Origin of the sequence: Cupriavidus pauculus (assembly GCF_003854935.1) — a bacterium.
GTDB lineage: Bacteria > Pseudomonadota > Gammaproteobacteria > Burkholderiales > Burkholderiaceae > Cupriavidus > Cupriavidus pauculus_C.
The window spans coordinates 1,189,840-1,246,366 of sequence record NZ_CP033969.1 but is presented as its reverse complement, the minus strand read 5'-3'; the positions used below and the strand labels follow the sequence as shown (position 1 = coordinate 1,246,366).

General features: G+C 69.4%; 48 protein-coding genes (2 of these 48 running past the window's edge). 23 read left to right on the top strand and 25 right to left on the bottom strand.

From position 1 onward, the window contains the following. The 5 genes in view from EHF44_RS07450 to EHF44_RS07430 are tightly spaced (at most 56 nt apart) and all read left to right on the top strand, a layout consistent with a single transcriptional unit that may run on beyond the window. On the top strand, positions 1–191 hold the final stretch of the coding sequence (locus EHF44_RS07450) for an aminodeoxychorismate/anthranilate synthase component II (protein ID WP_124683153.1). 379 nt of this gene lie to the left of the window's left edge; only the last 191 of its 570 coding nucleotides appear in the window; its start codon lies off the left edge, out of view; it ends in the stop codon at positions 189–191. A gap of 56 nt (positions 192–247) precedes the next feature. Continuing rightward, positions 248–1,276 carry an anthranilate phosphoribosyltransferase gene (gene trpD, locus EHF44_RS07445; RefSeq protein ID WP_124683152.1) on the top strand — a complete coding sequence of 343 codons (1,029 nt, stop codon included), beginning with the start codon at positions 248–250 and terminating at the stop codon, positions 1,274–1,276. Positions 1,277–1,282: 6 nt separating this feature from the next. Continuing rightward, positions 1,283–2,086 (top strand): indole-3-glycerol phosphate synthase TrpC, encoded by an 804-nt coding sequence (gene trpC, locus EHF44_RS07440; protein ID WP_124683151.1) that lies wholly within the window; start codon positions 1,283–1,285, stop codon positions 2,084–2,086. 15 nt (positions 2,087–2,101) lie between these two features. Next, positions 2,102–2,725 (top strand): CYTH domain-containing protein, encoded by a 624-nt coding sequence (locus EHF44_RS07435; protein ID WP_124683150.1) that lies wholly within the window; start codon positions 2,102–2,104, stop codon positions 2,723–2,725. Beyond that, on the top strand, positions 2,725–3,495 hold the full coding sequence (locus EHF44_RS07430; protein WP_124683149.1) for a uracil-DNA glycosylase: 771 nt from the start codon (positions 2,725–2,727) through the stop codon (positions 3,493–3,495). The genes EHF44_RS07435 and EHF44_RS07430 overlap by 1 nt, the downstream gene beginning before the upstream one ends. Here EHF44_RS07430 and EHF44_RS07425 read toward each other — a convergent pair. Then, positions 3,492–3,779 carry an acylphosphatase gene (locus tag EHF44_RS07425; protein WP_124683148.1) on the bottom strand — a complete coding sequence of 96 codons (288 nt, stop codon included), beginning with the start codon at positions 3,777–3,779 and terminating at the stop codon, positions 3,492–3,494. The two genes, EHF44_RS07430 and EHF44_RS07425, sit on opposite strands and share 4 nt — an antisense overlap. 80 nt (positions 3,780–3,859) lie before the next feature. On the opposite strand from EHF44_RS07425, the gene EHF44_RS07420 reads away from it, so the two are divergent. After that, positions 3,860–5,605 carry an ABC transporter permease gene (locus EHF44_RS07420; RefSeq protein ID WP_124683147.1) on the top strand — a complete coding sequence of 582 codons (1,746 nt, stop codon included), beginning with the start codon at positions 3,860–3,862 and terminating at the stop codon, positions 5,603–5,605. A 10-nt stretch (positions 5,606–5,615) separates the two neighbouring features. Beyond that, positions 5,616–6,947, top strand: a complete 1,332-nt coding sequence (locus EHF44_RS07415) for an ABC transporter ATP-binding protein (protein WP_253699994.1) — start codon at positions 5,616–5,618, stop codon at positions 6,945–6,947. A 646-nt stretch (positions 6,948–7,593) separates the two neighbouring features. Here EHF44_RS07415 and EHF44_RS07410 read toward each other — a convergent pair. From EHF44_RS07410 to EHF44_RS07390, 5 genes are all read right to left on the bottom strand, one after another. Then, on the bottom strand, positions 7,594–9,975 hold the full coding sequence (locus EHF44_RS07410; protein ID WP_124683146.1) for an FUSC family protein: 2,382 nt from the start codon (positions 9,973–9,975) through the stop codon (positions 7,594–7,596). Positions 9,976–10,045: 70 nt separating this feature from the next. Continuing rightward, the gene (locus EHF44_RS07405; RefSeq protein WP_124683145.1) at positions 10,046–11,860 is read right to left on the bottom strand and encodes a M61 family metallopeptidase; all 1,815 of its coding nucleotides are present in this window, start codon (positions 11,858–11,860) and stop codon (positions 10,046–10,048) included. Between the two features lie 64 nt (positions 11,861–11,924). Further along, positions 11,925–12,929: an acrylyl-CoA reductase (NADPH) gene (gene acuI / locus EHF44_RS07400; RefSeq protein WP_124683144.1), complete on the bottom strand. Its 1,005-nt coding sequence runs from the start codon at positions 12,927–12,929 to the stop codon at positions 11,925–11,927. Between the two features lie 98 nt (positions 12,930–13,027). Further along, positions 13,028–13,786 carry a DsbC family protein gene (locus EHF44_RS07395; protein WP_124683143.1) on the bottom strand — a complete coding sequence of 253 codons (759 nt, stop codon included), beginning with the start codon at positions 13,784–13,786 and terminating at the stop codon, positions 13,028–13,030. An 89-nt stretch (positions 13,787–13,875) separates the two neighbouring features. Further along, on the bottom strand, positions 13,876–15,138 hold the full coding sequence (locus tag EHF44_RS07390; RefSeq protein ID WP_124683142.1) for a UbiH/UbiF family hydroxylase: 1,263 nt from the start codon (positions 15,136–15,138) through the stop codon (positions 13,876–13,878). A gap of 196 nt (positions 15,139–15,334) precedes the next feature. Here EHF44_RS07390 and ychF point away from each other — a divergent pair, with 196 nt between their 5' ends. Next, positions 15,335–16,426, top strand: coding sequence for a redox-regulated ATPase YchF (gene ychF / locus EHF44_RS07385; RefSeq protein ID WP_124683141.1), 1,092 nt, complete (start codon positions 15,335–15,337; stop codon positions 16,424–16,426). Positions 16,427–16,507: 81 nt separating this feature from the next. On the opposite strand, the gene EHF44_RS07380 is transcribed toward ychF, so the two are convergent. The 4 genes from EHF44_RS07380 to EHF44_RS07365 form a co-directional block, all read right to left on the bottom strand. Further along, positions 16,508–17,008: a GDYXXLXY domain-containing protein gene (locus EHF44_RS07380; RefSeq protein WP_124683140.1), complete on the bottom strand. Its 501-nt coding sequence runs from the start codon at positions 17,006–17,008 to the stop codon at positions 16,508–16,510. Beyond that, a complete protein-coding gene (locus EHF44_RS07375) occupies positions 17,005–18,132 on the bottom strand; it encodes a DUF4401 domain-containing protein (protein ID WP_124683139.1) in 1,128 nt (375 codons plus the stop codon). Before EHF44_RS07375 ends, EHF44_RS07380 begins: the two co-directional genes overlap by 4 nt. Next, a complete protein-coding gene (locus EHF44_RS07370) occupies positions 18,129–19,142 on the bottom strand; it encodes a DUF2157 domain-containing protein (protein WP_124683138.1) in 1,014 nt (337 codons plus the stop codon). The genes EHF44_RS07375 and EHF44_RS07370 overlap by 4 nt, the downstream gene beginning before the upstream one ends. A 108-nt stretch (positions 19,143–19,250) precedes the next feature. Continuing rightward, entirely contained in the window at positions 19,251–21,425 is a 2,175-nt protein-coding gene (locus EHF44_RS07365) for a TonB-dependent siderophore receptor (protein WP_124683137.1), read from the bottom strand. 211 nt (positions 21,426–21,636) lie between these two features. On the opposite strand from EHF44_RS07365, the gene EHF44_RS07360 reads away from it, so the two are divergent. Beyond that, entirely contained in the window at positions 21,637–22,425 is a 789-nt protein-coding gene (locus EHF44_RS07360) for a 5'-methylthioadenosine/adenosylhomocysteine nucleosidase (protein ID WP_124683136.1), read from the top strand. 19 nt (positions 22,426–22,444) lie between these two features. Here EHF44_RS07360 and EHF44_RS07355 read toward each other — a convergent pair whose 3' ends face one another. After that, complete coding sequence (locus EHF44_RS07355) at positions 22,445–22,687, bottom strand: hypothetical protein (RefSeq protein WP_124683135.1); 243 nt, start codon at positions 22,685–22,687, stop codon at positions 22,445–22,447. Between the two features lie 156 nt (positions 22,688–22,843). Here EHF44_RS07355 and hemA point away from each other — a divergent pair, with 156 nt between their 5' ends. The 6 genes from hemA to EHF44_RS07325 all read left to right on the top strand — a co-directional run bounded on the left by hemA (position 22,844) and on the right by EHF44_RS07325 (position 27,881). Then, positions 22,844–24,148 (top strand): glutamyl-tRNA reductase, encoded by a 1,305-nt coding sequence (gene hemA / locus EHF44_RS07350; protein WP_124683134.1) that lies wholly within the window; start codon positions 22,844–22,846, stop codon positions 24,146–24,148. 114 nt (positions 24,149–24,262) lie between these two features. After that, a complete protein-coding gene (gene prfA / locus EHF44_RS07345) occupies positions 24,263–25,345 on the top strand; it encodes a peptide chain release factor 1 (protein WP_124683133.1) in 1,083 nt (360 codons plus the stop codon). 178 nt (positions 25,346–25,523) lie between these two features. Next, entirely contained in the window at positions 25,524–25,853 is a 330-nt protein-coding gene (locus EHF44_RS07340) for a hypothetical protein (protein WP_124683132.1), read from the top strand. Between the two features lie 143 nt (positions 25,854–25,996). After that, positions 25,997–26,869, top strand: coding sequence for a peptide chain release factor N(5)-glutamine methyltransferase (gene prmC / locus EHF44_RS07335; RefSeq protein ID WP_124683131.1), 873 nt, complete (start codon positions 25,997–25,999; stop codon positions 26,867–26,869). A gap of 71 nt (positions 26,870–26,940) precedes the next feature. Next, positions 26,941–27,252: a Grx4 family monothiol glutaredoxin gene (grxD, locus tag EHF44_RS07330; protein WP_124683130.1), complete on the top strand. Its 312-nt coding sequence runs from the start codon at positions 26,941–26,943 to the stop codon at positions 27,250–27,252. Positions 27,253–27,269: 17 nt separating this feature from the next. Further along, a complete protein-coding gene (locus EHF44_RS07325) occupies positions 27,270–27,881 on the top strand; it encodes a UbiX family flavin prenyltransferase (RefSeq protein WP_124683129.1) in 612 nt (203 codons plus the stop codon). 215 nt (positions 27,882–28,096) lie between these two features. Here the strand turns inward: EHF44_RS07325 and EHF44_RS07320 are convergent, their stop codons facing one another. The 3 genes from EHF44_RS07320 to EHF44_RS07310 form a co-directional block, all read right to left on the bottom strand. Beyond that, on the bottom strand, positions 28,097–28,315 hold the full coding sequence (locus EHF44_RS07320; protein ID WP_172966025.1) for a hypothetical protein: 219 nt from the start codon (positions 28,313–28,315) through the stop codon (positions 28,097–28,099). A 144-nt stretch (positions 28,316–28,459) separates the two neighbouring features. Beyond that, positions 28,460–29,998 (bottom strand): L-piperidine-6-carboxylate dehydrogenase, encoded by a 1,539-nt coding sequence (amaB, locus tag EHF44_RS07315; protein WP_124683128.1) that lies wholly within the window; start codon positions 29,996–29,998, stop codon positions 28,460–28,462. After that, positions 29,995–31,188, bottom strand: coding sequence for a saccharopine dehydrogenase family protein (locus EHF44_RS07310; protein ID WP_124683127.1), 1,194 nt, complete (start codon positions 31,186–31,188; stop codon positions 29,995–29,997). Before EHF44_RS07310 ends, amaB begins: the two co-directional genes overlap by 4 nt. Before the next feature lie 139 nt (positions 31,189–31,327). Between EHF44_RS07310 and EHF44_RS07305 the strand changes: the two genes are divergently transcribed. After that, positions 31,328–31,777 (top strand): Lrp/AsnC family transcriptional regulator, encoded by a 450-nt coding sequence (locus EHF44_RS07305; protein ID WP_124683126.1) that lies wholly within the window; start codon positions 31,328–31,330, stop codon positions 31,775–31,777. An 18-nt stretch (positions 31,778–31,795) separates the two neighbouring features. Here the strand turns inward: EHF44_RS07305 and EHF44_RS07300 are convergent, their stop codons facing one another. The 4 genes from EHF44_RS07300 to EHF44_RS07285 all read right to left on the bottom strand — a co-directional run bounded on the left by EHF44_RS07300 (position 31,796) and on the right by EHF44_RS07285 (position 36,314). Further along, positions 31,796–32,545, bottom strand: coding sequence for a hypothetical protein (locus EHF44_RS07300; RefSeq protein ID WP_124683125.1), 750 nt, complete (start codon positions 32,543–32,545; stop codon positions 31,796–31,798). 105 nt (positions 32,546–32,650) lie between these two features. Next, on the bottom strand, positions 32,651–32,956 hold the full coding sequence (locus EHF44_RS07295) for a hypothetical protein (RefSeq protein WP_124683124.1): 306 nt from the start codon (positions 32,954–32,956) through the stop codon (positions 32,651–32,653). Between the two features lie 219 nt (positions 32,957–33,175). Beyond that, positions 33,176–34,699, bottom strand: a complete 1,524-nt coding sequence (locus EHF44_RS07290; RefSeq protein ID WP_124683123.1) for a chloride channel protein — start codon at positions 34,697–34,699, stop codon at positions 33,176–33,178. 121 nt (positions 34,700–34,820) lie between these two features. Then, positions 34,821–36,314: an acyl-CoA synthetase gene (locus EHF44_RS07285; RefSeq protein WP_124683122.1), complete on the bottom strand. Its 1,494-nt coding sequence runs from the start codon at positions 36,312–36,314 to the stop codon at positions 34,821–34,823. A gap of 196 nt (positions 36,315–36,510) precedes the next feature. Between EHF44_RS07285 and EHF44_RS07280 the strand changes: the two genes are divergently transcribed. Then, positions 36,511–37,041, top strand: a complete 531-nt coding sequence (locus EHF44_RS07280; RefSeq protein ID WP_124683121.1) for a winged helix-turn-helix transcriptional regulator — start codon at positions 36,511–36,513, stop codon at positions 37,039–37,041. Beyond that, positions 37,028–38,392 (top strand): MATE family efflux transporter, encoded by a 1,365-nt coding sequence (locus tag EHF44_RS07275; protein ID WP_124683120.1) that lies wholly within the window; start codon positions 37,028–37,030, stop codon positions 38,390–38,392. The genes EHF44_RS07280 and EHF44_RS07275 overlap by 14 nt, the downstream gene beginning before the upstream one ends. Positions 38,393–39,428: 1,036 nt before the next feature. On the opposite strand, the gene EHF44_RS07270 is transcribed toward EHF44_RS07275, so the two are convergent. The 4 genes from EHF44_RS07270 to EHF44_RS07255 all read right to left on the bottom strand — a co-directional run bounded on the left by EHF44_RS07270 (position 39,429) and on the right by EHF44_RS07255 (position 47,966). After that, positions 39,429–40,922, bottom strand: a complete 1,494-nt coding sequence (locus EHF44_RS07270; protein ID WP_124683119.1) for an efflux transporter outer membrane subunit — start codon at positions 40,920–40,922, stop codon at positions 39,429–39,431. After that, positions 40,919–44,101: an efflux RND transporter permease subunit gene (locus EHF44_RS07265; RefSeq protein ID WP_124683118.1), complete on the bottom strand. Its 3,183-nt coding sequence runs from the start codon at positions 44,099–44,101 to the stop codon at positions 40,919–40,921. Before EHF44_RS07265 ends, EHF44_RS07270 begins: the two co-directional genes overlap by 4 nt. Positions 44,102–44,114: 13 nt before the next feature. After that, positions 44,115–45,380, bottom strand: coding sequence for an efflux RND transporter periplasmic adaptor subunit (locus tag EHF44_RS07260; RefSeq protein WP_124683117.1), 1,266 nt, complete (start codon positions 45,378–45,380; stop codon positions 44,115–44,117). Positions 45,381–45,560: 180 nt separating this feature from the next. Then, positions 45,561–47,966, bottom strand: a complete 2,406-nt coding sequence (locus EHF44_RS07255) for a carbohydrate-binding family V/XII (RefSeq protein WP_124683116.1) — start codon at positions 47,964–47,966, stop codon at positions 45,561–45,563. A 233-nt stretch (positions 47,967–48,199) separates the two neighbouring features. On the opposite strand from EHF44_RS07255, the gene EHF44_RS07250 reads away from it, so the two are divergent. Further along, positions 48,200–49,342, top strand: a complete 1,143-nt coding sequence (locus EHF44_RS07250; protein ID WP_124683115.1) for a metallophosphoesterase — start codon at positions 48,200–48,202, stop codon at positions 49,340–49,342. A gap of 66 nt (positions 49,343–49,408) precedes the next feature. On the opposite strand, the gene ettA is transcribed toward EHF44_RS07250, so the two are convergent. Continuing rightward, positions 49,409–51,076, bottom strand: coding sequence for an energy-dependent translational throttle protein EttA (gene ettA, locus EHF44_RS07245; protein WP_124683114.1), 1,668 nt, complete (start codon positions 51,074–51,076; stop codon positions 49,409–49,411). A 150-nt stretch (positions 51,077–51,226) separates the two neighbouring features. Here ettA and EHF44_RS07240 point away from each other — a divergent pair, with 150 nt between their 5' ends. Continuing rightward, positions 51,227–51,451, top strand: a complete 225-nt coding sequence (locus EHF44_RS07240) for a hypothetical protein (protein ID WP_124683113.1) — start codon at positions 51,227–51,229, stop codon at positions 51,449–51,451. 43 nt (positions 51,452–51,494) lie between these two features. Further along, positions 51,495–51,995 (top strand): M48 family metallopeptidase, encoded by a 501-nt coding sequence (locus EHF44_RS07235; RefSeq protein WP_124685024.1) that lies wholly within the window; start codon positions 51,495–51,497, stop codon positions 51,993–51,995. Between the two features lie 69 nt (positions 51,996–52,064). On the opposite strand, the gene EHF44_RS07230 is transcribed toward EHF44_RS07235, so the two are convergent. Continuing rightward, positions 52,065–52,958, bottom strand: a complete 894-nt coding sequence (locus EHF44_RS07230) for an endo alpha-1,4 polygalactosaminidase (RefSeq protein ID WP_124683112.1) — start codon at positions 52,956–52,958, stop codon at positions 52,065–52,067. A 349-nt stretch (positions 52,959–53,307) separates the two neighbouring features. On the opposite strand from EHF44_RS07230, the gene EHF44_RS07225 reads away from it, so the two are divergent. Both EHF44_RS07225 and EHF44_RS07220 read left to right on the top strand, forming a co-directional pair. Then, positions 53,308–55,209, top strand: a complete 1,902-nt coding sequence (locus EHF44_RS07225; protein ID WP_124683111.1) for a PhoX family protein — start codon at positions 53,308–53,310, stop codon at positions 55,207–55,209. Positions 55,210–55,384: 175 nt separating this feature from the next. Beyond that, positions 55,385–56,197: an HNH endonuclease gene (locus tag EHF44_RS07220; protein WP_124683110.1), complete on the top strand. Its 813-nt coding sequence runs from the start codon at positions 55,385–55,387 to the stop codon at positions 56,195–56,197. Between the two features lie 211 nt (positions 56,198–56,408). On the opposite strand, the gene EHF44_RS07215 is transcribed toward EHF44_RS07220, so the two are convergent. Next, positions 56,409–56,527 carry the 3' portion of a PD-(D/E)XK motif protein gene (locus tag EHF44_RS07215; protein ID WP_124683109.1) on the bottom strand. 973 nt of this gene lie beyond the right edge of the window, so the window shows 119 of its 1,092 coding nt (coding positions 974–1,092); the start codon falls outside the window, past its right edge; the stop codon is at positions 56,409–56,411.

The window sequence follows — 56,527 nt, the reverse complement described above, 5'->3', positions numbered from 1 at the left end:
ATCATTCGCTGGCCATCGAGCGCGAGACGCTGCCCGACTGCCTGGAAGTCACGGCCTGGACGCCGGACGGCGAGATCATGGGGGTGCGCCACAAGACGCTGAACGTCGAGGGCGTGCAGTTCCACCCGGAATCGATCCTGTCCGAGCACGGCCACGCGCTGCTGGCCAATTTCATCAAGGCGCCGCGATGAGGCGCGCCGACTTTACCGCCTACGCCGCCCCCGCCCCCGACACCAAAGAATCCGCCATGTCCATCACGCCCCAGGAAGCGCTGACCCGCTGCATCGAGCACCGCGAGATCTTTCACGACGAGATGCTGCACCTGATGCGGCAGATCATGCAGGCCCAGATCAGCCCCGTGATGGCCGCGGCCATCCTGACCGGGCTGCGCGTGAAGAAGGAGACAATTGGCGAGATCTCGGCGGCGGCCCAGGTCATGCGCGAGTTTGCCAACCACGTGACCGTGGCCGACCGCGAGCACTTTGTCGACATCGTCGGCACCGGCGGCGACGGCTCGCACACGTTCAATATCTCCACGGCGTCGATGTTCGTGGCGGCCGCGGCCGGCGCCAAGATCGCCAAGCACGGCAACCGTGGCGTTTCGTCCAAATCGGGCAGCGCCGACGTGCTGGAGGCGCTTGGCGTGAACATCATGCTGACGCCGGACCAGGTGGGCGAATGCATCGCGCAGACCGGCATCGGCTTCATGTTCGCGCCCACGCACCATCCGGCCATGAAGAACGTGGCGCCGATCCGCAAGGAAATGGGCGTGCGAACGATCTTCAACATCCTGGGCCCGCTGACCAACCCGGCCGACGCGCCCAACATCCTGATGGGCGTGTTCCACCCTGACCTCGTGGGCATCCAGGTGCGCGTGATGCAGCGGCTGGGCGCCCGGCACGCCATCGTGGTCTACGGCAAGGACGGCATGGACGAGGTGTCGCTGGGCGCCGCCACGCTGGTCGGTGAGCTCAAGGACGGCGAGGTGCGCGAGTACGAGATCCATCCCGAGGACTTTGGCCTGTCGATGATCTCGAACCGGGGCCTGAAGGTGGCCGATGCGGCCGAATCGAAGGAGATGCTGCTCGAAGCGCTGGACAACGTGCCGGGCACGCCGCGCGAGATCGTCTCCCTGAACGCCGGCACGGCGCTCTACGCGGCCAACGTCGCCAGCTCCATCGAGGACGGCATCGCCCGCGCCCGCGAGGCCATCGCCAGCGGCGCCGCCCGCCAGAAGCTGGACCAGTTCGTGCGCGCCACGCAGCAATTCAAGTAAATCGCCATGTCAGACATTCTTGAGAAGATTCTGGCCGTCAAGGCCGACGAAGTGAACGCGGCGCGCAAGCAGCGCGACCTGCCCAGCCTGCGTGCCGAGGCCGAAAGCCTGCGCACCGAGCCCGGCCTGGCCCCGCGCGGCTTTGCCCAGGCGCTGCGCGCCAAGATCGCCGCCGGCCACGCCGGGGTGATCGCCGAGGTGAAGAAGGCGTCGCCGTCCAAGGGCGTGCTGCGCGAGCACTTCGTGCCGGAGGCCATCGCCGAGAGCTACGCGTCGCACGGCGCGGCCTGCCTGTCGGTGCTGACCGACGTCCATTTCTTCCAGGGCCATGCCGACTACCTGAAGCGCGCCCGCGCCGCCTGCGACCTGCCGGCGCTGCGCAAGGACTTCATGATGGACCTGTACCAGGTCTACGAGGCCCGCACCTGGGGCGCCGACTGCATCCTGCTGATCGTGGCCGCGCTGGACCACGGTCTGATGGCCGAGCTGGAAGCCTGCGCGCTGGAACTTGGCATGGACGTGCTCGTGGAAGTGCATGGCGCCGACGAACTGGACGCCGCGCTCAAGCTCAAGACGCCGCTGGTGGGCGTGAACAACCGCAACCTGCGCACCTTCGAGGTGTCGCTGGACAACACGCTGGACCTGCTGCCGCGCATGCCGGCCGACCGCCTGGTGGTGACCGAATCGGGCATCCTGGGCCCGGCCGACGTGCAGCGCATGCGCGACGCCAACGTCCACGCCTTCCTGGTGGGCGAGGCGTTCATGCGCGCGCCCGAGCCCGGCGTGGAACTGGCGCGCCTGTTCGGCTGACTGAAAGGAGCCGCCATGGCCAAGGAAATCGAACTGAAGCTGGCCGTGCCGGACGCCGCGCTGGCGGCCGTGGCCGCCTGGCTCGACGCCCATGGCGCGCCGCGCGGCGAGACCACGCTGCTGAACATCTACCTGGACACCCCGGCGCGCGACCTGGCCGCGGCCCGCTCGGCGCTGCGGCTGCGCCAGCGCGGCAACCAGTGGCTGCAGACGCTGAAGACGGCCGGCCGCAGCGCCGGCGGGCTGGCGGCGCGCCACGAGTGGGAGGTGGAAGTGGCGGGCGAAGCCATCGAGCTTGACCGCTTCGACGCCGATGCCCGCGCGGTGCTGGCGCCGCTGGCCGACCGCCTTGCGCCAGTGTTCCGGACCGATTTCGTGCGCCGCACGTGGATCGTCGAGCAGGACGGCGAGCGCATCGAGGCCGCGCTCGACACCGGCACGATCCGCGCGCCGGGCACGGCCCGCACCGAGCGCATCCAGGAACTCGAACTCGAATGGCTGCCCGGCAGCCACGCCGACGAAGCAGTGGCCGAAGCGGCCCTGCGCGCGTTTGCGGCACGCATCGGCCATGTGGCGCCGCTGCAACCCTCCGACCTCAGCAAGGCCGCGCGCGGCTACCGACTGACCCGCTTCGACTGATGCAATCCGACCTGTTCGCCACCGACACCGCCGGCACCGCTGCCGCCGCGCCCGCCATCGACTGCCTGCAAACCCAGGTCGACGCCCTGCCCGCCGCCTGGCGCACCCTGCTCCAGCCGTGCCTGGGCAACGCCGACTGGGCGTCGCTGTGCGACTTTGTCGATGGCGAGCGCGCCGCCGGCAAGCCGGTGTTTCCGCACGCGGTGTTCCACGCGCTGCACCTGACGCCGCCCGACGCGGTGCAGGTTGTCATCCTGGGTCAGGACCCGTACCACGGCACGGGCGTGGTCGGCGGCGTGGAGGTGCCGCAGGCGCACGGACTGGCGTTCTCGGTGCCGGACGGCGTCAGGGTGCCGCCAAGCCTGCGCAACATCTTCAAGGAAATCGGCGCCGAATACGGCGTGGCGCCGGTGCGCGCGTCGGGCAACCTGGAAGGCTGGGCGCGCCAGGGCGTGCTGCTGCTGAACACGGTGCTGACCGTCGAACAGGGCAGCGCCGCCAGCCACGCCCGGCGCGGCTGGGAGGCCGTGACCGACTGTCTGATCCACGCGCTGGCCATGTCGCGCCCGAACCTCGTCTTCATGCTTTGGGGCAGCCACGCCCAGGCCAAGCGCGCGCTGCTGGAGGGCCAGACCCACTGTGTGCTCGAAGCGCCGCATCCGTCGCCGCTGTCGGCGCATCGCGGCTTTCTTGGCTGCGGGCACTTCCGGGCGGCCAACGACTGGCTGGAACGCCACGGCCGGCCCGGCATCGACTGGCAACGGACCTAGGCCGTCGGGCGCCAGGCGAAGCTGTCGAACGTCTCGGGCGGCGCCGGCGCCATGTCGACCCGCGCCACCTGCGCGGCCGGCGGCCCTTGCTCCATCCACTGCCGCAGCGTCTCAAGGTGCTCGCGCGAGCCGGTGGCGATGACCTCCACCGTGCCATCCATCCGGTTGCGGACCCACCCCGTCAGGCCCAGCGCCATGGCCTTGTCGGCACACGCGCCCCGGTAGCCCACGCCCTGCACGCGGCCATGGGCCACGAGGCGCCAGGTTTCGGTCGAAGCTGTCATGGTTTTCCTCTCACCTAGGTAAACTACCTAGCCCGGTCGGGCGTTAGCACGTCAGCATACGACGACCGGGAGCCCGTGCCATGCCACCAACGCCAGACACCCGGCAAGCACCGGGCTACGCCGCGCCGCTGCTGACCGCGCCGCCGAACCGGTTCGACCTGGCGCTGCTGCCGATCATCCTGGCCGTCATCGTCACCGTGGCCTACGCCGCGCGGCAGATGGACGTGCCGTACCAGCCCGGCCAGGCGCTGGCCATCCACCTGGACCCGGCCTGGCTGCCCTACTACCTGATGCGCACCAGCATCCGCATGCTGGCCGCGCTGGCCGCGTCACTGGTGTTCTCGTTCGCGTTCGCGGCGCTGGCGTCGCGCAGCCGCACGGCCGAGAAGGTCATGGTGCCGGCGCTGGACATCCTCCAGTCGATCCCCGTCCTGGGCTTCCTGTCGATCACGGTCACCGGCTTCATCGCGCTGTTCCCGGGCAACCTGGCCGGCGTGGAATGCGCGGCCATTTTCGCCATCTTCACGTCGCAGGCGTGGAACATGGCGTTTAGCCTCTACCAGTCGTTCCGCACCATCCCGGGCGACCTGCTGGAAGCGGCCGCCATGTTCCGGCTGTCGCCATGGCAGCGCTTCTGGCGGCTGGAAGTACCGTACGCCATGCCGGGGCTGCTCTGGAACATGATGATGTCGATGTCGGGCGGCTGGTTCTTCGTCGTGGCGTCCGAGGCCATCTCGGTCTCCGGGCAGGACATCCGGCTGCCCGGCATCGGCTCGTACATCGCGCTTGCCATCCAGCAGCAGGACCTGGCGGCCATCGGCTGGGCGATCCTGGCGATGCTGGCCGGCATCGTGCTCTACGACCAGTTGCTGTTCCGCCCGCTGGTGGCGTGGGCGGAACGCTTCCGCTTCGACACGCTCGCGCAGGACGCCGTGCCGCAGTCGTGGCTGCTGGCCCTGCTGCGCCGCTCGGCGTGGGTGCACGCGCTGCTGGGCCACGCCGCCGCGCTGGCCGGCCGCACGCTGGCCTGGAGCGCCCGCCATCGCGGCACCGTGGCGCTGCCGGCCGCGCCGGCGCGCTGGGCGCCGTGGCCAGACCGCCTGCGCGACGCGCTGATCGTGGCCGTGGCGCTGGCCGCCCTCTATCGCGTGTTCCACTTCGTGCATGGCGAGGTGGGCTGGGCCGAGGCGGCCCACGTGCTCTGGCTCGGCACGCTGACCATGGCGCGCGTGATGGTGCTGATCGCGCTGGCCGCGCTGGTCTGGGTGCCGATCGGCATCCGCATCGGCCTGAACCCGGCCGCCGCGCGCGTGGCGCAGCCCATCGCCCAGTTCCTGGCCGCGTTTCCGGCCAACCTGATGTTCCCGCTGGCCGTGATGGCGATTGCCCGGTTCGGGCTGAACTCGGAAATCTGGCTCAGCCCGCTGATGATCCTGGGCACGCAGTGGTACATCCTGTTCAACGTGGTGGCCGGCGCGTCGGGCATCCCCATGGAACTGCGGCTGGCGGCGCGCAACATGGGGCTGCGCGGCTGGCTGCTGTGGCGGCGCTTTCTGGTGCCGGCCGTGTTCCCGAGCCTGCTGACCGGGCTGGTCACGGCGGCGGGCGGGTCGTGGAATGCCAGCATCGTGTCCGAATACGTGACCTGGGGCGACCGCACGCTGGTGGCAACGGGCCTGGGCAGCTACATCGCCGAGATGACCGCGCGCGGCGACTTTCCGCGCATCGCGCTGGGCATCGCCGTGATGGCGCTGTTCGTGGTGGGCTGCAACCGGCTGCTCTGGAACCGGCTCTATGACCTGGCGCAGTCGCGCACGCGGCTTTGAGGAAATGACGATGACACCGCAAGACACCACCCCGGTGATCGACCTGCGCGGCGTGGGCAAGATGTTCCGCACCGCCGACCATACCGACCGCGCCGTGCTGGAGGGCGTGGACCTGACGCTGCGCGCGGGCGAGATCGTGGCGATGCTGGGCAAGTCCGGCTCGGGCAAGTCCACGCTGCTGCGGATCATGGCCGGCCTGGTCGGCGCCGACCGTGGCGAGGTGCGCTTCCGGGGCCGGCCGCTGACCGGCACCGCCGAGGGCATCGCGATGGTGTTCCAGTCGTTCGCGCTGTTTCCGTGGCTGACGGTGCAGCAGAACGTGGAGCTGGGGCTGGAAGCGCAGGGCGTGGGCCGCGCCGAGCGCGCGCGCCGGGCAGAGTCGGCCATCGACATGATCGGCCTGTCGGGCTTCAACAGCGCGCTGCCACGCGAGCTGTCGGGCGGCATGCGCCAGCGCGTGGGCATTGCGCGGGCGCTGGTGACCGAGCCGGACCTGCTGCTGATGGACGAGGCGTTCTCCGCGCTGGACGTGCTGACCGGCGAGACGCTGCGCGACGAGATGCTGGCCCTGTGGGAGTCGGGCCGCGCCAACATCCGCAGCATCCTGATCGTGTCGCACAACATCGAGGAAGCCGTGATGATGGCCGACCGGATCGTGATCCTGTCCAGCGACCCGGGCCGCGTGCGCGCCGAGGTGCCCGTGCCGTTCCCGCGCCCGCGCAACCGCGACGACCCGCAGGTGCGGGCGCTGGTGGACGAGGTCTACGCGCTGATGACATCGCCGGCCGCACTGGGCCCGCGCGTGCCCGCCATGGCCGCCGCGCAGCAGATTGGCTACCGGCTGCCCGACGCCGACATCGGCCAGATGGAAGCCGTGCTGGACCTGCTGCACGAATCCCCGTTCTTCGGCCGCGCCGACCTGCCCCACCTGGCCAGCGAGGCGGGCCTGACCGACGACGACCTGCTGCCCGCCTGCGAGGCCATGCAGCTGCTGGGCCTGGCCCAGATCGCCGGCGGCGACATCTCCGCCACGCCGCTGGGCCGCCGCTACTACGAGACCGCGCCGCCCGAACGCAAGGTCCTGTTCGGCCACCAGCTCCTGACCCACATCGCCCTGTCCGCCCAGATCCGCCGCGAACTGGAGCGCAGCCCCGACGGCGAAATCGGCGAGGAAGCGATCCTGCGCGAACTGGAAGCCTTCCTGAAACCGGACGAAGCCACCCGCGTGCTCAAGATCGCCATCGACTGGGGACGCTATGGCGAGGTGTACGGGTACTCGTTTCACAGCGGCATGCTGACGCTGCCGGAGGGGATGGAGGCGGGTGACGGTTTGTTCCGCTAAAGCTTGCGATGGCTCAGGCGGCCCTGCTGGTTTGCTTCCCTCTCCCGCCTGCGGGAGAGGGGTTGGGGGTGAGGGCCGGCGGCTCTAATTGCGACGTAGTCGGCAAGCAGATCCTCAACGCCCTCTCCCCCAGCCCCTCTCCCACGTTGTGGGAGAGGGGAGCGAAAACCGTGCGATGGCTCAGGCGTCGCTGCTGGTTTGCTCCGCCAAACCGTGCGATGGCTCAGGCGTCCGCGCTGGTTTTCTCCCCTCTCCCGCTTGCGGGAGAGGGGTCGGGGGAGAGGGCCGGCGGCTCTAATTGCGACCTGGTCGGCAAGCAGATCCTCAACGCCCTCACCCCCAGCCCCTCTCCCACCTTGTGGGAGAGGGGAGCGAAAACCGTGCGATGGCTCAGGCGTCGCTGCTGGTTTGCTCCGCCAAACCGAGCGATGGCTCAGGCGGCCCTGCTGGTTTTCTCCCCTCTCCCGCTTGCGGGAGAGGGGTTGGGGGTGAGGGCCGGCGGCTCTAATTGCGACGTAGTCGGCAAGCAGATCCTCAACGCCCTCTCCCCCAGCCCCTCTCCCACGTTGTGGGAGAGGGGAGCGAAAACCGAGCGATGGGTCAGGCGTCCCGCTGGATTGCAAACCCCCAGCCAATCCGTACGCCATCACCCCTTCAACGGCATCCGCACGGCCCGTCCGATTGCCCCGGTGCGCAGCGCGATCTTGGCTGCGTCTTCGCGTAGCGCGCGCAGGCGCCTTTCCAGCAGGGCGTTGGCGGGGCGGCCCGAGGCGCTGGCCGACGTGGCGGCGTGCTGGTCCTGCGATTTCTGCAGCGGTTCGTTGGCGCCGATCTCGCCGGCGGCGGCGGCCTGGGCCAGGACGTCGGCCTTGCGGCGGTCGGCCGAGTCGGCGATGCGGGCGCGGCGTTCGCTGGCGTCCTCTTCGGCTGGCGCGGTTGCCTCGGGCTTTTCCGCCGTGGCCGGCTCGGGGGCCAGTTCCACGCCCGCCACGGCGGCTTCCACCGGGGTGCGGATGAAGCCTGCCCCGCGCGGGCCGTGGCGCTCCTCGCCGGCCAGGCGTTCGCTGGCCAGCGTCAGCGAGCGCAGCGCGGCGTCGGTGGCCTGGTCGATGGCGGCCTCGGCTGCGGGCACATCCAGCTCGCCGTAGTGCTGCCGCACCTGGATGCGCGCGGCGGCCACGTGGGCGGCCACCAGGTAGTTCTGGACGATGAAGCGGCTCAGGTTGTCCACGGCGCGGTGCCGGCTGCGCGGTTCGTCGAGCATGCGCTGGAACGACCCGATCAGCGCCGACAGGTTGTCCATGAACTGCTTGCGCTGCACGCGGTAGGCAAAGTCGTCCGATGCCTTGCGCGTCAGCAGGTCGCGCGTGGCGGCGATGTAGCGGCGGTTGGCCTGCAGCACGTTCTCCACCAGCTTGGGGATCGACCGGTACTCCCAGCTCGGCAGCACGAAGCTGAAGATCGACGCGATGATGCCGCCGATGACCGTGTCCACCAGCCGCTCGCCCACCACGGTCTGGCTGCCCGGGATCAGCAGGTTAATCTGGATCAGCACCTGGACGCACGCGGCGATGGCCGTGTAGCGGTACTTGATGGTCACGAACGCGGCGCTGGCCACCAGCGCCAGGTACAGGATGGCGATCAGCGCCAGCGGCTCGTGCACCCAGCGCAGGATGCCCACGCTGATGATGCAGCCGATCAGCGTGCCGATCAGGCGGTCGTTGTAGCGCTGCTTGGTCATGCTGAAGTTCGGCTTCAGGATCACGACGATGGTCAGCAGGATCCAGTAGCTGTGCGACGCATACGGCAGGCGGTCGCCGATCCAGAGCCCCACGGCCACGGCCAGCGTGATCCGCAGCGCGAAGCGGAACGCCGGCGAGCGCCAGTGCAGGTTGTCGCGCACCACGGCGAACTCGTACTTCTGGCGCGTCAGGAACGGCGTCATGTCCGATCCGGGCAGCACCTTGGCCGGCTCCACCGGCGTGCGCGACGCCTCGTGCAACTGGCCGACCAGCGTGATGGCGCCGCGGATCATCTCCAGCGTGTCGCGCAGCGCGTTCATGGCCGCCGGCGAGACGTGATGGTGGCGAAGCAGGTCGATCTCGTCCTCCACCTTCTTCAGGTCGGGCCGGTAGTCGAACGCGCTGTACGACGGCCTGCCGCGCGTCACGTCGTAGGCAATCTCCTCCAGGTCCTTGCCCAGGCCCAGCACCAGCCGGCGCAGGCCGTCCAGCACCGGCGTGCCGCCGAACGTCTGGCGCAGCAGCGCGTACTCGGTGTTGGTCGACAGCAGGTATTCGTAGAGGTCCAGCATGCGCAGGTGCACCTGCACCAGCAGGCCGTCGTGCGGGGTCTTGCTGCCGCGCAGCACCATGTCGCGGGCGGCCTGCTGGCGCTCGGCCACCACGATCTGCTGGCGCACCAGCCGGTTGAACTGCTCGTCGTAGTCGGTGCCGGCGTCGTAGAAGGCGGCCTTGATCTCCAGGTAGCCGGCCATCTCGTAGAGCGATTCGGCCAGGATCTGCTGCCGCGTGCGGCGCTCCATCAGCCAGCTCACGGCCATCGCGTAGACCAGGTAGCCGAACGCGCCGATGCCGAACAGCGCGGCGTGCGACAGCGCCTTGCGCACCACGAATTCCTCGTTGATCGTCAGTGTCATGACGAACAGCATCGAGAACTGCAGCGGCATGGTCTTGTTGCCATAGACCGTCATCATGCCGGCCAGGAACGTGACCAGCACCAGCACGAACGGCTGCACCTGCGGGAACGGCGTGGCCAGCGCCACGATGGCCGTGACGGCGGTGCACAGCAGCACGCTCGCCAGCATCTCGTTGAACTTGTGCGGCAGCGGGCTCGGCAGGTCCATCAGGCTCGTGCACAGCGCGCCCACGGACACCACCATGGCGCTGGGCAGGTCCATGAACGGCATGGCCAGCAGCGTCAGGCCGATCACGCCCGTGGCCGAGCGCAGGCCACGGTAGATGTAGTGCGAAAACAGGAATGTGCGGGGGTCGTGCGCGTATTCCATGGGGCGATGGGGGCGGGTGGAGAGGCAGCGGCGCCGTCGCCATCATGGCCACGGCGCGGTGACGGGGCGGCTACTGGCCGAGCCAGCGCGCCCGCCCGGCATGCCTGCCGGCCTCGACCTTGACCTTGTACTGCGTGGCCGGTTCGCGCGCCAGCGTCACGGGCAGCACCTGCAGTTCGTCGCGGCGGAACACGTGCAGCTCGGCCCGGTCGCCGGGGCGGTAGCGCGCCAGCAGCTTGTCGAGCTGCCCCGGCGCCACGCGCAGGCCGTCCACGGCGGCGATCAGGTCGCCGGCCGACAGCCCCGCGCGCTGCCCGGCCCCGCCGTCCAGCACCTGGCTCACGCGTACCCAGCCATCGTCGCCACGGGTCTTGATGCCCAGCGCGGCGGCGCCGTTCGGCTTCTGCGGCTCGGCCACCAGCCCCACGCCGCGGAACAGCGCCGGCAGGCCGATCTCGCCCGTGCCCTCGGTCAGCGCGCGCAGCAGGCCGCCCAGCTTCAGGCCGCTGACCTCGTCGATCAGCGCGTACACCTCGGCCTCGGTCACGCCCCGCTGCGTGGCGCCCGGCGCGTAGAAGTCGCGCCCGTAGCGCTGCCATAGCGCGCGCATGACGTCGTCCAGCGAGCGGCGGCCGCGGGTCTTCTCGCGGATGGTCAGGTCCAGCGCCAGCGCCACCAGCGACCCCTTGGTGTAATAGCTGACGATGGCGTTCGGCGCGTTCTCGTCCTGGCGGTAGTACTTGGTCCAGGCATCGAACGCGCTGTCGGCCACGCTCTGCTTGGTGCGGCCCGTGCCGCGCAGCACCCCGTTCCAGGTCTTGGCCAGCATGTCGACGTACTGCTGCTCGGTGACCAGCCCGGTGCGCACCAGGATCAGGTCGTCGTAGTAGCTGGTGAAGCCCTCGAACAGCCACAGCAGCGGCGTGTAGCTTTCCGCCTCCAGCCGGTACGGCACGAACGCGGCCGGCTTGATGCGCTTGACGTTCCAGGTGTGGAAATACTCGTGGCTGCACAGGCCCAGGAACGTGCGGTAGCCCTCGCTGGTCTCGGCGTTGCCGCGCACGGGCAGGTCGCTGCGCGCGCACATCAGCGCGGTGCTGGCACGGTGTTCCAGCCCGCCGTAGCCGTCGGTCGTGACCATCGTCATGAAGACGTAGCGGCGGTTGCTGTCCAGGAACGGCGCGCGGGCCGAGCGGGGCTCGAACAGCCGGATCTGCGCCTCGCAGATGCGCTTGAGGTCGCGGCAGATGCGCGGCATGTCGAGCTGCGGCACGCGGCCCGTGAACACCACGTCGTGCTGCACGCCGCAGGCGCGGAAGCTGCCCAGCGCGAACGTGCCCATTTCCACGGGATGGTCGATCAGCTCGTCGTAGTCGCTGGCCTGGTAGCGGCCAAAGCCGTAGCGGCGCGCGCCGCCGGGGCCGCGCGCCTCGGGCAGCGCCGTGGCCACGCGCCAGCCGGCATAGGCGTCGCCGGCCGGCGGGTGGATATCGATCAGGCACGGCCGGTCGTCCTGCCCCACCACGCGCAGGAACACCGAGCTGCCGTTGAAGAAGCCGTGCGTGGTGTCCAGGTGCGCGCTGCGCACGGACAGGTCCCAGGCATAGACCTCGTAGCTCAGTGTCAGCGGGCCGGCGTCGGCCGGCAACGGCGCGGCCAGCCAGGTCTGCTTGTCCAGCTTGGTCAGCGGCACGCGCACGCGGCCGGCATCGGCGCGGATGCGGACGATATTGCGTGCGAAATCTCTGATCATGTAGCTGCCCGGGATCCACGCGGGCAGCGTGAAGACCTGGCCGGCCGGGTCGGGGACGTCCACCGTCACGGTCACGGCGAACAGGTGGGCTTCCGGTTGAAGCGGGGCGATGGCGTAGCGGATCGGCGTCATGGTCTCGATTGTAGCGTCACGCCCCGGGGCGCCCGGGGACGGGCGGTGCGGCCGGCCGCCGGGGTCAGCCGTTCACGTCGACGACCACGCGGCCGCGCATGCCCCCTTCCACGATGCGCCGGCCGGCGTCGATGGCATCGGCCAGCCGGATCTCCTGCGTGATGGCCTGCAGCCGGTCTGGCGCCAGGTCCTGCGCCAGCCGCTTCCAGGCCGTCTCGCGCAGCGGCATCGCGGCCATCACGCTGTCGATGCCGGCCAGCGTCACGCCGCGCAGGATGAACGGCGCCACCGACGCCGGGAAATCCATGCCCTGCGCCAGCCCGCACGCCGTGACCACGCCGCCGTAGCGCACCTGGGCGCAGGCGTTGACCAGCGTGTGGGAGCCGACCGAATCCACCACGGCGGCCCAGCGTTCCTTCTGCAGCGGCTTGCCCGGCGCGCCCAGTTCGGCGCGGTCAATCACGTCGGCCGCGCCCAGCGCGCGCAGGAAGTCGGCCTCGGCCGTCTTGCCCGTGGACGCCGTCACGCGGTAGCCCAGCTTGGACAGGATGGCGATGGCCACCGACCCCACGCCGCCCGACGCGCCGGTCACCAGCACATCGCCATCGCCGGGCCGCACCGGACCGTTCACGCCGCCGCGCTCCAGCGCCAGCACCGACAGCATGGCCGTGTAGCCAGCCGTGCCGATCGCCATGGCCTGCCGCGTCGTGAACGCATCGGGCACCTTGACCAGCCATTCGCCCTTGAGCCGCGCGCGCTGCGCCAGGCAGCCCCAGTGCGTCTCGCCCACGCCGTGGCCGTTCAGCACCACGCGGTCGCCGGTCTTCCAGCGCGGGTCGCTGGAATCGAGCACGGTGCCCGCGCCGTCGATGCCGGCCACCATCGGCCACTTGCGCACCACCGGCGAGCGGCCCGTGATGGCCAGCCCGTCCTTGAAGTTGATCGTCGAATAGTCCACGGCCACCAGCACGTTGCCGTCGGCGGGCAACTGGCTCTCGTCGAGCTGGGCGATCTGCGCCTGCGTGGATTTGTCGTCGGCCTGGGTCAGCAGCAGCGCCTGGAAGGTCATGATGGGGTGTCTCCCGATTGTCGTAGGTCGATCCGGACATGCAAAACGGCCGGACTGGGCCGGCCGTTCGCGTCAGCCGGCGGGGTCCGGCGTCGTCGTTATTTCTTGAGACTGGCGAGCTTGCGTTCCAGCGTAGCGGCGTCCGCCGCGCCCGGAATCCGCGTGCCGTCGGTAAAGAAGACGGCCGGCGTGCCCGTGATGTTCAGGCTCTGGCCCAGCGCCAGGTTCTCGTCCACCGGCGTCTTGCAGCTGCCGTTGCCGGTCAGCGCAGTGTGGTTGAGCATCCAGTCGCGCCACGCCTTGGTGCGGTCGGTGGCGCACCAGACCTGCCTGGACTTGACCGCCGAGTCCGGCGACAGCACCGGGTACAGGAAGGTGTAGACCGTGATGTTGTCCATTTGCTGGAACGTCTGCTCGATCTTCTTGCAGTAGCCGCAGTTCGGGTCCGAGAACACCGCCACGGTGCGGCTGCCGTCGCCCTTGGTCCACTTGATGGCGCGCGACAGCGGCAGGTCCGACCACTTGATCTTGTTGATCTCGGCCAGCCGTTCCTCGGTCAGGTTGGTGTTCGTCCTGGTGTCGATCAGCTCGCCATTGAGGATGTAGCGGCCCGTGGCATCGGTGTAGACGAGCTGGCCGCCGACGTTGACCTCGTACAGCCCCGGCACCGGCGCCTTGGTCACGCTCTTCACCTCGGCGCGGCCGCCCAGCATGCGCTGGATCGACGCCTTGATCTTGTCCGTGCCCGGCTCGTCCGCGGCCAGCGCGTGCAGGGCGTAGCCGGCGGCGCCCAGGCCGCCGACGCAGGCGACGATCGCGGCAAGGCGGGCGGGTCGGCGGCGGAACAGTTGCAACATATTGACTCCAGGTAGCGGTTTGCCGGTCAGTGTGCCGGCGGCGATGTCATCGGTAAATCGTGGAACGCGCAATTGTGGGCATCGGCGGCCTAACCCAGCGCGCGGCTGATCAGCAGCCGCTTGAGCAGCCCCTGGCCGCCCACGGCGCGTATGCCGAGGTTGCGCACCATGCGGGCCGGCGTGCCCGGCAGCGAGAACAGCCGGTGCAGGCCGTCCGTGGCGGCCGTCAGCGACAGCAGGTCGGTGGCGCGCGCGCGCTCGTAGCGGCGCAGCAGCCGCAGGTCGCCCTCGTGGCGGAACGGCTCCTTGTCGGCCATCACGCGGCCCAGCTCCACCACGTCGCGCAGGCCCAGGTTCATGCCCTGCCCGGCCAGCGGATGCACGACGTGCGCCGCGTCGCCCACCAGCGCCACGTGCGGCTGGGCGAAGTGATCGGCCCGTTGCAGCACCAGCGGAAAGCCCTGCGCCGGCGTGATGCAGCGCAGGGCGCCGAAGCGGGCGCCCACGGCGCCGCTGGCCACCTGCGCCACCGTGGCGGCCAGCGCCTCGGGCGTCAGCGCCAGCAGGTCGCGGGCGTGGGCCTCGTCGGCGGACCAGACCATCGACACGCGGTTGCCGGGCAGCGGCAGCATGGCCAGGATCTCGCCGTTGGCGGGTTCCTCGTCGGCCATCAGCTTTTCCGGGGCGCCCAGGAACCACTGCCAGGCGGTTTCCTGGTGCGGCAGTTCGCAGCGGAAGTTGGCCACCACGCCAAGCTGGCGGTAGCGCCGCTGGGTGGTGCCGATATGGCACTGCTGGCGCACCCAGGACCGCGCCCCGTCGGCGCCGACCAGGCAGCTGGCGCGCACGCGGCGGCCATCGGCCAGCGTCAGCGTCACGCCGTCGAGGTCGCGGTCGAGCCGTTCGGCGGTGTCGTCGAACCACGTCACCTGGTGCTGGAAGCGCAGGGCGGTGTCCAGCACCCGCTCGACATGCCCCGATTCGACGATCCAGGCCAGTTGCGGCACGGCGGCGGCGTAGGCCGAGAAATGGAGGTCGCCATCGGGCGAGGGGTCTGACTCCGACGCGCTTTGGTCGCCGAACACGCGCATGTCGCGCACCGGCTGCACGCGGGCGGGGTCCAGCGCCTCCCACACGCGCAGGCGGTCCAGCAGGGCCTGCGAGCTGGCGGAGAAGGCGTAGATGCGGCTGTCCCAGTCGTCGTCGCCGGTGCGGGCGGTGTCGGCGGCGGGCCGGGGCGCCACCAGCGCCACCTGCATGCCCTGCTGCGCTAACAGCAGCGCGCAGGCCTTGCCGACAATGCCACCGCCGACCACGGCGATCTGGAAGCGGGAGGAAGGATTCGACGACATCAATATGGCGGCGTCGCTTGGGCGACGGCGCGGCGGGTGCGGATGGCTGGATTATAGCGACGTGACCGCGGCGGCATCGGCCGCGCTGCCCCCGGGCCTTCGGGGGCCCCGGCCGGGCGCGCCGGCGTGCATCGCGGCCTCGGCCGGCGCCGCCCATCCGCTAGAATACGGGTTTCGCCATTTCCCGCCTGACACCATGAGCCTCAAATGCGGCATCGTCGGCCTGCCCAACGTCGGCAAGTCCACGCTGTTCAATGCCCTGACGAAAGCCGGCATCGCCGCCGAAAACTATCCGTTCTGCACCATCGAGCCCAACGTGGGCGTGGTGGAAGTGCCGGATCCGAGGCTTGCCAGGCTGGCCGAGATCGTCAAGCCCGAGCGCATCCTGCCGGCGACGGTCGAGTTCGTCGACATCGCGGGCCTGGTGGCCGGCGCGTCCAAGGGCGAAGGGCTGGGCAACCAGTTCCTGGCCAACATCCGCGAGACCGACGCCATCACGCACGTGGTGCGCTGCTTCGAGGATGACAATGTGATCCACGTGGCCGGCAAGGTCGACCCGCTGTCCGACATCGAGGTCATCAACACCGAACTGGCGCTGGCCGACCTGGCCACCGTCGAGAAGGCGCTGGCCCGCTACATCAAGCCGGCCCGCGCCGGCGACAAAGAATCCCAGCGCCTGGTGGCCGTGCTGGAAAAGGCACAGTCGGTGCTGGACCAGGCCAAGGCCGTGCGCACGCTGGACCTGGCACCCGAGGAATGGGACGCCCTGCGCCCGTTCTGCCTGATCACCGCCAAGCCGACGATGTACGTGGCCAACGTGCGCGAGGACGGCTTCGAGAACAACCCGCACCTGGACGCCGTGCGCGAGCACGCCAAGACCACCGGCTCGCCCGTGGTGGCCGTCTGCGCCGCCATCGAGGCCGAGATCGCCGACCTGGACGACGCCGACAAGGCCGAATTCCTGGCCGACCTGGGCATGGAAGAGCCGGGCCTGGACCGCGTGATCCGCGCCGGCTTCAAGCTGCTGGGCCTGCAGACGTACTTCACGGCCGGCGTGAAGGAAGTGCGCGCCTGGACCATCCACGTGGGCGACACCGCCCCGAAGGCGGCCGGCGTGATCCACACCGACTTCGAACGCGGCTTCATCCGCGCCCAGACCATCGCCTACGACGACTACATCCAGTACAAGGGCGAGAACGGCGCCAAGGAAGCCGGCAAGATGCGCGCCGAAGGCAAGGAATACGTCGTGCACGACGGCGACGTGATGAACTTCCTGTTCAACGTCTGATCCGCGCCGCACTCCGCGCCAGCAAGAATGCCCGGTCTTCCCGGGCATTTTTCTTTTGCGTCGCGCCGGCGGCCGGCGCGCCTACATCGGCGCCAGCCGCTCGTCCCGCATTCCCACCAGCAGCGCCTGGCCGCTGGCGTCCACGCGGAATTCGCCAAAGCGGGCGCGGGCGTAGCGGTCGGCCTGGCCTTCCTGGAAGAACCACGCATCGGTCGATACCTGCACGCCGTTGCCGCCCCAGCGCGTGGGCACGTTCTGCACGCGCAGCAGCAGTTCGCCGGGCGCCAGCGGCTCGCCCTTGTCCAGCCGGACGAAGTGGCCCTCCTGGCGGTCGTCGCGGCGGATCACGATGCGTTCCTCGCGCGCCAGCCGGGTCTGTTCGGAGCCGTGTGCCACGCGCACCGCGTCGGCCACCGAGAAGTGGAGCGCCATGTAGTCGCCCTGCATCAGCGAGCGCGGGTCCACCGGCGCCAGCCGCAGGTAGACCACCTCGCCGCGCGCGATCAGGCGTTCCTTGCCGACGATGCCAGCCAGCGCCACGCCCATGGCCAGCAGCCATCCGACGATGATCCAGCGTTTCATGCGGCGGTCTCCTTGCGCGGCAGGCGGGCCAGCACGGCCCGGGCGGCCAGCAGCAGCGCCCCGGCCGCCGCCAGCGTGATGGACTTGGCCAGCAGCGTCCAGTGCAGCGTGCCGTAGTACCAGGCAAAGCCGATCAGCACCGTGGCGATGGCCAGGCCGAGCCAGGGCCGGGACCCGCGCCGCAACGCCAGGGCCAGCGCCAGCACCCCGGCCGTGACGGCCGGCGCGTACACCATCAGCGCGCTGAACGCGATGGCCAGCCCCAGCAGCGCGGCGCACAGCGGCGGCGCGCAGGCCAGCCGCTTGCATTCGATCAATACCAGCGACACGAGCACGGCGCCCAGCAGCGCGCCAGCCAGCCACGCGCCGTGGCCGCGCCAGACCGTGCTGGTGCCGAACAGCAGATCGGCCGGATGCGCGAGCCCGGTGACCACCAGTGCGGCGGCCAGCGCGCCCAGCAGCGTGGCGTCGGCGGCCGGTTCCCAGAGGTCGTGGGGGCCGCGCGCCGCGATGGCGTCCTCGCGCAGCACGAACGCCAGCACCAGCGCGAACGCGGCGGCCGACAGCGGCGCCAGCGCAATCGGCACCGCCGTCCAGCGCGGCGCGACGACGTCGCCCAGCCCGATGCACGCGGCCACGGCCAGCGCCACCCAGGCCCCCAGCGCGGCCAGAAAGCGGTGCAGCCGGTCCGGCACGGCCGCGAACAGCACCGCCTCGAACACGGCGATGCCGAGCCAGAACGGCGCCACCTGCAGGAAGCTGTGAAAGCCGATGGCCTCGCCCACGCCGGCAATCGCCAGGCCCTGCCCGCCCAGGCTCAGCGCCAGCGCGAACTGTCCCAGCGCAATGCGGCCGCCGTCGCGCGCGGTCAGGCGGTACAGCACGATGGCGATGCCGATCATCACCAGCCCGGTGATGGCCATGGCCGGCCCGTTCCCGCGCGCGGCGGCAAACACGGTGCCGATCAGGAACATCTGGAAGAACAGCGCGCCCAGCCAGCCCGCGCCGCCCATCAGCAGGCGGATGGGCCACGGCGTGCGCAGCGTCGGCGTGAAATCGCCCTGCACCGCGCCGCGCGCGGCCAGCCGCTGCCAGAGCGAGCGTTCGATCTGGTCCGGATTCATGCCGCGCTCCCCGACATCGACCGCCACGCGCGCAGCAGCCAGGTGGCCGCCGCCACGGCCAGCCCGATGGTCAGCAGGGCCAGCAGCAGGAAGGTGCCAAAGTCCCCATGCAGATCAGCCAGCCAGCGCCCGGCCGCCGTGACGACCACGCCGATGCCGGTCAGGCAGGCCAGGCTCAGCACCACGATATCGAACGCGCGCCAGCGGAACCACGCGCCCAGGCCCGCCAGCGCCACGCAACTGGCCAGCAGCACCGGCACGCTGGGCTGCGACGTCAGCACGCTCATCACGCCCAGCCAGCCCGCGTAGCCGCAGGCCATCAGGCCGATCAGCCGCGGCCCGGCCACGCCGGCAAAGCCCCAGCGGCCCGCGCGCGCGGCCAGCACATACCACGCCGCAAGCTGGACGATCGACATCGCCAGCAGGAACAGCACCGTCGCGCGCGCATCCCGGCCCGAGAACAGCAGGTCCAGCATGCCGCCGATGCCAAGCTGCACGCTGCAGTAACGCAGCAGCGCCACGTTGCCGACGACCAGCACGATCCACCAGTGCGGCGCCGCGCGCGCCGCCAGCGCCCACGGCACCGCCAGCAGCGTCCACAGCGCGAAGAGCTGCCACGCATCGGCGCCGGTCTGGTAGGTCTGGCCGATCACGGCCATCAGCACGCCGGACACGATCTGCGCGCCGGCCAGCGCGGCGCGCCCGATGGCGTCGCCCGCCGGCCGCAGCAGCGCCAGCGCCGCCAGCCCCGTCAGCAGACCGCCGACGAGGCCGAATTTCGTGAACTTGTGCAGGGCCGTCCAGTTGAAGGCGAAGAAGACGATCACGCCGGCGCAGAGCAGCGCCGTGCCGAGGATCAGCAGCGCGCGGTCCAGCCAGTGGTGCCAGTGCGCGCGCCCCGGCAGCGTGGGGGCCCAGGCGGCCAGCAGGTCGTCGGCGCCGAGCCGGCCCCGGCTGCGCCAGTCGGCCAGCGCCTGCTGGATGGTGCGGCGAGAAGTGAAGGTGTCCAACCAGCGTTCCCCCGGGGTAATCGGCATGGCCTGCATGCTAGCAAACCGGTGCGCCAAAGTCTCCCCGGGGAATCCGCCGGCCGGATCGCGCCGGCCGGATCGCGCCGGTCAGAAGCGGTAGGTCACGTTGCCGACGATCGTCCGCGCCGTGCCGAAGAAGCAGTCGCCGCGCGCGATGCAGCTATAGACGTATTCCTTGCCGAACAGGTTGTTGACGTTCAGCGACACGCGCACCGGGCCGCGGTCGTAGGCCAGCACGGCGTCGAACACGGTGAAGCCGCCCACGCGGTTGTTGCCGGTGCCGTCGGTGCTGGGGCCGTTGTAGCGCATGCCCGCGCCGGCCAGGAAGCCGGGGATCTCGAACAGGCTGAAGCGGTAGTTGGCCCACAGCGACGCCGTATTGGTCGGGATGCTGGCCAGCCGCTGGCCCTGCTCGGCCGGCGAGCCCTCGATGACCTTGGCGTTCAGGAACGTGTACGCGGCGATCAGGTCCAGCCGGCCCAGCGACACCAGCGCCTCCAGCTCGGCGCCGCGCGTGCGGGCTTCACCAGCCTGCACGGTGTCCGGGCGGCCATTGACCACGCCGGCCACCTTGCGGTTCTGCTCGCGCATGTCGAACAACGCGGCCGTCAGCGTCATGTTCTTGCCGGGCGGCTGGTACTTGACGCCCACTTCCCACTGCTTGCCTTCCAGCGGCTTGAACGCCTGGCCGGCGTTGTTGAAGCCCGCCTGGCCCTGGAACGACTCGGCATAGCTGACGTACGGGTTCAGGCCCATGTCCGTGCGGTACATCAGCCCGAAGCGCTTGGTGAGCTGGTTGTCGTCGCGCGATCCCTGCGGCTGGTTGTCCTGCGACGCGCGCGACCAGTCGTAGCGCAGGCCCAGCATCAGCAGCCACTTGTTCCATTCGAGCTGGTCCTGCAGGTAGATGCCGGTCTGGATCTGCTTGGCCGGGTCCAGGTCGCGCGTGGACGCGGGCGCCGTGTAGTTGCCGTACACCGGGTTGAACACGTTGATCGGCGCGGCCACGCCGCCCACGCCGGTGCGGCCGGTGATCTCGTTGTTCTGGTAGTCGAAGCCGGCCAGCAGCGTGTGGCCGACCGTGCCGGTCCGGAACTTGGCCTGGCCCTGGGTATCGATGGCAAGCTGGTTCAGCGTCGGCTGGTTCAGGTAGACCACGCGGCGCAGCAGCGTGTCGCTGCCGGGCACCCAGCCGTGCGTGGCGCCGGTGAAGCCGGTGGTGTAGATGCTGCGGTAGTCGACGCTGCTGTGCGAGTAGCGCAGGTTCTGGCGCACCGTGAAGGTGTCGTTGAACTGGTGCGAGAACTGGTAGCCGATGGCGTGCTGCTCGGCCGTGTACTTGTCAAAGCCCGGCTCGCTCACGAAGAAGCTCTGCGGGATCTGCCCGGCCGGGTTGCCCAGCAGCGTGCCGCGCCACGGGAAGAAGCCGATCATCGTGTTGCTGTCGTCCTTCTGGAAGTTGGCCAGCAGCGTGAACGACGTGTCGGCGTTGGGCCGGTAGGTCAGCGACGGGGCGATGAAGTAGCGGTTGTCCTTGGCGTAGTCCACCGAGGTGTCGCTGTCGCGCGCCATCGCCACGAAGCGGTACAGCCACTTGCCGTCCGCGTCGATCGGGCCCGTGAAGTCGGCCTGGATCTGCTTGCGGTTGTAGTTGCCAAAGCTCACGCCGATCTCGCGCGCCGCCTCGGCCTGCGGGCGCTTGGACACGAGGTTGACGATGCCGCCCACCGCGCCCTGCCCGTACAGCATGCCGGACGGGCCCTTCAGGATTTCCATGCGCTCCAGCGAGTACGGGTCCGGGCGCGTGTTGTTGTAAAAGCTCACGGCGTTGAGCAGGCCGTCCAGGTACTGGGTGGAATCGGTGCCGCGAATCTTGATCGTGTCGGTCCGGTTGTCGTTGGCAAACCCGGCCGTCGTCACGCCAGCCGTGTAGCCGGACGCCTGCGCCACCGACTGCGCGCCCAGCATCTCGATGCGGTCGCGCGTGATGACCGTGATGGACTGCGGCGTCTCGACGATCGGCGTGTCGGTCTTGGTGGCCGTCACGGCCTGCCGGGCGACAAAGCCATGGACCGGCCCGGTGGGCGATTCCGGCGCATTGCTGCCGCTGACCGTGACCACCGGCAGGCTGTGGTGGGCGGCCTCGCCGGCGGGCGGCTGTTCCTGGGCGCTGGCCAGGCTGGCGGCTTGCAGGCTCAGGACGAGCGTGGTCAACGGAATGGCGTGCGAGCGGCGGATGCGGCCCCGGGCGCGGACAGACATGGATCTCTTCTCTCTCTTGCTTTTTGGAAACGGGAATGCGAATGACTCGCATTTCAATAAAGAGCGAGATTGTAGCGTCTTGTATTGCTGACAACACAATTGGTCACGGTTGTAAGCAATCTTGTCGCGCGATTCCCACAGTGGCGGCCGACTTTCGCCGCGCCCGGCGCGCCGGTATGCTGGCGGCCTTTCCGCATCCCGCCCCCGCACCATGACCCTCGGCATCCTTGCCGCGCTGCACGACGAAGTGGACGGCCTGATCGCCGCCATGCGCCATGAAGACGCCCGCGCCACCTGCACCACCATCGGCATGCGCGACTACTACCGCGGCACGCTGCACGGCCAGCCGGTGGTGCTGGTGCTGTCGCGCGTGGGCAAGGTGGCCGCGGCGGCGACCACGGTGACGCTGATCCGCGAGTTCGGGGTGGATGGGATTGTCTTCACCGGGCTGGCCGGTGGCGTCGGCGACGGCGTGCGGGTCGGCGACATCGTCGTGGCCGACCAGGCCATCCAGCACGACATGGACGCCCGGCCGCTGTTTCCGCGCCACGAGGTGCCGCTGCTGGGCCGCGCCACGTTTCCGGCCGATCCGGCGCTGACGGCCGCCCTGCAGACAGCGGCGGCCCATTTCCTGCGTGACGACCTGGCCACCGAGGTGCCGGCCAGCGTGCTGGCCCGCTTCGGCATCGAGACGCCCCGGCTGCATGTCGGGATGATCGCCAGCGGCGACCAGTTCATCGATTGCCCGTCCGAGGTGGCCGCGCTGCGGCAGGCGCTGCCTGGCGTGCAGGCCGTGGAGATGGAAGGCGCGGCACTGGCGCAGATCTGCCACGAATACGGCGTGCCCTATGCGCTGCTGCGCACCGTGTCCGACCGGGCGGACGATACGGCACACGTCGACTTCCCGGCCTTCCTTCGGGACATCGCCAGCCACTATTCCAGCGCGATCCTGGCGCGATTCCTCGACGATCAGGCGCGCCGGCGCATCGCAGATTGCTGATTTTTATGCAGTTTTGCCGTTACCGTCGCGGCCGCACAACGCCGTAGATGCCCACGGCCAGCGCCGCGCCGGCAATGGCCGCGCCCCAGCCGACGATCTGGCCGTCGGTGAACAGATGGGCCGTGCGCCCGGCGTAGAACGCGACCACCGCGCCGCCGATCCCCAGGCCCAGCGCGGCCGGCACGGTCACGACGCGGCCGGCCGGGAGCAACCATCGGCCGGCCAGGCCCACCACGGCGCCGACAAAAACCAATCCGAACATCCTTCCTCCCGTGTCGTTTGATCCACCGCAAATGTGGACCGGTCGTAACGATACTGCACCGCGCTCCGGGCGCTGCGGTTCCCTGCAACTTTGTAACGGGGCGGTATAATGGCCATCGCTTCCGGCACCGTTCCGGATGGCAACCCAACCCCACAAATGCAACTGCTCGCGATCGGTATCAATCACACCACGGCACCCGTCTCGCTCCGCGAACGTGTGGCGTTTCCGCTTGAGCAGATCAAACCGGCCCTGGGTACGCTGCGTACCCATCTGGCGGGCCGCAGTGGCACCGAGGCCGCCATCCTGTCCACCTGCAACCGTACCGAGATCTACTGCGCCACCGACGTGCTGCAGCCGGGCCAGGACGGTTTCGAGCACACGCTGCGCTGGCTGGCCCAGCATCACAACGTGCCCGCCGGTGAACTGGCCCCGCATTTGTACGCCCTGCCCCAGTCCGAAGCCGTGCGCCATGCGTTCCGCGTGGCCAGCGGGCTCGACTCGATGGTGCTGGGCGAAACCCAGATTCTCGGCCAGTTGAAGGACGCCGTGCGCACCGCTGGCGAGGCCGGCGCACTGGGCACGTACCTGAACCAGCTGTTCCAGCGCACGTTCGCAGTGGCCAAGGAAGTGCGCGGCCAGACCGAGATCGGCGCGCATTCGGTGTCGATGGCCGCCGCGGCGGTCCGGCTGGCGCAGCGGATTTTCGAAAGCGTGTCCACGCAGCGGGTGCTGTTCATCGGCGCCGGCGAGATGATCGAGCTGTGCGCCACGCATTTTGCCGCGCAGAAGCCGCGCCAGGTGGTGGTGGCCAACCGCACCGTCGAACGCGGCGAGAAACTGGCGGAACAACTGGCCGAGCAGGGCCTGACCACGCAGGCCATCCGCCTGCAGGACCTGGGCGAGCGGCTGCACGAGTTCGACATCGTCGTGTCGTGCACGGCCAGTTCGCTGCCGATCATCGGCCTGGGCGCCGTGGAGCGCGCGGTCAAGCGCCGCAAGCACCGCCCGATCATGATGGTCGACCTGGCCGTGCCGCGCGACGTGGAGCCCGAAGTCGCCCGGCTGAACGACGTCTTCCTGTACACCGTCGACGACCTCGGCGCCGTGGTCCGCGAGGGCAACGCGCTGCGCCAGGCCGCCGTGGCCCAGGCCGAGGCCATCATCGAATCGCGCGTGCAGAACTTCATGCACTGGCTGGAAACGCGCAGCGTGGTGCCGGTGATCCGCGAACTGCAGTCCAGCGGCGAGGCCATCCGCCAGGCCGAACTGGAACGCGCACGCAAAATGCTGGCCCGGGGCGACGACCCCGCCGCCGTGCTGGAGGCGCTGTCCGGCGCGCTGACGCGCAAGTTCCTGCACGGCCCCACGCACGCGCTGAACCACACCCAGGGCGAAGACCGCGAGGCGCTGCTGCGCCTGGTGCCCGGTCTGTTCCGCCACAGCAGCCACTCCGAGCGCTAGCCGCGCCGTCCCTGCCGCGCTGGCCTGCCAGCGCCGGGCTGCCGTCTCCGCCCGTCCCCCGTTCCGGCGCCCCGGCCCCGCCACCGGCGTCCCAGCATCCCGATTCCGCTACCGATGAAACCCAGCATGCTCCACAAGCTCGACCAGTTGGCCGAGCGACTCGACGAAGTCAGCGCCCTGCTCGCCAGCGAAAAGGCGGCGTCGGACATGGACCAGTACCGCCGGCTGTCGCGCGAGCATGCCGAGCTGTCGCCGGTGGCCGAGCAGTACGGCCAGTATCGCCAGGCGCAGGAAGACCTGGCCACCGCGCAGGCGCTGCTGGATGACCCCGAGATGAAAGACTTCGCGGCCGACGAGATCGGCGCCGCGCGCGCCCGGCTGGAGACGCTGGAAACGTCGCTGCAGACGCTGCTGCTGCCCAAAGACCCCAACGACGACCGCAACCTGCTGCTGGAAATCCGCGCCGGCACCGGCGGCGAGGAAAGCGCGCTGTTCGCGGCCGACCTGCTGCGCATGTACACGCGCTATGCGGAACGCCAGCGCTGGCAGGTGGAAATCATGAGCGAATCGGGCTCGGACCTGGGCGGCTACAAGGAGGTGATCGTCCGCATTGCCGGCGCCGCGGCGTTCTCGAAGCTCAAGTTCGAATCGGGCGGCCACCGCGTGCAGCGCGTGCCGGCCACCGAGGCGCAGGGTCGCATCCATACGTCGGCCTGCACCGTGGCCGTGATGCCCGAGGCCGACGAGGTGGGCGAGGTGGAGATCAATCCGTCGGACCTGCGCGTCGACACCTTCCGCGCGTCCGGTGCCGGCGGGCAGCACGTCAACAAGACCGATTCGGCCGTGCGCCTGACCCACCTGCCGACCGGCATCGTCGTCGAATGCCAGGACGACCGCAGCCAGCATCGCAACAAGGAAAAGGCCATGAAGGTGCTGGCCGCGCGGATCAAGGACGGGCAGCTTCGCGCGGCGCAGGCCAAGGAGGCCAGCACGCGGCGCAACCTGATCGGCTCGGGCGACCGCAGCGACCGCATCCGCACGTACAACTTCCCGCAGGGCCGCGTGACCGACCATCGCATCAACCTGACGCTGTACAAGATCGACATGATCATGGACGGCGATCTCGACGAACTGGTGTCGACGCTGGCCGCCGAGCACCAGGCCGACCAGCTTGCCGCGCTGGGCGACGAGGGCTGAACGGGCGACTTTGTAACCGAGGTAAATGCTTGAAACAGCACTGGCCTGCCATGACGCGCTGTCTATAATCGATTTCGACCAGACCACCCCGATACGTCACTTTCCGGTGTCGGACGCCCGGGGGCCTCGAAGTCTGGATTGGATGTCCACTCCTCCAACAGACACTAAGGATGAAATCATGAACAAGCTGCTCGCCGTGCTGATGCTCACCGCCGCCATTTCCGTCGCCGCCTGCGGCAAGAAGGAAGAGGCTCCGCAAACCAATGCCGACAGCGCGATGCAAAGCGCCGCCGAATCGGCCAAGGCCGCCGCCAGCGACGCCGCTGCCGCCGCCGCGAATGCCGCCGACGCCGCCAAGGCCGCCGCCAGCGGTGTCGCCTCGGACGTCTCGGCCGCCGCCGAGAAGGCCCGCATCGACGCCGGCAACGCCATGGCCAACGCCAAGGAAGCGACCAAGGACGCCGTCAACACCACGGCCGACAAGGCCAAGGACGCCGTCAACAAGTAATCGCTCGCGCGCCAGCGCCGGCCGCTGAAAACGGCTTACACTGGCGCCTGAATGCAGCGCCGCGCAAGAACCCCGTCTGGCTCCCGCCCGGCGGGGTTTTTTGCGAATGGCCGGAAATCCCAGACGTACCGCCAGTACCGCCGATGTCCTCGAATGCACCGGGCGACCCGCCGCCCCTCCCCTCCACTCCCACGCTGCGCGAGGCGCTGTCGCTGGCTGCGATGGCCGGCCTGCCGATGCTGGAGGGCCGCATGCTGCTGTCCCACGTCACCGGCTACACGCGCACGCAGTTGATCACGCGCGACGCAGAGCATCTCAATGACGCACAACGTGATGCATTCTCCACGCTGCTGGCGCGGCGGCTGTCGGGCGAGCCGATGGCCTACCTGCTGGGCGAGCGTGAATTCTTCGGCCGCACGTTCCGCGTGACGCCCGACGTGCTGATTCCCCGCCCCGACACCGAGGTGGCCGCCGAGGCCGCGCTGGCCCGGCTGGCCGGCGTGCCGGGGCCGCGCGTGCTGGACATGGGCACCGGTTCGGGCGTGCTGGCCGTGACCATCGCCCGCGAGCGGCCCGACGCCGAGGTCTGGGCCACCGACATCTCGCGCGGCGCGCTGATGGTGGCGCAGGACAACGCGCGCGCGCTGCAGGCCGACAACATCCGCTTCCTGGTATCCGACTGGTACCAGGGGCTGCCACCGGCGCAGCACTTCCACCTGATCGTCAGCAACCCGCCGTACATTGCCGCGGGCGATCCCCACCTGGCCGAAGGCGACCTGCGCTTCGAGCCCATCGACGCGCTGACCGACCACGAGGACGGCCTGGCGGACCTGCGCACCCTGGTGGCCGGCGCCCCGGCGCACCTGGTGCCGGGCGGCTGGCTGCTGATGGAGCACGGCTATGACCAGGGCTACGCCACACGGCACCTGCTGACGTCGGCCGGCTTTGCCGAGGTCTTTACCGCACGCGACCTGGGCGGCAACGAGCGGTGCAGCGGCGGGCGGCTGCCGGCCTGAGTCGCACCCTGATGCCGAGGCGCGATTCCGGTAAAATCCGCCCATCCCCATGCAACCGGAACGTTTTCATCATGAGTGACGTACAACAGAAGATCGACCAGATCGTGAAGGGCAGCCCCGTGGTGCTGTTCATGAAGGGCACCGCGCAGTTCCCGATGTGCGGTTTCTCGGGCCGCGCGATCCAGATCCTGAAGGCCTGCGGCGTCGACACGCCGACCACGGTCAACGTGCTTGAGGACGAGGGCATCCGCCAGGGCATCAAGGAATACGCCAACTGGCCGACGATTCCGCAGCTCTACGTGAACGGCGAGTTCATCGGCGGCTCGGACATCATGATGGAGATGTACCAGAACGGCGAACTGCAGTCGCTGCTCAAGGCCTGAACACGGCCGGACCCATCATGCCTGTGAACCAGGGCGGCGCGCCGCAACGGCTGATCGTCGCCATCACGGGCGCCACCGGCGCCATCTACGGCGTCCGGCTGCTGCAGGTGCTGCGCGACGTGGCGACGGTGGAAACCCACCTGCTGATGTCGCCCGCCGGCGTCATGAACCTGCAGCACGAACTCGACATCGGCCGCGCGGACGTGGAAGCGCTGGCCGACGTGGTGCACAACGTGCGCGACATCGGCGCGACGATTGCCAGCGGGTCGTTCCGCGCCGACGCAATGATCGTGGCGCCCTGCTCCATGCGCACGCTGGCCGCCGTGGCCCACGGCCTCTCGGACAACCTGATCACGCGCGCCGCCGATGTCACGCTCAAGGAGCGCCGCAAGCTGGTGCTGATGGTCCGCGAAACCCCGCTGAACCTGGCCCACCTGCGCAACATGACCGCCGTCACCGAGATGGGCGGCATCGTCTTCCCGCCCGTCCCGGGCTTCTACCAGAAACCGCAGACCATCGAAGAACTGGTCGACCACACGATCGGCCGCGTGCTCGACCTGGTGGACCTGCGCCACGTGGGCGAACGGCTGGCGCCGGGATGGATGGGGTTGAATGGGGATGGGAACTGAGCTTGCGCGAGCGGCAAGCAGCAAGCTCCCCTCTCCCGCGCAGCGGGAGAGGGGCCGGGGGGAGAGGGCCGGCGGCTAAACGGCGACTTGCCGCAATTTGAACCGCATCGCCCTCTCCCCCAACCCCTCTCCCGCCAGCGGGAGAGGGGAGCCAGTTTGGGGCGCGCGCTGCCCCGCGGCTCTTTGCTGCGCGCCTTGGCTCTCCCGCTCCCCCCTCACCAATGCCTGTAATACCGCCGGCCGTAGTACCCGCCGTAGTACCCGTACGCCGGCCGCACCACCACCGTGGGCGGCGGCACGTAGACCGGGGCCGGGGCCACGGCGACGGGCGCGGGGGCCACGGCGGGGCCGTATGGCGTGGGATAGACCGCGCAGCCGCCCAGCATGGCGGCGCCGGTCACGGCCAGACCCAGGACAATCGATCTCGTTCTCATTGCAGTTTCCTTGTTCGGCATTGACGCATGGCAATGCACTGTTCTTGAGAACGTTATACGGGCGGGTCTGGTAATACAGCGTCAAGGCGCTGTAACCCTTGTTACGATTCGCAACGCCTGCGTGGATGTAAGTCGGCCGGCTGCTCAGACGTCGAAACGGATGCCCTGCGCCAGCGGCAGCGTGTCGCCGTAGTTGACGGTATTGGTGGCGCGCCGCATGTAGCCCTTCCACGCATCGGAGCCCGATTCCCGCCCGCCGCCGGTGGCCTTTTCCCCGCCGAACGCGCCGCCGATCTCGGCGCCGCTGGTGCCGATGTTGACGTTGGCGATGCCGCAATCGCTGCCGGCCGCCGACAGGAACCGCTCGGCCTCGCGCAGCGATTCGGTGAAGATGCACGACGACAGCCCATGCGACGCCGCGTTGTTCAGCGCGATGGCCTCGTCCAGCGACGTGTACGGCATCAGGTAGAGGATCGGCGCGAAGGTTTCGGTCAGCATCGTGTCGTGCTGGGTGTCGGTCAGCACCAGCGCCGGCCGCACGTAGCAGGCGCGCGGAAAGCGGTCGGCCAGCAGCCGTTCGCCGCCGTGCACGACGTTGCCCTGCGCGCGGCAACTGGCCAGCGCGTTGGCCATGGCATCACCGGCGGCCGCGTCGATCAGCGGCCCGACCAGCGTGCCGTCCTGCAGCGGATCGCCCACCGGCAGCCGCGCATACACCTGCCGCAGCCGCTGCGCGACGGTCTCGATCCGGTCCGCGTGGACGAACGCGCGGCGCAGCGTGGTGCAGCGCTGGCCTGCCGTGCCGGCCGCCGCGAACGTCATCGCGCGGATCGTCAGCTCCAGGTCGGCCGACGGCGCCACGATGGCCGCGTTGTTGCCGCCCAGTTCCAGGATCGTCCGCTTGAAATGCGCGGCGCAGGCCATGCCCACCTCGCGGCCCATGCGCGTGGAGCCGGTGGCGCTGACCAGCCGCACCGACGGATGCTGGACCAGCGCCTGGCCCAGTTGCCGCCCGCCGGTCAGCACGCAGGCCAGCCCGGCAAACTGCGGCGCATGGTCGGCGATCACGCGATCGAGCAGGCCCTGCACGGCCAGCGCGCAAAGCGGGGTCTTCTCCGACGGCTTCCACACCACGCCATTGCCGCAGACCAGCGCCAGCGCGGCGTTCCACGCCCACACGGCCACCGGGAAGTTGAACGCGGAAATCACCCCGCACAGGCCGTACGGATGCCAGGTCTCGCGCATCGCATGCGACGGCCGCTCGGACGCGATGGTCAGCCCATGCAGTTGCCGCGACAGCCCCACCGCGAAGTCGCAGATGTCGATCATCTCCTGCACCTCGCCCAGCCCTTCCTGCAGGATCTTGCCGGCCTCCATCGACACCAGCCGCCCCAGCGCGGCCTTGTGCGTGCGCAGCGCCTCGCCAAGCCGGCGCACCAGCTCGCCGCGCGCCGGCGCCGGCGTCAGCGCCCAGAGGCTTTGCGCCGCGTGGGCGCGGGCGATGCGCGCGTCGGCATCGGCCGGCGAACAGACCGGCAACTGGCCGAAGACCTCGCCGTCGATGGGCGAGCGCACGGCCAGCGTGCCGGCCCCGCCCGGCGCGGCGGCGGTCCATGGCGGCGCGGCCAGGCCCAGGTCCTGCCAGCAGGCGGCGAATGTCGATGCAAAGGGTTGCGCGTTCATGCAAGCGTCTCCTGTAGCGGGTGCCGGGCGTAATGCTGGCCGAAGCGGTTGGCCAGGAAGCGGTCCAGCGGCATGGCTTCCTGCCGGACAAAGCCGGCCTGCGGCAGCACGCCGGTGGCCACGAGGTCCAGCGCGGTGCAGATGCCGGCCGCCGTGGTGAGCTGGATCGCGTTCACGTGGCCGATGCCGGCGAAGTTGTCGACGCCGCCAATCCGGGCCGAGAACGACGCCTGCGTCAGCGGCCCGCGCCGGCCCTCGCCGCGCACGCCGGGCGGATGGCCCGTGGCGCTGGCGAACACGACCACCACGTCCTGCGCGGTCACGGGAATGGCGTGCTCGAAGATCTCGCGCAGCCAGTCGCGCCGCTCGCGCAGCCGCAGGTCGTTCAGCAGCAGCTTCATCTGCGCGCAGTGGCCCGGGTAGCGGATCGACTTGTAGTCCACCTGCCGCGCGCGGCCCGCCAGCGTGTCCGGCAACGTGCCCAGGCCGCCCGATGTATTAAAGGCTTCGTACTCGACGCCGTCCAGCGCAAACGTCTCCTGCCCCTCCAGGGCGGGCAGTTCCACGCGCCGGCCGTCGACGATGGCCTCGCACGGGTTGCAGTACTCGTTGATCAGCCCCTCGGTGCTCCACGTCAGGTTGTACTTGAGCGCGTTGCTGGGATAGCGCGGCAGCGCGCCCACGCGCATGCGCAGGTCCAGCAGCTCGCCGCCGCCCTGCAGGAAGCGCTGCGCGAGGTCATGCCCCACCACGCCGATGAACCCCGGCGCCAGCCCGCACTGCGGCATCAGCACCGACCGCGCGTTGGCCGCCAGCGCGCGGATGGCGTGGGTGGCCGCCACGTCCTCGGTCAGGTCGAAGTAGTGCACGCCCAGCCGCGCGGCCACCGTCGCCACGTGGATGGCCGCGTGGAACGGCAGCGCGTTGAGCACCGCGTCGGCGCCCGCCAGCAGCGCGGCGCAGGTGCCCGGCTCGGTCGGATCGCCCGCGCGCACCGCGATGCCGCGCGGCAGGCCGTCCAGCCGGTGGGCGTCATGGTCGACCAGGCAGACGCGGTAGTCGCCGGTGTCGGCCAGCATCGTGGCGATGACGCGGCCGATCTTGCCGGCGCCGAGCACGACGACCGAAAGCGGGCGCGGGGCGAGGGTCAGGTCGCGCACGGCGGCGGGACCCAGCGTGGATGGCTGCATGGCTGTCTCCGTCAGGAATTCGTCTGGAATGGCTTCAGTATGGGCAGCGCCGCGCACGTTTTGTAGCCACAAGATTGACGAAAGCCCGGCATAATCGGTCGCATCGACATCGTAATTTGACGAAACGTCATCGACGACCATGGCTGACCTCGACCCGACCGACCGGCATCTGCTGGCGCTGCTGCAGGCCAACGCGCGAGAGAGCGCCGCCAACCTGGCGCGCGTGCTGGGCATTGCGCGCACCACCGTGGTGGCACGCATCGCACGGCTGGAGCGGACCGGCGTGGTGGCCGGCTACGGGGTGCGGCTGGGCAGCCAGATGGAGGACCACGCGATCCTGGCGTTCTGCGGGCTGTCGGTGCAGCCCAAGGCCGCGCCGGCCGTGGTCAAGGCGCTGCAGCGGCTGCCCGAGGTGGAGGAACTGAATTCGGTGAGTGGCCCGGTGGACTACATGGCCGTGATCCGCTGCGACACGCACGCGCGGCTGGACAAGCTGCTCGACGAAATCGGCATGCTCGATGGGGTCAACCACACGACGACGTCGATCGTGCTGGCACGCAAGATCGACCGCCGCCGCGCGGCTGGCTGAGGCGAAGGGGGCGGCGGCTTACCAGCTACCGGGATTGACGGGCTTGGGCGGCGCCTTCTTGTCGGCGGCCTTCTCGGCTTTTTCCGACTTGGCGCCCTTGGCCGCCGCGCCGGACGCAGGCGGCGCCAGCGACTTCGCCACCTCGGCGTCGCGATTGGCCATCAGCGCGCGCGCCTGCGGCAGCAGCAGTTCGATGGTGCCTTCGGACGGGTCCTCGGGAATCGCGTACAGCTCGACGGTCAGCGGCTTGCGCAGCCAGCCCGCGTGGATCGTGCGGACGGCCTTGCCGGCCTTGTCCTTCATGTCGGCCATTTCCTGGCGGAACGGCTTGCCGTAGCGCGCGTTCAGCGCCTGCGCGGCGGCGTCCTGCGAGCGGAAGCCGTCGGTCGGCACGATCAGGCCCACCAGCGCGTTGCCGTCAACCAGCGCCACGAGGCGCGGGCCGTCCATGAACGCGGGGCGCACGTCGCGCGGCACGCCCACCTGGCGCATCACGCCGTCGCCGCGCAGTTCCACGCAGTAGGCGGTCACGTCCTTGCCGTCGGGCGTCCGGTGGTCGGCGCAGTCGGGCAGCGCTGGCAGCGGGCTGCCGATCTCCAGCGTGTCGAGCATCGTCGAGAACCGGTCCTTGCCTTCTAGGTTCGGCGTGGCGGCGGGGGCCGGCGCCGGCTGGGCGGGTGCCGCGGCGGGCTTGGCCGACGGCGCGGCATGGGCGACGGACGTCGCCAGCAGGGCGGCGGCAGCCAGCCCGGCGAGAGCAAATCTCAAAACACACTCCTGGAAAACGGCTCCGCGTTGGAGCCCGCTCGGGACCGGGGGTTCCTGCCGGGCGGCTCGGTCATCACCGGAGTGATGCCGGGCCGACAGGGCCGGTCAGAGCAGATGCTTCACGGCCTGGAAGCATACCAGTGCCGCGCCGATCAGCACCGCCCAGAGGATCAGCCGCGGTACCGGGCTGGGCGGCAACTGCCGCGACGGGGTGCGCCGCGCCACCGGCGCGCGCAGGCGCGATTCGGTCTGCAGGCCGCGCGTATGCCAGATCGCGGTGTCGGCGCTGAGGCTGCCATCCCACGGCGCCGCCGGCCGTTCGGCACGATGCGGCGCCGGGCGCGACGGATGGTTCTGGGACGTACGTTGAGACGGTTGTGGGCGCGAGCCGCCCGGTCGTTGCGTGGCCATGTCCTGCTCCCCCGAAAAGCACTGCCAGTTCGCCCGGCGCGTCGCTGTGCCGCCGGTACACAGGCACGCCGATCGATCTGCCGCGATCGGTCCGTGCGCGGCACATGGTAGAGCATCGCCCAAGTGCCCGCCACGGGACTTTTGCTGCCAAACCCACACTTCGGCCCGTGGCGCGGACAGGACTTTGTAACTGGCTGTAACGCCGGCCGGCCGCGGTCGCTACGCCGCCGCCTTGCGGCCGATCGCCATCGCCTCGCGCCGGAACGCGTGGCCCATGTGGTGGTAGAACGGGTGCGGGTTGAACTGGCGCGACAGGAACGACGCCAGCAGCGACGCCGCCAGCAGGTAGATCGTCAGGTCCTGGGTGCGGGTCATCTCCATGACGATGACGCTGGCGGTGATCGGCGCTTGCGTGGCGGCGGCCAGGAACGCCGCCATCGACACCAGCGCCAGCACGCGCGGCTCGGCCATGCCGATGTGCAGCACGTGCGTGACGACGTCTGCCACGTTGGCGCCGATGCCCGCCCCGATGGCCAGCGACGGCGTGAAGATCCCGCCCGGGATACCCGCGAAGTACGACACCACCGTGGCCACGAACTTGGCCAGCCCGAACCACAGCGTGCCGTGCGGCTCGCCGTTGATGAGCCCCGACGCCTGCTCGTAGCCGGTGCCGAACGTGGCGCCGGCCGTCGCCCAGCCCAGCACGGCCACCACCAGCCCGCAGCAGAACGCCACCCAGACCGGATGCGCCGACGTCCAGCCGCGCCACGCCGACGGCACCAGCCCCGGCACGCCGCGGATCAGCAGCTTGGCGAACAGACCGCCCAGCACGCCGTTGACCACGGCGCAGAGCATGACCGGGCCCCAGGCGTCGTGCAGCACCAGCATCGGCACCTTGACGCTGAAGTACGGGTTGTTGCCAAGCACCGCCAGCGACAGGAAGCCGGCCGTCAGCACGCCCGACAGCACCAGCCTGTCCCACCGCACGGCCGTGCCCCGGCCCAGTTCCTCGATGGCGAAAACCACGCCCGCCAGCGGCGTGTTGAACGCCGCCGCCAGCCCGCCGGCGGCCCCGGCCGCGATCAGCGCGTTGGGATGAAAGCCGATGCGGAAGCGCAGCTTCTGCTGGCACCACTGGCCCCAGGCCAGCATCGCGGCGGCCCCCACCTGCACCGACGGCCCCTCCCGACCCACCGACGCACCGGCCAGCAGCGCGCCCGTGGTCAGCAGCACCTTCCACATCGACTGCCGGAACGACACCAGCACGGTCTGCGCGGTACCGGCCGGCGGCAGCGTCACCGCCGCGATCACCTGCGGGATGCCGCTGCCACGCGCCTGCGGCGCGAGCCGGATCGTCATCCAGCGCAGCCCGGCCAGCCCGAACGGCAGCATCACGAACGCCAGCCACGGCGTGGCGCTGGTGAGCTGCGTGTTCCAGCGCAGCGCCACCTCGGCGATATAGGCGAACACGATCGAGAACAGCGCCACGCAGCCGGCGCCGCACATGAACGCGGCGTAGCGCATGGACGTGCGCGAGATGCGGCCGACCTGCCGGCTCTTGCGATGCGCGGTGCGGCGCGCGCGCAGTTGCAGCGCGCGCAATCTGTCACGGCGTGATGCAACGTCGGCGGCTGACGGGGCTGTGGCGGAAGCGTCGGGATTGCCGTCCGGCGGCCGGGCATCGGCGGCCGAAGGCGGGCGGGAGGACTGGCTGGATTCGGGCGGCTCGACAGGATCGGTCATGGCGTCGATGCGGTAGGCATGCGGGGGCGTGCGGGGCGTGAAACAAAACGCCCTCCACTATACGCCCGGCCCACGCTGCATTGTGCGGCCCGGGGCCCGGCCATCGGCCCCCGAGGCGGCGTCAGACGCGGCGCTGCCGGCCGGCCCAGTGGCGGTCCCGCAGCCGGCGCTTGGCCAGCTTGCCGGTCTCGTCGCGCGGCAACTGGTCGACGATCTCGATGGTGCGCGGCACCTTGAAGCCGGACAGCCGCGCGCGCAGCCAGTCGACCAGCGCCGCCGGCTCCACGACCGCGCCGGCCACGGGCTGCACCACGCCGTGCAGGCGCTCGCCGTACTCGTCGTCGGGCACGCCGAACACCACGCAGTCGGCCACGCCGGGGTGGCCAGCCAGCACGTGCTCGATCTCGGCCGGGTAGATATTGACCCCGCCGGAAATCACCATGTCCGACGCCCGGTCGCAGATGAACAGGTAGCCGTCGGCATCCAGATAGCCCATGTCGCCAAGCGTGACGCGGCCGTCGACGTCGATGGCGCGCCGCGCGGCGTCATTGTTCAGGTACGTGAAATCGGGGTACGCGGGTTGGCGCACGTAGACCAGCCCCACCTCGCCGGGCGCGCAGGGGCGGCCGGTCTCGTCGAGGATCCGCACGCTGCCGGCATCGACGGGCCTGCCCGCCGTGCCGGGCCGCGCCACGGCGTCGGCGGGCGTGGCCACGGTCACGAGCCCCGCTTCGCTCGACGCGTAGGTTTCGTGAATCACCGGGCCGAACCAGTCGAGCATCGCCCGCTTGACCTCGGGCGCGCACGGCGACCCGGTGGACGCCACGAAGCGGATCGACGACAGGTCATGACGCGCGCGCACCTCGGGCGGCAGCTTCAGCAGCCGCACGTACATGATCGGCACCAGGTACAGCACGTCGATGCGATGCTGCGCGACCAGCGCCAGCACCTGCTCGGCATCGAAGCGCGGCGTCAGTACCAGCCGCTCGGCCATCTGCAGCGCGTTCTGCACGTAGACGCTGGGCGCGCTGTGATAGAGCGGCGCCGACATCAGCGCGCGGCAGCCCGGCACGATGCCGTACGCCTGCCGGATCAGCGAGCGCAGCCGCGCCTGCTGGTCATCGACCTCGGCCAGCGGCACCGGCGCGCGCAGCACGCCCTTGGGCCGCCCCGTGGTGCCGGACGTGTACGCCAGATGCCCGCGCGGCGCCACGCGCGGGCCATCGTACGGGGCCTGCGCGGCCAGCCACGGCTCGTAGTCGGTGGCGCCGGCGTGCGGGCCGCCCACCGTCAGCACCGTCACCCCGGCCGGCACGGCCGCCTGCACGCCGGCCAGCAGGTCGGCATGGACGATCAGCACGCGCGCGCCGCTGTCCTGCAGCAGGTAGCGCACCTCGTCGGCCATGAAATGCCAGTTGATCGGGCAGTAGTAGACGCCGGCCGTGCGGCACGCGAACACCACGTCGGCGAAGACGGGGTCGTTGCGCAGCAGCACGGCCACCACGCCGCCCGCCTCCAGCCCCAGCCGCCGCAGGCCACCGGCCAGCCGCGTGCCACGGTCAAGCACTTCGGCGCCCGGGCGATGCAACGATTCGAACCAGAGGTCTGCGGGCATGGAAAGTCTCCTTGGTCTGGCCGGCGCGTGGGCACGGCGTCTTCGATGGCTGTGCACTGTAGCGTCGTTCCCGCCGCGCGCGGCGCCGGCCCGCCGGTATTCGCACAGGTCCGGCGCGAAACCCCTTTCAACTTTCAAATTGCAAGCTATGATCGAATCCATGTGACTTGCATATCAAAAGTAAAAAGGGGAGACGATGGCACCTACCGACTTTGCCAACATGCCGTGCCCGGTGGCCCGTTCGATGGCCATGCTGGGCGAGCGCTGGGCGATCCTGCTGATGCGGGAGGTCTACTACGGCAGCAGCCGCTTCGACGAATTCGAGAAGCACCTGGGCATCGCGCCCAACATCCTCAGCGCCCGGCTCAAGACGCTGGTGGGCCATGGGCTGCTGGAAAAGGTGCCGGCGCCCGGCGGCGGCGCGCGGCACGTGTACCGGCTGACCGACATGGGGCGCGACTTCTTTCCCGTCTACGTGGCGCTCAAGGCGTGGGCCGACCGCTGGCTGGCCGACGACAAGGGCCCGCTGACCGTGCTGGAAGACCGGCGCGACGGCGCCGAGATCGTGGCCGGGTGCCTGACCCGCGCCGACGGCAGCACGATCACGGTGGACGACCTGCGCGTGCGGCCCGGCCCCGGCGCGGGACGCTACCTGCGCGAGCGCTTTGGCGATCCGGCTGCCGCTGCCGGCCTGGACCCCGCGGAGGCCGCCCATGAGCAAGCCTGACGCGATGACGCTGGGCGGCGCGGCCGCCCCGGCCGAGCCGGTATCGTCGGGCGAGATCGCGCGGCGCATTGCCGTGCTGGCCGCGCCGACGAGCCTCGTGGCGTTCCTGCAGGCCGCGTCGCAACTGATCGAAACCTGGCTGGCGGCGCGCCAGGGCACGGCGGCGCTGGCCGGCTGGGCCGTGGTGCTGCCGTTCGCGCTGCTGTTGCAGCAGATGTCGGCGGGTGCGATGGGCGGCGGCGTGGTGTCGGCCATCGCCCGCGCGCTCGGTGCCGGGCGGCGCGACGAGGCATCGACGCTGGTGATGCACGCGGTCATCATCGCCATCACGGCCGGGCTGGCGTTCGCGGTGGCGCTGGCCGGTTTTCCACACGCGGTATTCGGCGCGGTGGCGGGCGCCACGGCCGCCGAGGCCGCCGCCACCTATGCGATCTGGCTGTTTGGCGCCGGCGCCATCCCGGCGTGGCTGGCGAACACGCTGGCGTCGGTGCTGCGTGGCGGCGGCCGCCACGCGCTGGCCGCGCGCGTGCTGGCCGGCATGTGGATCGCGTTTCCGGTGCTGGCGTGGTGGTTCGCGGAGCGGCTGGGGATGGGGCTGGCCGGCATCGGCGCGGGGCTTGCGGCGGCGTCTTGGGCGGCGGCTCTGATGATGGCCTGGGTGGTGCTGCGCGGTGGCGCGGGCTTCGTGCCGACGCTGCGCGTGAAGCTGTCGCGCGCGCTGTTCCATCGCATCCTGGCCGTGGGACTGGTGGCCTGCGCGCTGGCGTCGGTGGCCAACCTGACCACGATCCTGGTGACCGCGCAGTTGCGCCACTACGGCACGACGGCCGTGGCGGCCTACGGCATCTCGGCACGGCTGGAGTTCCTGATGATCCCGCTGGCATTCGGCGTGGGATCGGCCCTCACCGCGCTGGTCGGCCGCGCCGTGGGCGCCGGCGACTGGCACACCGCGCGCCGCACCGCGTGGGTCGGCGCGCTGCTGGCGCTGCTGCTGGCCGGGTCGGTGGGCGCCGCCGTGGGGCTGGCACCGGCCCGCTTTGCCGCCCTGTTCACGCAGGACGCCGAAGTGGCCGCCATCGCCGCGCGCGCGCTGTCATGGGTCGGCCCGGCGTTCGGCGGCTTCGGGCTGGGGATGGCGCTCTACTTCGCCTCGCTGGGCGCGGCCCGCATGCGCTGGCCCGTGCTGGCCGGCCTGAGCCGCATCGCCCTGGCCGCCGGCGGCGGCTGGCTGCTGGCCAACGTCGCCGGCATGGGCCTGGACGGCCATTTCCTCGGCGTGGCGCTGGGCATTACGGCTTATGGACTGGTGACGGCGATCGGCGTGCGGCAGGCGGTTTGGTCGGCGCGGTGAATTTGCTGATGGTTTTCTTGCTCCCCTCTCCCGCTGGTTTTTGCTTCCCTCTTCAGACCTTGCCGCTGGTTTTTGCTCCCCGCTCCCGCCTGCGGGAGAGGGGTTGGGGGAGAGGGCGTTGAGCGTCTGCTTGCCGACTGGTCGCAATTTGCACCGCTGGCCCTCTCCCCCGGCCCCTCTCCCGCCATGGCGGGAGAGGGGAGACAACAGGCGGTGGCGTTCAGGCTCTACCGCTGGTTTCTGCTTCCCTCTTCAGACCTTGCCGCTGCTTTTTGCTCCCCTCTCCCGCCTGCGGGAGAGGGGCTGGGGGTGAGGGCGTTGAGCATCTGCTTGCCAACTGGTCGCAATTTGCACCGCTGGCCCTCTCCCCCGGCCCCTCTCCCGCCATGGCGGGAGAGGGGAGACAACAGGCAGTGGCGTTCAGGCTCTACCGCTGGTTTTTGCTTCCCCTCTTCAGACCTTGCCGCTGGTTTTTGCTCCCCTCTCCCGCCTGCGGGAGAGGGGCTGGGGGTGAGGGCGTTGAGCATCTGCTTGCCGACAGGTCGCAATTTGCACCGCTGGCCCTCTCCCCCGGCCCCTCTCCCGCGCTGCGGGAGAGGGGAGACAACAGGCGGTGGCGTTCAGGCTCTACCGCTGGTTTTTGCTTCCCTTCTTCAGACTGTGCCGATGGTTTTTGCTCCCCTCTCCCGCCTGCGGGAGAGGGGTTGGGGGAGAGGGCGTTGAGCGTCTGCTTGCCGACTGGTCGCAATTTGCACCGCTGGCCCTCACCCCCGGCCCCTCTCCCGCCATGGCGGGAGAGGGGAGACAACAGGCGGGGGCGTTCAGGCTCTACCGCTGGTTTCTGCTTCCCTCTTCAGACTTTGCCGATGGTTTTTGCGCCCCTCTCCCGCCTGCGGGAGAGGGGCTGGGGGTGAGGGCGTTGAGCATCTGCTTGCCGACTGGTCGCAATTTGCACCGCTGGCCCTCTCCCCCGGCCCCTCTCCCGCCATGGCGGGAGAGGGGAGACAACCGAACGCGGCGTTCGGGCTGAGCGGCCTCACTGCGCAGCCGGCGGGCTCGTCGATGCCGACGCTGACGGTGGCAGCGTTGCCCGTGCGTCGCCGACCATCCCGGCATCGCGCACGTCGGTCGGCACGGCGGGCCAGCCGCCGCCTAGCGACTTGTAAAGCCCTGCGGCGCTGGTCAGCACGTCGACCTGGCCCTGGATGGCGGCCAGTTGCACCGTAAATAGCTTCTGCCGCGCGTCGGTGACTTCGAGGTAGCTCGAATAGCCGCCCTCGTAGCGCGCGTTCGCCTGATCGGCGTAGATCGTCAGGCTTTGCTCCTGCTTGCGCAGGCTGGTGAGCCGGTTGCGGGTTTCCACGCCCGAGGCGAGCGATGTGTTCACGTCGGCCAGTGCGTTGATGACGCTGGACTGGTAGCCGAGCATCGCCTGCGCGCTGACGGCCTCGGCCGCGTTCACCTGGCCGCGGATGGCGCCGCCCTGGAACACCGGCTGGGTCAGGCCCGCGCCGAAGCCCCAGATCTGCGATGCGCTCTGCCAGAGCGCGCCCGGCGACGTTGCCAGTGCGCCGAAGAAGCCCGACAGGTTGACCGATGGCAGGAACAGCGCCCGCGCGGCGCCCACCTGGGCGTTGGCGGACACGGCCTGCTGCTCGGCCTGCAGGATGTCTGGCCGCCGGGCCAGCAGCGCCGCCGGGAGGTCGGCCCCCACGGCCGGAGCCTGGAGTTCCGTGATGGTCGCGCCGCGTTCCACCGGGCCCGGCTCGCGGCCCAGCAGGTAGGACAGCGCGTTCTCGGTCTGGGCGATCGACGCGCGCAGCGACGGGATCGTCGCCTCGGCCGAGTAGTAGTCGTTCTCGGACTGCGCCAGTTCCACCTGCGAGATCACGCCGCCTTCGTAGCGCTGCCGGAAGATGTCCAGCGCCTGGCCGCGCGTGGTCAGCGTCTGCTGGGCCACCTCCAACTGGGCGTCGAGCCCGCGCAGCGTGGCGTAGCCCTGCACCACCGCCGCCGCAAGCGACAGCACCACGCCGCGCCGCGCGTATTCGGCGTTCCACAGGTCCGCCTGCGCGGCCTCGGCCTGGCGGCGGATGCGGCCCCACAGGTCGATTTCCCAACTCGCGTTGAGCAGCGCCTCGTAGCTGTTCTGCGGGCCGCCGAACGACTGGAACGGCGTGCCGTTGAACGATCCGCTCTTCTGTCGTGCCGCCGATGCCGTGGCGTTGAGCTGCGGATAGAGGCCCGAGCGCGCGATCATCAGCCGGGCGCGGAACTCGTCGATGCGGGCCGATGCGATGCGCGCGTCGTAGTTGTTGCGCAGCGCGGTCTCGACCATCGCGGTCAGCACCGGGTCGTTGAACGCGTTCCACCAGTCGCCGTCGGCGGCCACGGTCAGCAGGCCGGTGTCGAGCCGGTAGGCCGGCGGCTGCGCCACCTCGGGGCGTTCGTAGTCGGGTCCGATGGCGCAGCCCGTCATCAGGCCCGCGCCCAGGGCCATCGCCACGCAGCGGCAGGTACGGTTGGTCATGATGGTTCTCCTGCGGGAGGCGTGGGCGGCGTGGTGGGGGTGGTGGCGGCTTCCGGCGTGCGCCGGCGCTTGCGGGCAGCCCACTTGTCCGCTGCGGTGCCGACGAGCCACGAGAACAACGGTACGAACAGCAGCGCCAGCGTGGTGGCGGCGATCATGCCGCCGATGATGCCGGTGCCGATGGAATGGCGCGAGTTCGAGCCCGCGCCCGACGCGATGAACAGCGGCACCGCGCCCAGGATGAACGCCAGCGACGTCATCACGATCGGGCGCAGCCGCAGCTTGGCGGCCTCCACGGCCGCGTCGGCGTGCGACAGCCCTTCCTTGTGCTTCATCACCGCGAACTCGACGATCAGGATCGCGTTCTTGGCCGCCAGCCCGATCAGCGTGACCAGCCCGATCTGGAAGTACACGTCGTTGGACAGCCCGCGCAGCAGGATGGCCAGCAGCGCGCCGAAGATGCCGAACGGCACGGCGGTCAGGATCGACAGCGGCAGCGACCACGACTCGTACTGCGCGGCCAGGATCAGGAACACCATGACGATGCCGAACACGAACACGATGGTGGTGGTGTTGCCCGACTTCTTTTGCTCGAACGCCTCGCCGCTCCACGCAAAGCCGTAGCCGGCCGGCAGCGTCTCGCGCGCCACGGCCTCCATGGCGGCCAGCGCCTGGCCCGAACTGTAGCCGGGCGCGGCGTCGCCGGTGATCTTGGCGGCCGGGAAGTTATTGAAGCGCGACAGCAGGTCTGGCCCGCTGCCGTAGCGGTTCAGCAGCAGCCCGGAGACCGGCACCATCTTGTCGTCGCGGCCGCGCACGTACAGGTACTCCAGGTCGTTCGGCGTGCCGCGGAACTGCGGCTCGGCCTGCAGGATCACCTGCCAGACGCGGCTGTACTGCGAGAACTGGCTCACGTAGAGCGATCCGAACTGCGTCTGCAGCGTGCCGTAGACATCGGCAATCGGCACGCCCATGGTCTCGGCCTTCTCCTTGTCCACCTCCACGCGCATCTGGCGCGATGCCGACTGGATGGTGCTGGTCAGGCGCCCCAGCTCCGGATGACCGGCCGCCGCCTTGATGAAGTTGCGCGTCGCGGCTTCCAGCTCGGCCGTGTTGCCGGTGCCCCGGCTCTGCACCCAGAACTCGAACCCGCCCTGCGAGCCCAGCCCCGGGATCGACGGCGGGTTCACCGGGATGATGACGGCCTCGGGAATGGCGCGCAGCTTCGGCGTCATGGCCTGCAGCATGGCCGGCACGCCCAGGTCGGCCGTGTCACGCTGCTTGAAGCTCTTCATGCCGACGAAGACCGTGCCGGCGTTGGTCTTGTACTGGCTGTCGATGAAGCTGTAGCCGGACAGCGCCGAGGCGTCCTCCACGGCCGGGTGCTCGCGGAACATGGCCGCCACCTGCTCGGTCACCTTCTCGGTCCGGTCCAGGCTGGCCGAGTCCGGCATGATCACGGCCACCAGCACGTAGCCCTGGTCCTCGGCCGGCACGAACGCGGTGGGGATGCGCGAGAACATCTGCCAGACCGCGACGATCATCACCGCGAACAGCACCAGCGCCAGCACCACGCGGCGCATGAACCCGCGCACCCAGTTGCCGTAGTGGTGCACCAGCCGGTCGAATTTGGTGTTGAACCAGACGAAGCCGCGCCATGGCGTGTGGTGGCCGGGCTTGAGGATCATGGCGGCCAGCGCCGGCGACAGCGTCAGCGCGCAGAAGCCCGAGATCACCACCGACACGACGATCGTCAGCGCGAACTGCCGGTAGAGCTGGCCCGTGGTGCCCGAGACGAACGCCACCGGGATGAACACGGCCGACAGCACCAGCACGATGGCGATGACCGGGCCGGTCACCTCCTCCATCGCGCGCAGCGTGGCGTCGCGCGGCGACAGGTGGAATTCGGACATGTTGCGCTCGACGTTCTCGACCACCACGATGGCGTCGTCCACCACGATGCCGATGGCCAGCACCAGCGCGAACAGCGTGAGCAGGTTGATCGAGAAACCCAGCGCCAGCAGCCCGGCAAAGGTGCCGATGATCGACACGAACACGGCCAGCACCGGGATCACCGTGGCGCGGAAGTTCTGCAGGAAGATGAAGACCACCAGCACCACCAGGATCACGGCCTCCACCAGCGTGTGGACCACTTCCTCGATCGACGCGCTGACGAATTCCGTGGTATCCAGCGACACCTTGTAGGCCATGCCGGCCGGGAACGTCTTCGACATCTCGTCGAGCGTCTGCTTGACGTCCTTGGCCACCTGGATCGCGTTGGAGCCGGGCTGCTGGTAGACCGCGATGATCGTCGCCGCCTTGCTGTTCAGCGACGAGCGCAGCGTGTACTGCTGCTGGCCGATCTCGGCGTGGCCCACGTCGCGCAGCCGCACGATGGCGGCGCCCTGGCTGTCGGCGCGCAGGATGATGTTGTCGAACTGCTCGGGCGTGGTCAGCCGCCCCGGCGTGACCAGCGGGAACGACAGCTCCACCGGGCGCGCGTTGGGCGCCTGCCCCACGCTGCCGGCGCCGAACTGCTCGTTTTGGCTCTGCACGGCGCGCTGCACGTCCTGCGCGGTGATGCCCAGCGCGGCCATGCGGTCCGGGCGCAGCCAGATCCGCATGGCCAGGTCCGCCGAGCCCATGATCTGCGCCTGGTTGGCGCCGTTCACGCGCTTGATGGCGTCCAGCACGTACAGGTTGGCGTAGTTGTTGATGTACTGCTGGTCGAAGCGGCCGTCCGGCGAGTACACGGCGATCAGCAACAGGAAGCTCGACGACCGCTTCTGCACGTTGATGCCGGTCTTCTGCACCGTGTCGGGCAACTGCGGCAGCGCCAGGTTCACGCGGTTCTGCACCTGCACCTGCGCGGTGTCCGGGTCCGTGCCGATGTCGAAATAGACGTTCAGCGTCATCGACCCCGTGGGCGACGACGTGGACTGCATGTAGATCATGTTGTCCGCGCCGTTGACCTGGGTCTCGATCGGCGCGGCCACGGTCTGGGCCACGGTGTCGGAGTCGGCGCCCGCGTAGGTGGCGCTGACCGTCACCTGGGGCGGCGTGATGTCCGGGTACTGGGCGATGGGCAGCGCGAACATCGCCACCCCGCCGCCGATGACGATGATCAGCGACACCACCATCGCGAAGATGGGCCGGTTGACGCAGAAGGCTGAGAGCATGGCGGCCTCCGGCTCAGGTCCTGGCGGCCGGCGCCGAGGCCGGGGCGGCACCGGGCGCCGACGCACCGGGCACGCCCGGCGCACCCGACGCACCCGATGCGCCCGACGCGGGCCGGCTGCCCTCGCCCACGGCCGCCAGCGGCGCCTCGCCGGTCACGCGCACCGGCGCGCCCTCGGTCAGCTTGCCGGCGCCGTCCACCACCACCACCTCGCCCGGCTGCAGGCCCTTGGCGATGCGCCACATCGACCCGGACAGCTCGCCCACCATCACCGGGCGCGGCAACGCCTTGTTGTCCTTGTCGACGACGAACACGACGTCGCCCTTGGGCCCGTGCATGACCGCGCGCTGCGGCACCACGATGGCACCGGGCCGCCGCGCGCCTTCCACCAGCACGCGCACGAACTGGCCGGGGCGCAGCACGCCGTCCGGGTTGGGCATTAGCGCGCGCACCAGGAACGTGCCGGTCTTCTCGTTGTAGGTGGCGTCGGCAAACGTGATGCGGCCCTTGTGCGGGTACGCGCTGCCATCGGCCATGACCACGGTCACGGTGTAGTGCTGGTCATCGGGCACGACCAGCGACTTGTCCTGGCGCTGGGCGCGGAACTGCAGCGTCTGCGGCTCCGACACGCTGAAATTGATCCGCATCGGCTGCAGCGTCGATACCGTCGTCAGCAGGCTGTTGGTGGTGCTGACGTAGGCGCCTTCGGGCAGCACCGCGAAGCTGGACACGCCGTCCACGGGCGAGCGCACGTAGGTGTACGACAGGTTGAGCTGCTGGGTCTCCACCTCGGCGGTGGCCTGCTCCACGCCGGCCGACGCCTCGTGGAAGTTGCCGGTGGCGTCGTCCAGGTCTTTCTGCGACAGGGCGTTGCGCTCGGCCAGCGGCTTCACGCGCGACAGGTTGGCGCGCGCCACCTCCAGCCGGGCCTTCTGCTGCTGCAACTGCGCGCGGGCCGCGTCGAGCTGGGCCTGGAACGGCTTGTGGTCGATCTCGAACAGCAGCTGGTTGGCCTTGACCACCGAGCCTTCGGTGTAGTTGCGCTTGACCAGGAAGCCCGCCACGCGGGCGCGGATGTCGACGGCCTGGTCGCTCTGCGTCTGGCCGACGAAGTCGAACGTCACGGGCAGGTCCTGCGCGCGGGTCTGGAAGACCTGCACCGGCACCGGCTGCTGCGCCGCGGGCGGCGGCTCGGACTTGCCGCACGCCGCCAGCAAGACCATCGTCGTTACCAGACCCGCGAACCGGCGCACGCGCGCCGCCTGCACTGCCCTAGTCATCCGCCGCTCCCCTGTGGACCAGGCACGCGGACCGCGCCCGTGTAGTCGGCAGGTTATGTCCGCACAAAGTCTGCGGCCAATGAATCTTTTATTCGGGACGTTAAGGGAAATCGTCGATTCCGCCGCGGCCCCGGGCGCCGTCTTCGCCCCCTCCCCTTCCGCGCCTTCCGCGCCTGCCGCCTAGCGCCGGAACCCGTGGAACCGGCCGCCACCTCCGCCAAACCGCCCGCCGCCCGCGAAGCGGCCCTGCCATTGCTGCGCCGCCGCGTTGCCAAAGCGCTGCTGGCCAAGCTGGCGCGCCTGCCGCTGCTGGTCCAGCCGGCCCTGCATGTCCTGGTTGGGCTGCACCGGCTCCCAGCCGTTGCCGGTGTGCTTCTGCCAGCCGTCGTCGGTGTGCTGGTAGACGTTGCCGTCATGACCAGCATAGACATTGCCGTTGTTCCATACCACGGCGTTGTCCTTGTTCGGATTGGCCACGAAGCCACGGCTGCCGGCGGCGTACTGGCCGGTCTGCGTGTTGCCCGCGATGCCGGCCTCGCCGGCGGCCACGCGGCCGGTCTGCGCGTTGTAGCCCGCCGCCTGCCGGCCGGCCGCCACGTTGCCGGTGTATTCGTTGCCCACCACGCCGCCGCGCGCCGCCCCCTCGCGGCCGGTCGACGGGTTGGCGAACGACCCCTGGCGCCCCGCCGCGTAGTTGCCCGAGTACGGGTTGAAGGCCGCGCCCTGGCTGCCCTGGAAGCGGGCGCCGGTGGCGGCGTTGTAGCCGGCGCCAGCGGTGCCGCGCCACTGGGTACCCGTCCACGCGTTCCAGCCTTCCGCATGGGTCACGGTGCCCTGCCCCCATCGGCCATAGAAATTGGCCTGGTTGATGTTGACGAAGCTGGCGCCGCCGTACCAGAACGGGCCCCAGTACGGCACTGCCGCGCCCCAGATGGCGCCGGCCGCGAAGCCGAACGCAAACCCTTCGGCCACGCCGATGCCAAAGCCGGCCCCATAGCCGTACGTCACCGGATAGCCGTAGTAATAGGTGCCGACGTAGGGCGGGTAGACGTAGCCGGTGCCGTAGACCACGGTGCCGTCGGGATTGACCACCACGCCCAGGTAGCCGGGCGTGTAGCCCACCACCACGGTCGTGGGCGTGACCGAGTAGATCCGCACGTAGGTCACGTAGTACAGCGGCGAGCTGGGCGGGATCGTGTAGATGGCCGACGGGACCTCGGTGGCCACCTGCCACGGGCCGCCGGGCACGCTGGCGGTGAACCAGACGCCGTTGACCACGGCGTAGTAGTGCGACGGGTCGACCTCGATCACCGGGGTGCCGGTGTTGGCCGCGTAGCGCAGCGACGTGCCCGGGATCGACTCGAACCTGGGGGTGCCGTCGTAGGTGATGGCCGCCACGGCCTTGCTGCGCGAGACCGACGCGGTCTGCGGGATCGTCGCGGCAATCTCGGCCTCGCGCGCCTGCGGCGTGCCCGGCACCGACACCAGCACGTTGGCCTTGGGGTCCTGCGGCGAGATCCGCGCGAATTCGGCCGGCAACTGGGCGCCCGGCACGAATTCCCACGGGCCGTTGAGCATGGCCGCGCGGAACCAGCGGCCCGACAGCAGCACGTAGGTCTGGTTGCTCGACGGGTCGATGAAGACCGCGTGGTCGGCGTTCGACATCGTCAGCAGCCCGGTGCCGGCCACCGGCGTCATCTGCGGCTCGCCCGAGGTCAGGATCAGCTCGGCCGGGCGCGTGGCCATTAGCACGGCGGGCGGGCGCGGCGGCGTCTTGCCGTCGGCGGGCAGCATCGGATCGGGCCGGGCCCCGTCCTTGGCGGCCTTGATGCGGCTGGCGGCGCCCAGCACCGGGGCGGGCGGGTTCTGCACCGGTTCCCACGTGCCGCCGGCCGATTCCGAGCGGTACCAGTAGCCGGCCGCCTGCAGCCACAGCTCGCCGCCACCGTCGCGCAGCAGCAGCGCGCGGCTGTTGATGGCGCGCTCGAACGGGGTGCCGGGTACGTCGCGCCAGGCCGGATCGCCATCGACATGCGCCAGCAGGGTGGGCGTGGTGGCGAACAGGATCTGCGGCGCGTCGTTCTTGACCGGCACGCGCGCCGCCCGGGCCAGTTGCTGCGAGACGGCGTAGCTGGCCTGCAGTTCTTCCAGCGGCACGGTCAGGCCGGGCGCGGCCACGCGGTCGATCAGCGCCTGGCGCAGCTTGTCGGCGGCTTGGGGGCGGGTGGGCACGTCCACGCTGTCGATGCGGATGTTCGACAGCTGGACCAGCGACGACGGCTTGTCGATGTCGGCCAGGGCCGAGAACCGCGCCACGCCGTAGACCGGCGTGCCTTCGCGGGGCCCGATTGCCACGGCGGCGCGGCCGGAGAGCCGGTTGCCTTCCCATTTCTCGATCTCGGGCTGGTACAGCTCCACCTGTTCGCCGGCGGCCTCGAAGTGGCGCGGCCACGTGAGCGGGGCCAGCTTCTGGGCGGCCCCGGCCTGGGAGGCCGGCCGCGCGGCCAGTGTGGGCGGCGCGGCGGCCGCGAGCAGCGCGACGGCAATCAGGACCCGGCCAAGCGGGCGAGGCGTGGCAAAAGACATGGAAGCTCCGGCAATCGGCGACAGCTCAATCTAAATTAGTGGGGTTGCCGGAACAATGTGGGACGAAAACATTCAGGAGCTTTCCGTAAAACGGACAGATCACTTTTGGGCTGTCCGAGGGCGGGGAGCGCCGGTATCGTCCCGGGGGCAGGTTGCGAATTCGTCATCCGGCCCTTGAAGCCTGCCCGGCACAGCCTCACCTACACCCGAATCCGACTCCGCCCCCCCCTGCCATGAGTACCAGGCGCTCCCGCCGTTCCCTGCTCGTTCCCACCGCCATCGTTGGCCTGCTGCACGCCTATATCGGCGCCCGGCTGCTGCCCGCGCTGCCACTGCCGATGGCCGTCCACGCGCTGGCCGTGCTGTGGCTGGTGGCGTCGGCCCTGTTGATCCCGGCCGCGCTGATGGCGCGGCGCCTGGCCGGCGGCTGGGCCGACAAGCTGAGCTGGACCGGTATGCTGGCGATGGGATTTTTCTCATCTCTCCTGGTCCTGACCTTTGCACGCGACCTGTTCCTGCTGGTGGCGATGCTGGCGGGCTGGCAGCCGGCCGGGCTGGCGTTCTACAGCGCCACGGCCGTGGTCGGGCTGTCCGTCGCCGTGTCGGTCATCGGTTACTTCAACGCGCGCGGGCTGGCGCGGGTCAAGCGGGTGGACGTGCCGATCGCCGGGCTGCCCGATGCGTTCCACGGCTTCACGATTGCCCAGATCAGCGACATCCACGTGGGGCCGACGATCAAGGCGCCCTACCTGGACCGCATTGTCGACACCGTGAACGGGCTCAAGCCCGACGCCATCGCCGTGACCGGCGACCTGGTGGACGGGTCGGTGCGCGAGCTGGCGCCCCACACGGCGCCGTTCGCGCGGCTGTCGGCCCCGCATGGCGCCTACGTGGTGACCGGCAACCATGAGTACTACTCGGGCGCGGAGTCGTGGATCGAGGAACTGACGCGGTTGGGACTGCGGGTGCTGATGAACGAGCACGTGGTGGTGGCGCGCGGCGAGGCGTCGCTGGTGCTCGGCGGCGTGACCGATTTCACGGCGGGCGGCTTCATCGAGAGCCATCGCAGCGACCCGGCAAAGGCGCTGGACGGCGCCCCGGCCGGCGCCGCGGCCCGCGTGCTGTTTGCCCACCAGCCGCGCTCGGCCCCGGCGGCGGCGGCGGCCGGCTTCGACCTGCAGTTGTCAGGACACACCCATGGCGGCCAGTTCTGGCCCTGGAACCTGTTCGTGCCGATGCAGCAGCCCTATGTGCATGGGCTGAACCGGCACGACAACATGTGGATCTACGTGAGCCGCGGAACGGGCTACTGGGGTCCGCCGAAGCGGTTCGGGGCGCCGTCCGAGATCACGCTGGTACGGCTGGTGAAGGGGTAAGGCGGAGGGGTAAGGCGGTGCCGGTGTCTCCCGCTCCCGCAGGGCGGGAGACGCCGGTTTCGCCGATCAGCGCGAGATCGGCTTGTAGCGGATGCGCTTCGGCTTGGCGGCTTCCTCGCCCAGACGCTTCTTCTTGTCGGCTTCGTATTCCTGGTAGTTGCCGGGGAAGAACTCCACGTGCGAGTCGCCTTCGAACGCCAGGATGTGGGTGGCGATGCGGTCCAGGAACCAGCGGTCGTGGGAAATCACCATGACGCAGCCGGCGAACTCCAGCAGCGCGTCTTCCAGCGCGCGCAGCGTTTCCACGTCGAGGTCGTTCGACGGTTCATCCAGCAGCAGCACGTTGCCGCCCGCGATCAGCGTCTTGGCCATGTGCAGCCGGCCGCGCTCGCCGCCTGACAGCGTGCCCACGGTCTTCTGCTGGTCGCCGCCCTTGAAGTTGAAGCGGCCGATGTAGGCGCGCGACGGCGTCTCGTACTTGCCCACGGTCAGGATGTCCGACCCGCCCGAGATTTCCTCGAACACGGTCTTGTTGCCATCCAGCGCGTCGCGGCTCTGGTCGACGAACGCCATCTTGACCGTCGGCCCGATCTTGATCTCGCCGCTATCCGGCTGTTCCTTGCCGGTCAGCATCTTGAAGAAGGTGGACTTGCCGGCGCCGTTCGGGCCGATGATGCCGACGATGGCGCCCGGCGGCACCTTGAAGCTCAGGTTCTCGATCAGCATGCGGTCGCCAAACCCCTTGCTGACGTTGTCGAACTCGATCACCTCGTTGCCCAGGCGCTCGCCCACTGGGATGAAGATTTCCTGGGTTTCGTTGCGCTTCTGGTATTCCTGGCTGTTCAGCTCGTCAAAGCGGGCCAGACGCGCCTTGGACTTGGCCTGGCGGCCCTTCGGGTTCTGGCGCACCCATTCCAGTTCCTTGTTCAGCGCCTTCTGGCGGGCCGATTCACTGGCCTCTTCCTGCTTCAGGCGGTTTTCCTTCTGCTCCAGCCACGAGCTGTAGTTGCCCTTCCACGGAATGCCGTGGCCGCGGTCCAGTTCCAGGATCCACTCGGCGGCGTTGTCCAGGAAGTAGCGGTCGTGGGTGACGGCCACCACGGTGCCGGGGAAGCGCGTGAGGAACTGTTCGAGCCAGTCCACCGATTCGGCGTCGAGGTGGTTGGTGGGTTCGTCGAGCAGCAGCATGTCGGGGCGCGACAGCAGCAGGCGGCACAGCGCCACGCGGCGCTTCTCGCCGCCCGACAGGTGCCCGATCTTGGCGTCCCACGGCGGCAGGCGCAGCGCATCGGCGGCGATGTCGAGCTGGAGCTCGGCATTGTTGCCGTCGCTGGCGGCCAGGATCGCCTCGTACTTGGCCTGGTCGGCGGCCAGCGCGTCAAAGTCGGCGTCCGGCTCGGCGTAGGCCGCGTAGATCTCGTCGAGCTTCTTGCGCGCCTCGAACACGCCGCCCAGGGCCGCTTCGACCGATTCGCGCACGGTCTGCTCGGGGTCGAGCTGCGGCTCCTGCGGCAGGTAGCCGATGTTCAGGTTCGGCATCGGCGTGGCTTCGCCCTCGATCTCCTTGTCGAGGCCGGCCATGATCTTCAGCAGCGTGGACTTGCCCGAGCCGTTCAGGCCCAGCACGCCGATCTTGGCGCCGGGGAAGAACGACAGCGAGATGTCCTTGAGAATGTGACGCTTGGGCGGAACGATCTTGCCCACGCGGTTCATGGTGAAAACGTACTGTGCCATGAGGACCTGTTCGGTTTGGATTCGGTTGGGATTCGGGGAATGGCGGCAGTGTAGCAAACGGGCCGGCGGCCGATGGGGCGTCCCACGCCGGCCGGGCGGCGCCGGTACAATGCCGGGTTCCGCCTCGCGCGCCGTTTTCAGCCGAATCCCATGAGCAAACCCGCCCTGACCCTGAAGTTCAAGTGCAAGAAGTGCACCAAACCCGTCACGCTGTACCTGCAGAAGACGTCGGCCTGCTCGCACATCACGCCGTACCAGGGCTTCTGCAAGTGTGGCGAGATGATGCGCCACGCCACCGGCGACAAGGACGCCGTCGATTCCTTCGTGAACTCGCTGGACAACAGCTGGATGCACCACCACCATCACCACCACTGACCCGGCCGTGAACCAGGACTGGCGGCCGGGCGCAAAGGACCCGATGCGATTCCTGGGCGGCTATCCGCCCAACGTGCTCGACCAGGTGCGCGCCGCGATGGCGGCCGGCACGCTGGGCGACCACCTGGCGCGCCGCTATCCCGACCGGCACCTGGTCCAGACCGACCGCGCGCTCTACGACTACACCACCGAGATCAAGCAGGAATACCTGCGCAGCGCCCCGCCGCTGCACAAGGTGGGCTACGACGCCCGGCTGGACACGGCGCAGCATGCGCTGGGCCTGCATACGGCAATCTCGCGCGTGCAGGGCGGCAAGCTGAAGGCGAAGAAGGAGATCCGCGTGGCGTCGCTATTCAAGGACGCGCCGGCCGACTTCCTGCGGATGATCGTGGTGCACGAGCTGGCGCACCTCAAGGAATCGGATCACAACAAGGCGTTCTACCGGCTCTGCGAGCATATGGAGCCGCGCTATCACCAGCTGGAGTTCGATACCCGGCTGTACCTGGCGTGGCGCGAGATGGAGCGGGGACCGGCGCAGGCGTAGCCCGCCGGTCCGCGCCCCTGGCCCTGAACTTCACCGGGCCGGGGGCGCGGGCGCGATTACCGCGTCCGTTCAGTCGCAGCTATAGCGGAACTTGTCGTTCAGCGCCAGCGGCAGCACCAGCGACCGCAGGTTCAGCGCCCTGGCCTTGGCGCAGAGCTTCTGGCGCGTGGTGGCGTCCTTCCATTTCGCCTGGTACTCGACGTTGAACACGGGCTTGCCCTGTACCGTGAACGCCGAATAGCCGCTGCACTCGTTGTACTGGAAGCACTGCTCGTTGACCGCGAAGTCGAACGACGACGCCAGGTCGGCCAGTTGCGCGACGGCGTTCTTCAGCCCGATTGCCAGGCCCCGCGCGTGCGCCTGGTCGGCCAGGAAGCGGTTGTAGTTGAGCTGCGTGGCGGCCGTCAGCGGCAGGCCCGGGTTGTTGGTGTAGCCATCGACATTGTCGGCATCCACGCCGTCGCAGCCCTTGGACTTCGCCAGGTCCATGCGCGCCTGCATGATCGCCCGCACGTTGGCCGAGCGGGTATCGAGCCAGCGCTCGCCCGCCCAGCCGTCCAGCGCGTTGCCCATGTCGGACGGCTTGAACTTCGAATAGTCGGGCCGCCAGTTCTCGCTGCTGCCCGCCGAGAAATAGCAGACCACCCGCTTGCCCTGCGCCTTCAGCGCGTTGATGGTGGCCTGCGGTGTATCGAACAGGTCGATGTCGTAGACCGCCACGTTGTAGCTGGTGTTGATCGTGCCCTGGAGCTGGAGCTGCCAGGTGTCGTTCAGCGACGGCATCCAGCGCGTGGTGGCGGTGTCCACGGTGGTGACGGCCGTTGGCGCCAGCGTGGTGGCTTCGGACACCCGCACCACGGACCCACCGTCGTCGTCGCCGCCTCCGCCGCATGCGGCGAGCGTGGCGACGAGGGTTGCCGCGGCCAGTCGCGCAAGGCGGCGGCCTGCCAGTTTGCTATGCATGTTTGACCTCTCCTGTTGTACCCAACAAAAAAATGAACGGCGGATATGTTTTGCCCTTTTCAGGAAGGGTCGATGTTCCGCGTGTGCGGATTATGCGCGAGGCAGGCGCCGATGCCATCACCCTGTCATCGGACACCGCAACCCTTGACGGACCTGCCCCCCTCACCGTTATCGGACCCCCGGCGGCGTTCTGAAGCGGCACCCGGCCGCCGCCCGGCGGCCCCGGCAATGACTCCATGACGAGTCATTCCGTAACTAAAGCGACACATTCCCTCCTTAGTATCTGGCCGGCTAATCCCTACGGCACCGTCCGCACGGCGGCCGCCCCCACAAAAATCTGGAGGAATCCATGTCGTACATCACCGACAAGCTCCGCGCGCCGCGCCGCGACGCCGAGGGCAACAAGACCGTCCCGGGTCAGACGCTGGAAGAACTGGTGGCCGCCAACCCCGCACGCCGCCGCGTGCTGCGTGGCAGCCTGGGCGTCTCGCTGCTGTCCGCGTTCGGCGGCGGCACCCTGCTGGCTGCCTGCGGCGGCGACGACGACAACGGCGCCGCGCCGGCCCCGTCGCCCGCGCCGGCACCTGCCCCGGCCCCCGCGCCCGCCCCGGCACCGGGCCAGCAGCCGCTGGACTACAGCGTCAACTTCCAGTCGCTGCCGTCGAAGATCACGGCCAACCAGGTGACCGTGCCGGACACGTATGAAACGTACGTCCTGTTCTCGGCCGGCGACCCCGTCGCGGCAGGCGCGGCCGGCTACAAGGGCGCGTTCCAGACGTCGATGGAGACCGAGCAGCAGGCCGGCGGCAACCACGACGGCATGCATTTCTTCGAGATCCCCGGCGTCGATCCGCAAAAGGGCGGCCTGCTGGTGATGAACCACGAGGCCCCCGACGCGGCCATCCTGCTGCCCACCGCCTACAACGCCGCCACGGCCACGCCGGAGCAGAAACGCGTGGTGCTGTCGTCAGTCGGCGTCTCGGTCATCGAGGTGGAACTGGTGGCCGGCAAGTGGCAGGTCAAGCGCAACTCGCTCTACAACAAGCGCTACTCGGGCAACACGGCCTACCGTGTCTCGGGCCCGGCCGCCAGCGCGGTGGGCCCGGTGGTCATCGGCACGCTGAACAACTGCTCCAGCGGCCATACGCCGTGGGGCACGTACCTGACCTGCGAGGAAACCACCGACAACTACCTGGACCCGACCCAGCCCGACGAGGGCTACGGCTGGGTGGTGGAAATCGACCCGCTGCAGCAACTGTCCGGCCTGCCGGTCAAGCGCACCGCGATGGGCCGCTTTGACCACGAGAACACCGCGTTCATGGCCGACGCCAGCAACCGCGTGGCGTTCTACATGGGTGACGACGGCACGCCGGGCTGCATCTACAAGTTCATCCCGTCGAGCGCGTTCGACGCGACCAACCGCCTGAACAACGCCAGCCTGCTCGACAACGGCACGCTGTACGCCGCCCGCTTCAACGCCGACGGCACCGGCGACTGGATCGAACTGACCCAGGGCAAGAACGGCCTGGTGGCCGGCGCATCGGACCCGGGCAACTGGACCCAGGCCGCCCCGGGTGCCACGACGCCGGTGGCCATCGACTTCAACACCCAGGCCGACGTGCTGATCAACACCAAGGCCGCCGCCCGCGTGGCCGGCGCCACGCTGATGGACCGCCCGGAGTGGATCACGGTGGGCCAGGACAAGACGATCTACTGCACGCTGACCAACAACGGCGGCCGCGTGCAGACCGACGCAGCCAACCCGCGCGCCACCAACCCGCACGGCCACATCGTGCGCTGGCGCGAGGACGCCGATTCGCCGCTGGCAACCAAGTTCAAGTGGGAAATCCTGCTGCTGGCCGGCGACCCGTCCATCGCCGCCGCCAACCAGAAGGGCAACATCGTCGGCTCGACGTTCAGCAGCCCGGACGGCATCCGCGTCGACCCCAAGGGCCGCCTGTGGATCCAGACCGACGCCGGCACGGGGTCGTCTGTCACCAGCATCTTCGGCGCCAACTCGATGCACTACCTGGACCAGACCACGCGCCAGACGCGCCGCATCCTGGTCGGCCCGGTAGGCTGCGAGATCACCGGCATCGCCTACACGCCGGACCTGACCACGTTCTTCATCAACATCCAGCACCCGACCGGCACCGGCGCCGCCGGCGGCAACTGGCCGGACGCCAACCTGCCGTCGCGTTCGTCGACGGTGGTGCTGCGGCACAAGGAAGGGAAGCCGGTGGGGGCTTGATGGGGGTGAGTCGTCGGAGGAAAGCTAGAGCCCTCCACAGCTAGGAACTGATCACACGCCGCACGGGGGATTGCTCCCGGCGGCGTTCGTCTTTTTTGTTGTAGTCGACTTAAAGTTGACTGAAGTGCATCGAATCTGATGAAAATAGGGGGAATATGAGAACTAGAACCCTTCCATGCCCCTTAAGTCGAATACGCCATCTCTTCTGCCTGACAACGCAAGTCTCACCAAGGACGCTGTGACAGGTAGCACCGTTAAGCGCAATCCCGTTTGGTCCCGCGACGAATTGCTCCTGGCGCTTCAGTTGTACTTGACGCATCGCTCCGCTCCACCCAGCAAGGACAGCCCCGAGGTGGCTGCGCTCTCTCTTACTTTAAATAAGATGGGCACAACCTTAGGTCTGGGACATGACGGCTCATACCGCAATAGAAACGGCGTCTACATGAAAATGATGAACTTCCGCCGCTTCGATCCCGAATACACGAAAAACGGAAAAGTTGGGCTTGCTAGGGGCAATAAAGACGAAGAGATCGTATGGGCGAGATATGCCGGCAACCCACTTGAACTATCCCTGGTATGTAGGGCAATTATTCAAGCTATCGATGACCCGTTAAATGGCGCTGGCCTTGGTCCGGAAGAGCCTGAAGTCGCAGAAGCCGAAGAGGGCCGGATACTTACTCGCATGCACCGCGTACGTGAACGAAGCCGCGCTTTAGTACTTGCCGCTAAAGCAGCTGCGAGAAAGAAGTATGGCCGCCTTTGCTGCGAGGCCTGCGGCTTTGACTTCGAAGCGGAGTACGGCAACCGCGGCGCTAACATTATTGATGTCCACCACACTCGGCCACTTCACTCGCTAGCAGAAGGCGGGATTACACGGTTGGATGAGCTTGCACTACTTTGCGCTAATTGCCACAGGGTAGTACATGCATCACGCCCATGGCTGAGCGTGGAAGAGCTTGCCGAGATCATCAAGAGCGAACGTCGGTAGCCCCTGACGCTCAGATTGCGGGGGACAAATAAAAAGGGTTACGCAAAGCTCGCGTAACCCCTTGAATTCGTTGGTGCCGGCTGCAGGACTCACATTCCGCCTTACATCCCCCAAAACTTCGCCGTTATCTGGATGTGAGTATTTTATGTGCCCCCAGACATGCCCCCAAATTGTTCTCGCTGTACTTGGGTCCTGCTTAGGGGTTCAAAAATCAAATTGAAAGTGCACTTTTAACAACATCGACTACGACATGGCGCCAACTCTGAGCTGGGTTGAAGCCGTTTATCGCAGCGGGAAGATTCACCCTGTACTGAATATCCTCCGAACTGA

Bases quoted from the DNA above. Each gene is read 5' to 3' on its own strand.
- trpD (WP_124683152.1), top strand. From the start codon at position 248: ATGTCCATCACGCCCCAGGAAGCGCTGACCCGCTGCATCGAGCACCGC.
- trpC (WP_124683151.1), top strand. From the start codon at position 1,283: ATGTCAGACATTCTTGAGAAGATTCTGGCCGTCAAGGCCGACGAAGTG.
- EHF44_RS07435 (WP_124683150.1), top strand. From the start codon at position 2,102: ATGGCCAAGGAAATCGAACTGAAGCTGGCCGTGCCGGACGCCGCGCTG.
- EHF44_RS07430 (WP_124683149.1), top strand. From the start codon at position 2,725: ATGCAATCCGACCTGTTCGCCACCGACACCGCCGGCACCGCTGCCGCC.
- EHF44_RS07425 (WP_124683148.1), bottom strand. From the start codon at position 3,779: ATGACAGCTTCGACCGAAACCTGGCGCCTCGTGGCCCATGGCCGCGTG.
- EHF44_RS07420 (WP_124683147.1), top strand. From the start codon at position 3,860: ATGCCACCAACGCCAGACACCCGGCAAGCACCGGGCTACGCCGCGCCG.
- EHF44_RS07415 (WP_253699994.1), top strand. From the start codon at position 5,616: ATGACACCGCAAGACACCACCCCGGTGATCGACCTGCGCGGCGTGGGC.
- EHF44_RS07410 (WP_124683146.1), bottom strand. From the start codon at position 9,975: ATGGAATACGCGCACGACCCCCGCACATTCCTGTTTTCGCACTACATC.
- EHF44_RS07405 (WP_124683145.1), bottom strand. From the start codon at position 11,860: ATGACGCCGATCCGCTACGCCATCGCCCCGCTTCAACCGGAAGCCCAC.
- acuI (WP_124683144.1), bottom strand. From the start codon at position 12,929: ATGACCTTCCAGGCGCTGCTGCTGACCCAGGCCGACGACAAATCCACG.
- EHF44_RS07395 (WP_124683143.1), bottom strand. From the start codon at position 13,786: ATGTTGCAACTGTTCCGCCGCCGACCCGCCCGCCTTGCCGCGATCGTC.
- EHF44_RS07390 (WP_124683142.1), bottom strand. From the start codon at position 15,138: ATGTCGTCGAATCCTTCCTCCCGCTTCCAGATCGCCGTGGTCGGCGGT.
- ychF (WP_124683141.1), top strand. From the start codon at position 15,335: ATGAGCCTCAAATGCGGCATCGTCGGCCTGCCCAACGTCGGCAAGTCC.
- EHF44_RS07380 (WP_124683140.1), bottom strand. From the start codon at position 17,008: ATGAAACGCTGGATCATCGTCGGATGGCTGCTGGCCATGGGCGTGGCG.
- EHF44_RS07375 (WP_124683139.1), bottom strand. From the start codon at position 18,132: ATGAATCCGGACCAGATCGAACGCTCGCTCTGGCAGCGGCTGGCCGCG.
- EHF44_RS07365 (WP_124683137.1), bottom strand. From the start codon at position 21,425: ATGTCTGTCCGCGCCCGGGGCCGCATCCGCCGCTCGCACGCCATTCCG.
- EHF44_RS07360 (WP_124683136.1), top strand. From the start codon at position 21,637: ATGACCCTCGGCATCCTTGCCGCGCTGCACGACGAAGTGGACGGCCTG.
- EHF44_RS07355 (WP_124683135.1), bottom strand. From the start codon at position 22,687: ATGTTCGGATTGGTTTTTGTCGGCGCCGTGGTGGGCCTGGCCGGCCGA.
- hemA (WP_124683134.1), top strand. From the start codon at position 22,844: ATGCAACTGCTCGCGATCGGTATCAATCACACCACGGCACCCGTCTCG.
- prfA (WP_124683133.1), top strand. From the start codon at position 24,263: ATGAAACCCAGCATGCTCCACAAGCTCGACCAGTTGGCCGAGCGACTC.
- EHF44_RS07340 (WP_124683132.1), top strand. From the start codon at position 25,524: ATGAACAAGCTGCTCGCCGTGCTGATGCTCACCGCCGCCATTTCCGTC.
- prmC (WP_124683131.1), top strand. From the start codon at position 25,997: ATGTCCTCGAATGCACCGGGCGACCCGCCGCCCCTCCCCTCCACTCCC.
- grxD (WP_124683130.1), top strand. From the start codon at position 26,941: ATGAGTGACGTACAACAGAAGATCGACCAGATCGTGAAGGGCAGCCCC.
- EHF44_RS07325 (WP_124683129.1), top strand. From the start codon at position 27,270: ATGCCTGTGAACCAGGGCGGCGCGCCGCAACGGCTGATCGTCGCCATC.
- EHF44_RS07320 (WP_172966025.1), bottom strand. From the start codon at position 28,315: ATGAGAACGAGATCGATTGTCCTGGGTCTGGCCGTGACCGGCGCCGCC.
- amaB (WP_124683128.1), bottom strand. From the start codon at position 29,998: ATGAACGCGCAACCCTTTGCATCGACATTCGCCGCCTGCTGGCAGGAC.
- EHF44_RS07310 (WP_124683127.1), bottom strand. From the start codon at position 31,188: ATGCAGCCATCCACGCTGGGTCCCGCCGCCGTGCGCGACCTGACCCTC.
- EHF44_RS07305 (WP_124683126.1), top strand. From the start codon at position 31,328: ATGGCTGACCTCGACCCGACCGACCGGCATCTGCTGGCGCTGCTGCAG.
- EHF44_RS07295 (WP_124683124.1), bottom strand. From the start codon at position 32,956: ATGGCCACGCAACGACCGGGCGGCTCGCGCCCACAACCGTCTCAACGT.
- EHF44_RS07290 (WP_124683123.1), bottom strand. From the start codon at position 34,699: ATGACCGATCCTGTCGAGCCGCCCGAATCCAGCCAGTCCTCCCGCCCG.
- EHF44_RS07285 (WP_124683122.1), bottom strand. From the start codon at position 36,314: ATGCCCGCAGACCTCTGGTTCGAATCGTTGCATCGCCCGGGCGCCGAA.
- EHF44_RS07280 (WP_124683121.1), top strand. From the start codon at position 36,511: ATGGCACCTACCGACTTTGCCAACATGCCGTGCCCGGTGGCCCGTTCG.
- EHF44_RS07275 (WP_124683120.1), top strand. From the start codon at position 37,028: ATGAGCAAGCCTGACGCGATGACGCTGGGCGGCGCGGCCGCCCCGGCC.
- EHF44_RS07270 (WP_124683119.1), bottom strand. From the start codon at position 40,922: ATGACCAACCGTACCTGCCGCTGCGTGGCGATGGCCCTGGGCGCGGGC.
- EHF44_RS07265 (WP_124683118.1), bottom strand. From the start codon at position 44,101: ATGCTCTCAGCCTTCTGCGTCAACCGGCCCATCTTCGCGATGGTGGTG.
- EHF44_RS07260 (WP_124683117.1), bottom strand. From the start codon at position 45,380: ATGACTAGGGCAGTGCAGGCGGCGCGCGTGCGCCGGTTCGCGGGTCTG.
- EHF44_RS07255 (WP_124683116.1), bottom strand. From the start codon at position 47,966: ATGTCTTTTGCCACGCCTCGCCCGCTTGGCCGGGTCCTGATTGCCGTC.
- EHF44_RS07250 (WP_124683115.1), top strand. From the start codon at position 48,200: ATGAGTACCAGGCGCTCCCGCCGTTCCCTGCTCGTTCCCACCGCCATC.
- ettA (WP_124683114.1), bottom strand. From the start codon at position 51,076: ATGGCACAGTACGTTTTCACCATGAACCGCGTGGGCAAGATCGTTCCG.
- EHF44_RS07240 (WP_124683113.1), top strand. From the start codon at position 51,227: ATGAGCAAACCCGCCCTGACCCTGAAGTTCAAGTGCAAGAAGTGCACC.
- EHF44_RS07235 (WP_124685024.1), top strand. From the start codon at position 51,495: ATGCGATTCCTGGGCGGCTATCCGCCCAACGTGCTCGACCAGGTGCGC.
- EHF44_RS07230 (WP_124683112.1), bottom strand. From the start codon at position 52,958: ATGCATAGCAAACTGGCAGGCCGCCGCCTTGCGCGACTGGCCGCGGCA.
- EHF44_RS07225 (WP_124683111.1), top strand. From the start codon at position 53,308: ATGTCGTACATCACCGACAAGCTCCGCGCGCCGCGCCGCGACGCCGAG.
- EHF44_RS07220 (WP_124683110.1), top strand. From the start codon at position 55,385: ATGCCCCTTAAGTCGAATACGCCATCTCTTCTGCCTGACAACGCAAGT.